Source organism: Paenarthrobacter sp. PAE-2 (assembly GCF_026013155.1).
Classification (GTDB): domain Bacteria; phylum Actinomycetota; class Actinomycetes; order Actinomycetales; family Micrococcaceae; genus Arthrobacter; species Arthrobacter ureafaciens.
In genome coordinates, this window is record NZ_JAPDNV010000012.1 from 1 (window position 1) to 57,671 (window position 57,671).

Annotated in this window: 50 protein-coding genes (1 of these 50 running past the window's edge); 28 read left to right on the top strand and 22 right to left on the bottom strand. The window is 64.4% G+C overall.

Annotation, left to right across the window (positions count from 1 at the left end):
- The first annotated feature begins 146 nt into the window (after positions 1 to 146).
- The 8 genes from OCL88_RS09655 to OCL88_RS09690 all read left to right on the top strand — a co-directional run bounded on the left by OCL88_RS09655 (position 147) and on the right by OCL88_RS09690 (position 9,131).
- Complete coding sequence (locus OCL88_RS09655) at positions 147 to 551, top strand: tautomerase family protein (protein WP_021473629.1); 405 nt, start codon at positions 147 to 149, stop codon at positions 549 to 551.
- A gap of 161 nt (positions 552 to 712) precedes the next feature.
- Positions 713 to 1,720, top strand: a complete 1,008-nt coding sequence (gene iolC / locus OCL88_RS09660) for a 5-dehydro-2-deoxygluconokinase (RefSeq protein WP_062095435.1) — start codon at positions 713 to 715, stop codon at positions 1,718 to 1,720.
- Complete coding sequence (locus OCL88_RS09665) at positions 1,717 to 2,679, top strand: hypothetical protein (protein ID WP_062095436.1); 963 nt, start codon at positions 1,717 to 1,719, stop codon at positions 2,677 to 2,679. The genes iolC and OCL88_RS09665 overlap by 4 nt, the downstream gene beginning before the upstream one ends.
- A gap of 39 nt (positions 2,680 to 2,718) precedes the next feature.
- On the top strand, positions 2,719 to 4,647 hold the full coding sequence (iolD, locus tag OCL88_RS09670; RefSeq protein WP_264962423.1) for a 3D-(3,5/4)-trihydroxycyclohexane-1,2-dione acylhydrolase (decyclizing): 1,929 nt from the start codon (positions 2,719 to 2,721) through the stop codon (positions 4,645 to 4,647).
- A 45-nt stretch (positions 4,648 to 4,692) separates the two neighbouring features.
- Positions 4,693 to 6,207 (top strand): CoA-acylating methylmalonate-semialdehyde dehydrogenase, encoded by a 1,515-nt coding sequence (locus OCL88_RS09675; protein ID WP_264962364.1) that lies wholly within the window; start codon positions 4,693 to 4,695, stop codon positions 6,205 to 6,207.
- A gap of 66 nt (positions 6,208 to 6,273) precedes the next feature.
- Positions 6,274 to 7,191, top strand: a complete 918-nt coding sequence (locus OCL88_RS09680; RefSeq protein WP_264962365.1) for a sugar phosphate isomerase/epimerase family protein — start codon at positions 6,274 to 6,276, stop codon at positions 7,189 to 7,191.
- A gap of 46 nt (positions 7,192 to 7,237) precedes the next feature.
- Positions 7,238 to 8,251: a Gfo/Idh/MocA family protein gene (locus tag OCL88_RS09685; protein ID WP_264962366.1), complete on the top strand. Its 1,014-nt coding sequence runs from the start codon at positions 7,238 to 7,240 to the stop codon at positions 8,249 to 8,251.
- A 10-nt stretch (positions 8,252 to 8,261) separates the two neighbouring features.
- Entirely contained in the window at positions 8,262 to 9,131 is an 870-nt protein-coding gene (locus OCL88_RS09690; RefSeq protein WP_264962367.1) for a sugar phosphate isomerase/epimerase family protein, read from the top strand.
- 77 nt (positions 9,132 to 9,208) lie between these two features.
- On the opposite strand, the gene iolB is transcribed toward OCL88_RS09690, so the two are convergent.
- Complete coding sequence (gene iolB / locus OCL88_RS09695; RefSeq protein WP_264962368.1) at positions 9,209 to 10,102, bottom strand: 5-deoxy-glucuronate isomerase; 894 nt, start codon at positions 10,100 to 10,102, stop codon at positions 9,209 to 9,211.
- Between the two features lie 16 nt (positions 10,103 to 10,118).
- Entirely contained in the window at positions 10,119 to 10,859 is a 741-nt protein-coding gene (locus OCL88_RS09700) for a GntR family transcriptional regulator (RefSeq protein ID WP_193591893.1), read from the bottom strand.
- A gap of 317 nt (positions 10,860 to 11,176) precedes the next feature.
- Here OCL88_RS09700 and OCL88_RS09705 point away from each other — a divergent pair, with 317 nt between their 5' ends.
- The 4 genes from OCL88_RS09705 (at position 11,177) to OCL88_RS09720 (ending at position 15,272) form a co-directional block, all read left to right on the top strand.
- Positions 11,177 to 12,172 carry a substrate-binding domain-containing protein gene (locus OCL88_RS09705; protein ID WP_264962369.1) on the top strand — a complete coding sequence of 332 codons (996 nt, stop codon included), beginning with the start codon at positions 11,177 to 11,179 and terminating at the stop codon, positions 12,170 to 12,172.
- A 95-nt stretch (positions 12,173 to 12,267) separates the two neighbouring features.
- The gene (locus OCL88_RS09710) at positions 12,268 to 13,326 is read left to right on the top strand and encodes an ABC transporter permease (RefSeq protein WP_021473618.1); all 1,059 of its coding nucleotides are present in this window, start codon (positions 12,268 to 12,270) and stop codon (positions 13,324 to 13,326) included.
- A 12-nt stretch (positions 13,327 to 13,338) separates the two neighbouring features.
- The gene (locus tag OCL88_RS09715; protein ID WP_264962370.1) at positions 13,339 to 14,253 is read left to right on the top strand and encodes an ATP-binding cassette domain-containing protein; all 915 of its coding nucleotides are present in this window, start codon (positions 13,339 to 13,341) and stop codon (positions 14,251 to 14,253) included.
- A complete protein-coding gene (locus OCL88_RS09720) occupies positions 14,250 to 15,272 on the top strand; it encodes a Gfo/Idh/MocA family oxidoreductase (RefSeq protein ID WP_264962371.1) in 1,023 nt (340 codons plus the stop codon). The genes OCL88_RS09715 and OCL88_RS09720 overlap by 4 nt, the downstream gene beginning before the upstream one ends.
- 640 nt (positions 15,273 to 15,912) lie before the next feature.
- Here OCL88_RS09720 and OCL88_RS09725 read toward each other — a convergent pair.
- Positions 15,913 to 18,792 carry a chitobiase/beta-hexosaminidase C-terminal domain-containing protein gene (locus OCL88_RS09725; RefSeq protein ID WP_264962372.1) on the bottom strand — a complete coding sequence of 960 codons (2,880 nt, stop codon included), beginning with the start codon at positions 18,790 to 18,792 and terminating at the stop codon, positions 15,913 to 15,915.
- 244 nt (positions 18,793 to 19,036) lie between these two features.
- On the opposite strand from OCL88_RS09725, the gene OCL88_RS09730 reads away from it, so the two are divergent.
- A complete protein-coding gene (locus OCL88_RS09730) occupies positions 19,037 to 20,176 on the top strand; it encodes an LOG family protein (protein ID WP_062095448.1) in 1,140 nt (379 codons plus the stop codon).
- On the opposite strand, the gene OCL88_RS09735 is transcribed toward OCL88_RS09730, so the two are convergent.
- From OCL88_RS09735 to OCL88_RS09745, 3 genes are all read right to left on the bottom strand, one after another.
- Positions 20,173 to 21,150: a matrixin family metalloprotease gene (locus OCL88_RS09735; protein WP_062095450.1), complete on the bottom strand. Its 978-nt coding sequence runs from the start codon at positions 21,148 to 21,150 to the stop codon at positions 20,173 to 20,175. The genes OCL88_RS09730 and OCL88_RS09735 overlap by 4 nt on opposite strands.
- Before the next feature lie 161 nt (positions 21,151 to 21,311).
- Positions 21,312 to 22,151 carry a matrixin family metalloprotease gene (locus OCL88_RS09740; RefSeq protein ID WP_410868169.1) on the bottom strand — a complete coding sequence of 280 codons (840 nt, stop codon included), beginning with the start codon at positions 22,149 to 22,151 and terminating at the stop codon, positions 21,312 to 21,314.
- Between the two features lie 139 nt (positions 22,152 to 22,290).
- On the bottom strand, positions 22,291 to 23,436 hold the full coding sequence (locus OCL88_RS09745) for a VIT1/CCC1 transporter family protein (RefSeq protein ID WP_021472777.1): 1,146 nt from the start codon (positions 23,434 to 23,436) through the stop codon (positions 22,291 to 22,293).
- 266 nt (positions 23,437 to 23,702) lie between these two features.
- On the opposite strand from OCL88_RS09745, the gene OCL88_RS09750 reads away from it, so the two are divergent.
- Positions 23,703 to 23,894 carry a hypothetical protein gene (locus tag OCL88_RS09750; RefSeq protein WP_021472776.1) on the top strand — a complete coding sequence of 64 codons (192 nt, stop codon included), beginning with the start codon at positions 23,703 to 23,705 and terminating at the stop codon, positions 23,892 to 23,894.
- Between the two features lie 134 nt (positions 23,895 to 24,028).
- On the opposite strand, the gene OCL88_RS09755 is transcribed toward OCL88_RS09750, so the two are convergent.
- A complete protein-coding gene (locus OCL88_RS09755; RefSeq protein WP_179011451.1) occupies positions 24,029 to 25,546 on the bottom strand; it encodes a sodium:solute symporter in 1,518 nt (505 codons plus the stop codon).
- A gap of 271 nt (positions 25,547 to 25,817) precedes the next feature.
- Here OCL88_RS09755 and OCL88_RS09760 point away from each other — a divergent pair, with 271 nt between their 5' ends.
- From OCL88_RS09760 to OCL88_RS09820, 13 genes are all read left to right on the top strand, one after another.
- On the top strand, positions 25,818 to 26,393 hold the full coding sequence (locus tag OCL88_RS09760) for a helix-turn-helix domain-containing protein (RefSeq protein ID WP_021472774.1): 576 nt from the start codon (positions 25,818 to 25,820) through the stop codon (positions 26,391 to 26,393).
- 171 nt (positions 26,394 to 26,564) lie between these two features.
- Positions 26,565 to 27,620, top strand: coding sequence for an agmatinase (gene speB / locus OCL88_RS09765; protein ID WP_062095456.1), 1,056 nt, complete (start codon positions 26,565 to 26,567; stop codon positions 27,618 to 27,620).
- Positions 27,617 to 29,320 (top strand): thiamine pyrophosphate-binding protein, encoded by a 1,704-nt coding sequence (locus tag OCL88_RS09770; RefSeq protein WP_264962373.1) that lies wholly within the window; start codon positions 27,617 to 27,619, stop codon positions 29,318 to 29,320. Before speB ends, OCL88_RS09770 begins: the two co-directional genes overlap by 4 nt.
- 154 nt (positions 29,321 to 29,474) lie before the next feature.
- Entirely contained in the window at positions 29,475 to 29,957 is a 483-nt protein-coding gene (locus tag OCL88_RS09775; RefSeq protein ID WP_264962374.1) for a MarR family winged helix-turn-helix transcriptional regulator, read from the top strand.
- Positions 29,958 to 29,966: 9 nt separating this feature from the next.
- On the top strand, positions 29,967 to 32,045 hold the full coding sequence (locus OCL88_RS09780; protein WP_264962375.1) for an MDR family MFS transporter: 2,079 nt from the start codon (positions 29,967 to 29,969) through the stop codon (positions 32,043 to 32,045).
- 252 nt (positions 32,046 to 32,297) lie between these two features.
- A complete protein-coding gene (locus OCL88_RS09785) occupies positions 32,298 to 34,031 on the top strand; it encodes an ABC transporter ATP-binding protein (protein WP_021472769.1) in 1,734 nt (577 codons plus the stop codon).
- Positions 34,028 to 36,112, top strand: coding sequence for an ABC transporter ATP-binding protein (locus tag OCL88_RS09790; RefSeq protein WP_319951650.1), 2,085 nt, complete (start codon positions 34,028 to 34,030; stop codon positions 36,110 to 36,112). The genes OCL88_RS09785 and OCL88_RS09790 overlap by 4 nt, the downstream gene beginning before the upstream one ends.
- A gap of 38 nt (positions 36,113 to 36,150) precedes the next feature.
- Positions 36,151 to 36,567 carry an acyl-CoA thioesterase gene (locus tag OCL88_RS09795; RefSeq protein WP_031216655.1) on the top strand — a complete coding sequence of 139 codons (417 nt, stop codon included), beginning with the start codon at positions 36,151 to 36,153 and terminating at the stop codon, positions 36,565 to 36,567.
- A gap of 86 nt (positions 36,568 to 36,653) precedes the next feature.
- Positions 36,654 to 37,412 carry a copper homeostasis protein CutC gene (locus OCL88_RS09800; RefSeq protein ID WP_264962376.1) on the top strand — a complete coding sequence of 253 codons (759 nt, stop codon included), beginning with the start codon at positions 36,654 to 36,656 and terminating at the stop codon, positions 37,410 to 37,412.
- A gap of 1 nt (position 37,413) precedes the next feature.
- On the top strand, positions 37,414 to 39,222 hold the full coding sequence (locus tag OCL88_RS09805; protein WP_264962377.1) for a DUF5107 domain-containing protein: 1,809 nt from the start codon (positions 37,414 to 37,416) through the stop codon (positions 39,220 to 39,222).
- 64 nt (positions 39,223 to 39,286) lie between these two features.
- Positions 39,287 to 41,512: an McrB family protein gene (locus OCL88_RS09810; protein ID WP_264962378.1), complete on the top strand. Its 2,226-nt coding sequence runs from the start codon at positions 39,287 to 39,289 to the stop codon at positions 41,510 to 41,512.
- A 73-nt stretch (positions 41,513 to 41,585) separates the two neighbouring features.
- On the top strand, positions 41,586 to 42,794 hold the full coding sequence (locus OCL88_RS09815; protein WP_062095466.1) for a 5-methylcytosine restriction system specificity protein McrC: 1,209 nt from the start codon (positions 41,586 to 41,588) through the stop codon (positions 42,792 to 42,794).
- Between the two features lie 35 nt (positions 42,795 to 42,829).
- A complete protein-coding gene (locus OCL88_RS09820) occupies positions 42,830 to 43,066 on the top strand; it encodes a hypothetical protein (protein ID WP_021472762.1) in 237 nt (78 codons plus the stop codon).
- 27 nt (positions 43,067 to 43,093) lie between these two features.
- Here the strand turns inward: OCL88_RS09820 and OCL88_RS09825 are convergent, their stop codons facing one another.
- The gene (locus OCL88_RS09825; protein WP_069695628.1) at positions 43,094 to 44,764 is read right to left on the bottom strand and encodes a sensor histidine kinase; all 1,671 of its coding nucleotides are present in this window, start codon (positions 44,762 to 44,764) and stop codon (positions 43,094 to 43,096) included.
- Between the two features lie 101 nt (positions 44,765 to 44,865).
- Here OCL88_RS09825 and OCL88_RS09830 point away from each other — a divergent pair, with 101 nt between their 5' ends.
- Positions 44,866 to 45,609 (top strand): response regulator transcription factor, encoded by a 744-nt coding sequence (locus OCL88_RS09830; protein ID WP_264962379.1) that lies wholly within the window; start codon positions 44,866 to 44,868, stop codon positions 45,607 to 45,609.
- A gap of 72 nt (positions 45,610 to 45,681) precedes the next feature.
- Here OCL88_RS09830 and fdxA read toward each other — a convergent pair whose 3' ends face one another.
- The 14 genes from fdxA to OCL88_RS09900 all read right to left on the bottom strand — a co-directional run.
- Positions 45,682 to 45,993, bottom strand: a complete 312-nt coding sequence (gene fdxA, locus OCL88_RS09835; protein WP_062095472.1) for a ferredoxin — start codon at positions 45,991 to 45,993, stop codon at positions 45,682 to 45,684.
- A gap of 6 nt (positions 45,994 to 45,999) precedes the next feature.
- Positions 46,000 to 47,475 carry an aldehyde dehydrogenase family protein gene (locus tag OCL88_RS09840; protein WP_264962380.1) on the bottom strand — a complete coding sequence of 492 codons (1,476 nt, stop codon included), beginning with the start codon at positions 47,473 to 47,475 and terminating at the stop codon, positions 46,000 to 46,002.
- Between the two features lie 22 nt (positions 47,476 to 47,497).
- Entirely contained in the window at positions 47,498 to 48,325 is an 828-nt protein-coding gene (locus tag OCL88_RS09845) for an SDR family oxidoreductase (RefSeq protein WP_264962381.1), read from the bottom strand.
- Positions 48,325 to 49,266 (bottom strand): dihydrodipicolinate synthase family protein, encoded by a 942-nt coding sequence (locus OCL88_RS09850; protein ID WP_264962382.1) that lies wholly within the window; start codon positions 49,264 to 49,266, stop codon positions 48,325 to 48,327. Before OCL88_RS09850 ends, OCL88_RS09845 begins: the two co-directional genes overlap by 1 nt.
- 77 nt (positions 49,267 to 49,343) lie before the next feature.
- Positions 49,344 to 50,150, bottom strand: coding sequence for an enoyl-CoA hydratase-related protein (locus OCL88_RS09855; RefSeq protein WP_021472755.1), 807 nt, complete (start codon positions 50,148 to 50,150; stop codon positions 49,344 to 49,346).
- A complete protein-coding gene (locus tag OCL88_RS09860; RefSeq protein WP_264962384.1) occupies positions 50,147 to 51,412 on the bottom strand; it encodes a CaiB/BaiF CoA transferase family protein in 1,266 nt (421 codons plus the stop codon). Before OCL88_RS09860 ends, OCL88_RS09855 begins: the two co-directional genes overlap by 4 nt.
- Entirely contained in the window at positions 51,409 to 52,773 is a 1,365-nt protein-coding gene (locus OCL88_RS09865) for an FAD-dependent oxidoreductase (protein ID WP_264962385.1), read from the bottom strand. The genes OCL88_RS09860 and OCL88_RS09865 overlap by 4 nt, the downstream gene beginning before the upstream one ends.
- Positions 52,774 to 52,784: 11 nt before the next feature.
- Positions 52,785 to 54,113, bottom strand: a complete 1,329-nt coding sequence (locus tag OCL88_RS09870) for an MFS transporter (RefSeq protein WP_062095479.1) — start codon at positions 54,111 to 54,113, stop codon at positions 52,785 to 52,787.
- Between the two features lie 164 nt (positions 54,114 to 54,277).
- The gene (locus OCL88_RS09875) at positions 54,278 to 54,877 is read right to left on the bottom strand and encodes a helix-turn-helix domain-containing protein (protein WP_021472751.1); all 600 of its coding nucleotides are present in this window, start codon (positions 54,875 to 54,877) and stop codon (positions 54,278 to 54,280) included.
- Positions 54,878 to 54,966: 89 nt separating this feature from the next.
- A complete protein-coding gene (locus OCL88_RS09880; RefSeq protein ID WP_264962386.1) occupies positions 54,967 to 55,347 on the bottom strand; it encodes an Hpt domain-containing protein in 381 nt (126 codons plus the stop codon).
- Positions 55,348 to 55,487: 140 nt separating this feature from the next.
- On the bottom strand, positions 55,488 to 55,973 hold the full coding sequence (locus OCL88_RS09885; RefSeq protein WP_264962387.1) for a very short patch repair endonuclease: 486 nt from the start codon (positions 55,971 to 55,973) through the stop codon (positions 55,488 to 55,490).
- An 80-nt stretch (positions 55,974 to 56,053) separates the two neighbouring features.
- A complete protein-coding gene (locus OCL88_RS09890) occupies positions 56,054 to 56,287 on the bottom strand; it encodes a hypothetical protein (protein ID WP_264962388.1) in 234 nt (77 codons plus the stop codon).
- Complete coding sequence (gene bioB, locus OCL88_RS09895) at positions 56,284 to 57,309, bottom strand: biotin synthase BioB (RefSeq protein WP_264962389.1); 1,026 nt, start codon at positions 57,307 to 57,309, stop codon at positions 56,284 to 56,286. Before bioB ends, OCL88_RS09890 begins: the two co-directional genes overlap by 4 nt.
- 83 nt (positions 57,310 to 57,392) lie before the next feature.
- Positions 57,393 to 57,671, bottom strand: the final stretch of a protein-coding gene (locus OCL88_RS09900; protein ID WP_264962390.1) for a zinc-dependent alcohol dehydrogenase. 897 nt of this gene lie beyond the right edge of the window; only the last 279 of its 1,176 coding nucleotides appear in the window; its start codon lies beyond the right edge, outside the window — the gene reads right to left on this strand; the stop codon is at positions 57,393 to 57,395.

Below are 57,671 nucleotides of genomic sequence, written 5' to 3' on the forward strand. Positions count from 1 at the left end.
ACGGCGGCCCGTCACCTTTCCAGCGAAAGGTGGCGGGCCGCCGTCGTGCTTTAAGCGAACCGCCGCGAACGACCGGCACCGGGGTGTACCCAAAGTTCCACACGTTTGTTAGTATGTCAGGACAAACTTCTGGAAAGGACACCTCCATGCCCCTGGTACGCATTGACGTCAACGAAGGCCGCACCCGCGAAGAGTTGGCAACTATCAGCCGCACCGTCCATGACGCCATCCTGGCCGAATATGGAATCCCCGAGCGCGACTACTTCCACATCCTCACCGAGCACCCGCAGGGTCAGATCGTCGCCCAGGACGCGGGCCTCGGTTTTGAGCGTAGTTCCGGGGTGGTCATGATCCAGATCTTCACCCAGGGCGGCCGCAGCCAAGATGCAAAGAGCGCCCTCTTTGCGGCGATTGCGAAGGGCTTGGGCGAGGTGGGGATAGCTGGTGAAGACGTCTTCGTGGGCTATGTGGAGAACACTGCAGGGGACTGGTCGTTCGGCTTTGGCCGCAGCCAGTATGTCACCGGTGAGTTGGCTGTGCCGGCCAAATAATCGGGTCCTGTGTCACGTTGTAAATATGTCAGTACAAACCTTTGACAGGACATTAAATCTGGTGCAAAGTAGTCATGTGGCCCCGCTCACTGAGGGGTAGCAAGGCATTGGGGCCCAGCGCTCAAAGGTTCAGAGTTCCAAGAGAAAGGTCAACGAGTACCGTGACCCACGAACTGCTCACAATCGGGCGCATCAGCGTTGATATCTACCCGAACGACATTGGAGTCGGGCTGGAGGATGTAACCTCCTTCGGCAAGTACCTGGGAGGTTCGCCCTCCAACGTGGCCGTCGCTGCCGCCCGCCACGGCCGCCGCACCGGCGTGATCACCCGCACCGGCGATGATCCGTTCGGCAGCTTCCTGCACCGCGAACTGCGCAAGTTCGGCGTGGACGATTCCTTTGTCACGCCGGCGGCCGGGCAGACTCCTGCCACCTTCTGTGCCATCAAGCCGGCCACCGACGAATTCCCGCTGTACTTCTACGGCCGGTTCCCCACGGCCCCGGACCTGCAGATCAAGGCCCAAGAGCTGGACCTGGACGCAATCCGGGACGCCGGGATCTTCTGGTCCACCGTCACCGGCCTCTGCCAGGAGCCCTCCCGCAGCGCCCACATCGCGGCGCACGAGGCACGCCCCCGGACCGGCCTGAAAGAGGGCCAGTTCACCATCCTGGACCTCGACTACCGGCCAATGTTCTGGGCATCCGAAGAGGAAGCCCGCGCCGAGGTCGCCAAGATCCTCCCGCACGTGACGGTCGCGATCGGCAATGACAAGGAATGCGCCGTGGCCGTAGGGGAGGGAACTCCTGATGAGCAGGCGGACCGCCTCCTGGCCGCCGGCGTGGAGATCGCCGTGGTGAAGCTTGGCGCGGAAGGCGTCATGGCCAAGACCCGCACCGAGCGCGTGGTTTCCGCACCCGTGCCGGTGGAGACGGTCAACGGCTTGGGCGCCGGTGACTCCTTCGGGGGAGCCTTCTGCCACGGCTTGCTGTCAGGCTGGCCTCTGTCCGAGGTTCTGGACTACGCAAACGCTTCCGGTGCGATCGTCGCATCCCGCCTCTCTTGCGCGGATGCGATGCCGACGCCGGACGAGGTCACCTCGCTGCTGGCCGAACGCGGCCGGTCCATCCCCGGCGCATCCGCCGCACTTGCAGAAGGAGCCGTGCGTTGAGCCTCAACGATGACCCCCGCCGTTACGAACACCTGAGCCGGATCCGGCTGGAGGACCCGCAGGCCGTAGCCCGCGCAGCTGCCACCCGCCGTCGTCATTCCGGCCTGAAGCACGGCGTGCAGAACTTCATTGTTGCCGCCGACCACCCGGCCCGCGGCGCCCTCGCCGTCGGCAGCGATCCGATGGCCATGGCCGACCGCCGCGATCTTCTGGACCGTCTGCAGATCGCTTTGGCGAACCCGGCCGTTGACGGCATCCTGGCCTCGCCGGACATCATGGATGATCTGCTGCTGCTCGGCGCCCTCGAAGGCAAGCTCGTCTTCGGTTCCATGAACCGCGGCGGCCTTGCCGGCTTGGTGAATGAGTTCGATGACCGTTTCACGGGCCACACCGCCGCTGCCCTTGAGGCGCTCGGTGCCGATGGCGGCAAGATGCTGACCCGCATCTGCCTGGGCGATCCGGACACAGTGGCTACCTTGGAAGCTACGGCGAAGGCGATCGATTCCCTGGCCGAGCGGAAGCTGATCGCCATGGTGGAGCCGTTCCTGTCCGTGCGCGACGCCAACGGCAAGGTCCGCAACGATCTCCGCGCCGATGCCGTGATCAAGTCTGTCGGCATCGCCGAGGGCCTCGGTTCCACCAGCGCTTACACCTGGATGAAGCTGCCTGTGGTGGCCGGGATGGAACGCGTCATGGCCTCCACCACCCTGCCCACCGTGCTGCTCGGCGGTGACCCCGACGGCAGCCCTGATGAAGTCTTCGCGTCGTGGCAGGCCGCGCTGGCGTTGCCCGGCGTGCAGGGCCTCACCGTCGGGCGGACGCTTCTGTACCCGCACGACGGCGATGTGGCAGGTGCCGTCGCGACGGCCGCCTCGCTGCTGAACAACACTGCGCCCGCGGCACGTGACGCCGCAGGGCTCACCTCGTCAGACCGTATCCCCGTGAAAGTATCGGAGTAACTCGCCATGCGGACCATAACCGGAACAGCAACCCGTCGGATGACCGTGGCGCAGGCCGTGGTCGAGTTCCTGTCCAAGCAGTACACCGTTGATTCGGTGGGTGGCGTGGACTTCCGTGAGCGCCTGATTCCGGGCACCTTCGGCATTTTCGGGCACGGCAACGTTGCCGGTGTGGGCCAGGCTTTGAAGCAGTATCAGGCCGCTGACCCGTCCATCATGCCGTACTACCAGGGCAGGAACGAGCAGGCCCAGGTCCACCAGGCTGTGGGTTATGCCCGGCATACGCGCCGCCGCCAGACGTTCGCGATCAGTACCTCGATCGGTCCGGGGTCCTCCAACCTGCTCACCGGTGCAGCCCTGGCTACGACCAACCGGCTGCCGGTGTTGCTGCTTCCGTCTGATACGTTCGCGACCCGTGCCGCTGACCCGGTGCTGCAGCAGCTCGAGCTGCCATACGCGTACGACATCACGGTCAATGATGCGTTCCGGCCGTTGTCGAAGTTCTTTGACCGGGTGAACCGTCCGGAGCAGTTGTTCTCCGCGTTCCACCACGGCCTGCGGGTACTGACGGACCCGGCCGAGACCGGTGCGGTGACTATTTCGTTGCCGCAGGATGTCCAGGCCGAGGCGTTTGATGTTCCCGAAGAATTCCTGGCCGAGCGGGAGTGGCGGATCCGCCGTCCCGAAGCCGAGGATGATGACATCCGCCGCGCCGTGGAAGCGATCCGTGCAGCGAAGCGTCCGCTGATCATTGCCGGCGGCGGTGTTCTCTACGCGTACGCCAATGAGGAACTGGCGAAGTTCGCGGAGCTGACCGGTATTCCGGTGGGCAACACGCAGGCCGGTGTCGGCGTGCTCCCGTGGGATCACAAGCATTCCCTTGGCGCGATCGGTTCCACGGGAACGACGGCGGCGAATGCCATCGCTGCCGAAGCGGACCTGATCATCGGTATCGGCACCCGCTACGAGGACTTCACTACCGCGTCCCGCACGGCGTTCCAGAACCCGGACGTGAAGTTCGTGAATATCAACGTCGCCGCGCTCGACGCGTACAAGCACGGCACGCACCTGCCCATCGTGGCCGATGCCCGCAAGGCCCTGGTGAAGCTGAACCAGGCCTTGGGCGGCTACCGCGTGGGCGCTGACCTGGAGCAGCAGGTCGCCGCCGAAAAGAAGCGCTGGGACGCGACCGTGGATGAAGCGTTCGAGACACGCTTCACGCCGTTGCCGGCTCAGAACGAAATCATCGGCGCCACGAACAAGGCCATGGACGCCCAGGACGTGGTGATCTGCGCAGCCGGGTCACTGCCCGGTGACCTGCACAAGATGTGGCGGGTCCGGGACCCGTTCGGGTATCACGTGGAGTACGCGTACTCCTGCATGGGCTACGAGATCCCCGGTGGTTTGGGCGTCAAGCGTGCAGCGCTTGCCGAGGCAGCAGCAGGCGGCCCGGAGCGGGATGTGGTGGTCATGGTGGGGGACGGCTCGTACCTGATGATGCACACCGAACTGGTCACCGCCGTCGCCGAACGCATCAAACTGATCGTGGTGCTGATCCAGAACCACGGCTACGCCTCCATCGGCTCCCTCTCGGAAATGCTGGGTTCGCAGCGTTTCGGTACCCAGTACCGGGTGCTGGACAAGGAACAGCACTCCTTCGACGCCGGCGAGAACCTGCCCATCGACCTCGCCACGAACGCCGAATCCCTCGGCGCGAAGGTCATCCGGATCGAACCGGGCGAGAAGGTCATCGCCGAACTCGAACAAGCCATCCGCGACGCGAAGGCTGCCCCCGAGGAGACCGGCCCGATCGTGATCCACGTCGAATCCGATCCGCTCCTGGACGCCCCGTCCTCCGAGTCCTGGTGGGACGTGCCCGTCTCGCAGGTCTCCGAACTGGAATCCACGCAGCAGGCCTATAAGACCTACACCAACCACAAGAACCGCCAGCGCAAACTGCTCGGCTAGAACCCCAGACATCCGCCCCTAAAGCTAGAAGACGAGGAAGTCCGCATGTCGACGACGACCACCACTTTGACCACTATCAACCATTTCATCAACGGTGCTGAGTCCGCCGGTGAAGGTGACCGCACCCAGCCGGTGTACAACCCGGCCACGGGCCAGGTCACCGCCGAGCTGCGCCTGGCGAACGAGAATGACCTGAACACCACGGTCGCCGCAGCCCGGAAAGCGGCCGATTCCTGGGGTGATATTTCCCTGGCCAAGCGCACGGCGGTGCTGTTCAAGTTCCGTGAGCTCGTCGCAGCCCACGTGGACGAACTGGCAGAGTTGATCACGGCCGAGCACGGCAAGGTCCTCTCCGACGCCAAGGGCGAGATCGGCCGTGGCCTGGAAGTTATCGAGTTCGCCTGTGGCATCCCCTCGCTGCTCAAGGGTGACTACTCGGACCAGGTTTCCACGGGCATTGACGTGTTCTCCTTCCGTGAACCGTTGGGTGTGGTGGCCGGTATTACCCCGTTCAACTTCCCGGTGATGGTGCCGTTGTGGATGGCCCCGATGGCCATCGCGACCGGTAACGCGTTCATCCTCAAGCCCTCCGAACGGGACCCGTCCCCGTCGCTGCTGCTGGCCAAGCTGTGGCAGGAAGCGGGCCTGCCTGATGGTGTGTTCCAGGTCCTGCACGGCGGCAAGGAAACCGTTGATGGCCTGCTGACGCACCCGGACGTGGACGGTATCTCCTTCGTCGGGTCCACCCCGATCGCCCAGTACGTCCACGAAACCGCCACCAGGCACGGCAAGCGGGTCCAGGCACTTGGTGGGGCGAAGAACCACGCCATTGTGCTCCCGGACGCTGACCTGGACAACGCCGCGGACCACCTCGCCGCCGCCGCGTTCGGCTCGGCAGGGGAGCGGTGCATGGCGATCTCGGTGGCCGTCGCCGTCGGGGACGCCGCTGACCTGCTGGTGAAGAAGGTCCAAGAACGCGCCCTGGCCGTGAAGGTCAACAACGGCACCGAACCCGGCGCCGAAATGGGCCCGGTGATCACCCCGGCCTCGAAGGAACGGATCGTGAAGATCGTTACCGAAGCAGAAACCGCCGGTGCTGCGATGGTGGTGGACGGCCGGGACCTGGTCGTCCCGGGCCACGAAGACGGCTTCTGGGTGGGCCCGACCGTGATCGACCACGTCAAAACCGAAATGAGCGCCTACACCGAGGAGATCTTCGGCCCCGTCCTGGTGGTGGTCCGCGTGGACACCCTGGAGGACGGCATCAAGCTGATCAACTCCAACCCGTACGGCAACGGCACCGCGATCTTCACCTCCTCGGGAGCCGCGGCCCGGAAGTTCCAGCGCTCGGTCACCGTGGGCATGATCGGGATCAACGTGCCCCTGCCCGTCCCGGTGGCCTACCACTCCTTCGGCGGCTGGAAAGCCTCCCTGTTCGGCGACAAGCACATCTACGGCCCCGAAGGCGTCTCCTTCTACACCCGCGGCAAGGTCATCACCTCCCGCTGGCCCGAAACCCACCACGCCTCCGGCGCCTCCTACAACTTCCCCTCCAACTAGCCCCCACCTCCGCTGCCCGGCACCAAAGCCGGGGCAGTGGAGGCTATCAAGAAAGACACCGTTGTCATGACTGACGTCGAGAACAAGCTCACCATCGGCACCGCTCCCGATTCCTGGGGTGTTTGGTTCGCGGACGATCCCCAGCAAACACCGTGGGAGCGGTTCCTGGACGAGGTCGCAGAGTCCGGCTACAAATGGATCGAACTGGGTCCCTATGGCTACCTGCCGACCGACCCCGCCCGCCTCGCGGAAGAACTCAAGCAGCGTGACCTGAAGGTCAGCGCCGGTACAGTCTTCACTGCTTTCCACCGCGGCGCCAAGCAGTACGACGAAGCCTGGGAGCCCGCCCGCAAGGTAGCCGAACTCACGGCAGCCATGGGCGGCGAACACATTGTGGTTATCCCGGCCATGTGGCGCGACGACGTCACCGGCGAAGCCGTGGAGAACGGCGAACTGACGGACGAACAGTGGGCAGACCTGTTCGCCGGCCACAACCGCATGGGGAAGGTCCTGCTGGAAGACTTCGGGCTGCACCAGCAGTTCCACTCCCACGCCGACTCCCACGTGGGGGCGCAGAAGGACATCGAGACCCTCCTTGCCGCAACGGATCCCCAGTACTTGAACCTGTGCCTGGACACCGGCCACGCCGAATACTGCGGAGCCTCCAGCCTTGAGCTCATCAAGAACTACCCGGAGCGCATCGGCTACCTGCACCTGAAGCAGATCAACCCCGAGGTCCTGGCCGAAGTCAATGAGAAGAACATGACCTGGGCAGCGGCAAACCTGGCCGGCGTCATGACCGAGCCGCCGAACGGTCTCCCGGACCTGCGTGCCGTCATCGAAGCCGTGGAGGGCCTGAACCGCCCCATCTTCGGCATCGTGGAACAGGACATGTACCCGGTAGCCTTCGATGTGCCGATGCCGATCGCCAAGCGCACCCGCAACTACCTGCTCTCCTGCGGCTCCCGGACCCGTGTCCAGTAGCACCGTCCAGTAGCAGCCAAACCACACTCACCAAAGGACAGAAACTGTGACAAAGACTCTCCGCGTAGCCGTCATCGGCGCAGGCCGCATGGGTGCTGACCACATCAAGCGCCTCAGCACGCGCATCCACGGCGCTGAAGTTGCCGCCGTCGTCGACGTTGACCTGGCCCGTGCGCAAGCCGCCATTGAAGGCATCGACGGTGCAGTGGCCCTGGCCAGTGCCGACGAGGCCCTCAACAACGGCGACGTCAACGCCGTCCTGATCGCCACGCCGGGATTCCTGCACGAGGAAATCCTGTACAAGGCGCTGGAGAAAGACTTCCCGATTCTGTGCGAGAAGCCCCTGACCCCGGACGCCGAGAGCTCCTGGAAGGTTGTCCAGGCGGAGCTCGCCCTGGGCCACAAGCGCATCCAGGTTGGCTTCATGCGCCGTTTCGACGCCGAGTACTCGGCTTTGGGTTCCATCATCCGCAACAGCGAATTGGGGGAGCTGTTGATGCTGCACCACCAGCACCGGAACCCGAGCACGCCGGAGGGCTTCACCAATGAGATGCTGATCAACGACTCCGTGGTCCACGAGTTCGACGCCATCCGCTACTTCACCGGCGAGGAGATCACGTCCGTGCAGGTCCGCCTGGGCAAGCCGACGCGCAACGCTCCCAATGGCCAGCACGATCCCCAGCAGGTCCTGATCGAAACCGAATCCGGTGTGCTTGCCGACGTCGAAATCTACGTTAACGCCAAGTTCGGCTACCAGGTGGCCACGCAGGCTTCCTTCGAGGACGGCATCGTGAGCATCGGCGGTGACAGCGGCCCGTACGTCCAGACCGCGGGCAAGTGGGGCGGCAACGTCACCCCGGGGTTTGAGGAACGCTTCGGAGCCGCGTACGACGTCGAGGTGCAGGCATGGGTGGATGCGGCACTTCGCGGCGAAATCGGCGGACCGACGGCATGGGACGGCTACGCCACCGCTGCCTGCTGCGAGGCCGGCGTCGAGGCGCAGAAGTCCGGCGAGAAGGTCAAGGTCCACTTGAACGCCAAGCCGGATCTGTACAAGTAGGGGACCGAACATGAAGATCGCACTTGATCCCACACCTTTTCACCACAGCCACAGCTTGCTGGAGTTCCCCCGCGTTGCTGCCGACCTCGGGTACAAGTACCTGCAGATGACGCCGCACGCGGACCTCATCCCCTTCTATAACCACCCCAAGGCCGACGATGAACTGGTAGGCAAGCTGAAAGCAGCGTGCAAGGATGCCGGCGTGGAAATCGCTTCCGTCCTGCCCGTGCTCCGCTGGTCCGGGCCGGATGAAGATGCCCGTGAGGCCGCTGTCCGGTACTGGAAGCGGGCCATCCGGATTGCCGTGGACCTGGGTGTCCAGACCATGAACACCGAGTTCAGCGGGCGCCCGGAGAAGGCCGAGGAATCCGAGCGTGCCTTCTACCGTTCCATGGAGGAGCTCCTGCCGATCATCGAGCGCGAAGGCCTTGATGTGCTGATCGACCCGCACCCGGACGACTTCGTGGAGGACGGCCTGGCCGCTCTGCGTGTCATCCGTGGCGTGAACTCCCCGAACATCGGCATGGTGTACGTCGCCTCGCACACGTTCCACATGGGCAATCAGCCGCTGGAGATCATGCGCGCCGCCGGTGACAAGCTGCGTCTGGTGCACATCTCCGACACCATGAACCACCACGCCTCCCATGGCCTGCGGTACATCACCAACCCGCCCGGGAACGCCGTACGCGTCCACCAGCACCTGAAGATCGGTGACGGGGACGTCAACTGGAACGAGTTCTTCGGTGGCCTCAAGGAGATCGGCTTCCTGGACAAGGAGAACACCGTGATGGTTTCTTCCGTGTTTGCCGAGGACGAGAACGCCGAGGAAGTCTCCCGCTACCAGCTCAAGACCATGACGGATTACATCGCCCAGGCCTAGTAGCGCTGAACACCAAGGAAGCCCCTGTGATTCACAGGGGCTTCCTTAGTGCTTGGAATCAGGCGTGGTGTCTGGGGTCAGGCCGTGAAAGGTAGCCGCAGGTCCACGTCCTGGCCGTCCCAGGTTTGGCGGATCCAGCCGTGGTGGGGGTCGTCGCTGATGAGCCAGTCCCGGACGCGGCCGGGGCCGGCCATGACGTTGAGGTAGTAGAGGTCGTAGCCGGGTGCTGCCATGGCGGGGCCGTGCCAGCCGTAGGGGACCAGGACAACATCGCCGGTGCGGACTTCCGCGGAGACGTCGATGGGACGCTCATCCGAGGCGTAGACGCGGGCGTAGCCAATGGCGTCCGTCTCCCCGGGGGCGGGAGAGCCCGGGGCTACACGGGTCTCAAAATAGTAGATCTCCTCGAGGCTGGTTTCGCCGTCCTTTTCCTCGTCGTGCTTATGCGGAGGATAGGAGGACCAGTTGCCAGCCGGGGTGATGACTTCGCAGACGATGAAGCGGTCAGCTTCCAGCGCAGCGGGTGTGCCGAAGTTGTGGACCTGGCGGGAGCAGTTGCCGGCGCCACGCAGTTCCACTGGAGTTTCGGCGGCAGTGATCAAGCGGGTGGGGTACGACGCTTTGGCGGGTGCGGTCGCGACGGCGGCGCGGCCGCCGTCGTTCGAGCTGATGGTGACCGCTTTTTCGATGCCGGTGTAGAGGACGTCGCTTGGCCCGTGGAAGACAGACTGCCGTCCCTGAAGACGGTACTGCTCGCCGTCGACCGTCACCGTGAACGAGCCGCTCAGCGGCACCACGATGCGTTCCTCGCCGTCGGCGGAAAGTTCGACGGCGGAACCGGCGGCGAGCGTCGCCACCTTCAGTCCCGTGTGGGCCCAGCCGTCGACGACGAGGCTGGAATCGGACGTGCCGAGGGAAACGTCCCACTTGCCGTCTGTAGCGGTTCCCAGCGGGTATACCCAGTTGGCCATATGTTAAGTCCTTGCGTTAGCGCTGTACGAGGGTCATTTCAAAGCTGTAGGAATCGCCGCGGTAGACGTGGTGTCCGGTTTCCACCATGCGTCCCGTGTCGTCCACCGCGGTGCGTTCCATGGTGACCAGGGCCGAGCCCACTTCGGTTTCCAGCAGGGGAGCCTGGTAGTCATTGGCGATCATGGCGCCGATCCGCTGCGAGGCCAGGCGGAAGTTGACGCCGCCGCGCCGCAGGATGGCGTAGAGGCCTTCGCTGGCGAGCTGGGCTTCGTCCATGGTGACGATGTCGTCGCGGACCCAGTTCTCCATGAGGGCCAAAGGCTTGCCGCCTACTTTGCGGAGGCGGGTGAAGTGATAGACCTTGGAACCGGCAGGCAGCTGCAGCGCGGCGAGGGTGGCCGCATCCGCTTCGTCGTGGGAGAAGCTCAGCACGTCCGTAGTGGGCTTTTTGCCGTTGTTGCTGAGGTCGTCGTAGAGGCTGGAGAGTTCCAGGGGACGGCGGACCTGGCTGGCAACAACCTGCGTCCCCACGCCGCGCTTGCGGACAAGGAGTCCGGCACGGACCAGTTCGTCCATGGCCTTGCGCATCGTGGGTCGTGACAGGTTGAGCTGCGCCGCGAGGTCGATCTCGTTGTCCAAGCGGCTACCCGGTTCCAGGACGCCGCTGTGGATGGCAGCTTCAATGCCCTGGACAACTTGGTGGTAGAGCGGCACCGGAGACGAACGATCGATGCTGAGGCTGAGTTGGTTCGCCACTGGTTTCCTCCTGGACGGCTGTGCATGACCGGCGGGAGCAGGGTTTCGGCTCCTCTGCCGGAAAAAAGTATTTGTCCGTTCATGTTCTCTTGATAGGACATACTGCCTTTTTCTGATCATAGCAGCCGGGTTCCCGCCGTCAAGGAAGTGGTCTTGGTGGACATTTCCCCTGATGGGCGCGGGGAGTGAAACGTAAAAACATCCTAATGTCAGGACAAAGTGTTGACAAAGTGTGAGGTCAGTCACCATGATCTGAGTAGTGGATGGTTCGGATACGAGTCTCCGGACACCCCAAGCTGACATCAAAGGAGATAACGGTGGCAAAATTCTCGTGGCGCAAAGCGGCCCTCGCCGCAGCAGTGGTTCCCCTCATAGCACTGAGCGCCTGTTCGAGCCAGGGCGGCAGGCCGTCCGATTCCGGCGGTGGTGCTGCCGCCGGCCAGGTGGCCTCCACCGATCGCATCAAGGTTGCCCTCATCACGCACGCCGCAGCCGGTGACACCTTCTGGGACATCGTCCGTAAGGGCGCCGAGGAAGCCTCGGCCAAGGACAACGTCGAACTGCTTTACACGAGCGATCCCGAAGCCGGACGGCAAGCCCAGCTGGTCCAGCAGGCTATTGACCAGAAGGTTGACGGCATCGCAGTAACGGTCGCCACCCCTGACGCCCTGAAGGACGTCCTCAAGAAGGCAACCGACGCCGGCATCCCCGTGGTCAGCCTCAATGCCGGTGAGTCCGTATCCGCCAAGCTCGGAGCATTCACCCACTTCGGCTCCAACGAACAGTTGGCCGGTGAAGCCGTGGGCACCCGCCTCGCCGCGGAAGGGTACAAGCACCCGGTCTGCGTCATCCAGCAGCAGGGCCACGTCGGCCTGGAAGCACGCTGCGCCGGCGTGAAGGCCAAGGTTCCCGCCACGGAGATCCTCTACGTGGACGGCAAGGACATGACGGCAGTCCAGTCCACCGCCACCGCCAAGCTCCAGGCTTCCAAGGACGCAGACGTCATCATCGGCCTCGGTGCTCCGATCACGCTGACCCTCCTGAAGTCCGTCACCGATGCGGGAAGCTCCGCCAAGGTGGCCAGCTTCGACCTCAACGCCGAACTTGCCCAGAAGATCGTGGACGGCAACGTCATCTTCACTGTGGACCAGCAGCCGTGGCTCCAGGGATACATGTCCGTTGACGCCCTGTGGCAGGCCAAGCGCGGCGGCTTCAAGATCGGTGGCGGCCAGCCCGTCCTGACCGGTCCCACCATCGTGGACAAGTCCAACGCCTCAGACGTCCTCAAGTTCGCCCAGCAGGGCGTCCGCTAAATCCAGGCATCAGGCTGCGCGGCCCACACCGCGCAGCCTGACCAACCGCGAAGCCTGACCAACCGCGAAGCCTGAAACAACAAGGAGTCATCCCCATGGCAAGCACAGCAACCCTGCCACCGGCACCAGCCCCGGCGTCCGGTGATGAACGGGTAGGACGCCGCAACCCGTTCCAGAAATTCCTCGCCCGCCCGGAGGTCGGCGCCCTCGTTGGCGCAGTAGTCCTCTTCATCTTCTTCGCCTCCGTATCGCAAACCTTCACCCAGCCCAACGCCCTGGCCACAGTCCTTTACGGGTCCTCAACCATCGGCATCATGGCCGTCGGGGTTTCCCTCCTGATGATCGGCGGCGAGTTCGACCTTTCCACCGGCGTCGCCGTCATTTCCTCGGCCCTGACAGCCTCGCTGTTCAGCTGGTACTTCTCCATGAACGCCTGGGTCGGTGTCCTGCTGGCACTGGTGGTTTCCCTTGCCATCGGATTCATCAACGGCTGGATCCTCATCAAGACCAAACTGCCCAGCTTCATCGTCACCTTGGCGACCTTCCTCATGCTGACCGGCCTGAACCTGGCACTCACCCGGCTTGTGGGCGGTTCCGTTTCCTCGCCGTCGATCTCCAAGCTTGACGGCTTCGAATCTGCCCGCGCAGTCTTCGCCTCGTCCATCAGCATCGGCGGGGTGGAAGTGAAGATCACTGTCTTCTTCTGGATCGTCCTGGTTGCCGTGGCCTCCTGGATCCTGCTCCGCACCCGGATCGGCAACTGGATCTTCGCCGTCGGCGGTGACGCGAACGCTGCCCGCGCAGTTGGCGTGCCGGTGACCAAAACCAAGATCGGCCTCTTCATGGCCGTCGGCTTCTGCGGCTGGATCCTCGGCATGCACAACCTCTTCGCCTTCGACGCCGTCCAATCCGGCGAAGGCGTCGGCAACGAGTTCCTCTACATCATCGCCGCGGTCATCGGCGGCTGCCTCCTCACCGGCGGTTACGGATCGGCGATCGGCGGGGCCATCGGTGCCTTCATCTTCGGCATGGCCAACAAGGGCATCGTGTACGCACAATGGAATCCGGACTGGTTCAAGTTCTTCCTGGGCTTGATGCTGCTGCTGGCTACCATCGTCAACCTCATCGTCAAACGCCGGGCAGAGCTGAAGTAAGGGGCCGGACCAATGAACGCACAACAAATCGACCAGCAAACCCTGCTGAGAGACGAGAAAGATCCTTTGACCCACACGCCCGTGCATTTGCTTTCCCTCGAAGCAGTGGGAAAGCACTACGGCAACATCATCGCCTTGCGGGATGTCACCATGGCCGTGGACAACGGCCGCGTCACCTGCGTCCTGGGCGACAACGGCGCCGGCAAGTCCACGCTGATCAAGATCATCGCCGGCCTGCACCAGCACGACGAAGGTTCGTTCAAGATCATGGGGGAGGACCGCAAGCTCGGCTCACCCCGTGAAGCCCTCGACGCCGGGATCGCGGCCGTGTACCAGGACCTCGCCGTCGTGTCGCTCATGCCGATTTGGCGGAACTTCTTCCTCGGTTCCGAACTCACCACCGGCGTAGGCCCGTTCAAGCGCATGGATGTCCAGAAGATGAAGGACATCACAAAAAAGGAACTCGCGGACATGGGCATCGACCTGCGCGATGTGGAGCAGCCCATTGGCCAGCTCTCCGGTGGTGAACGCCAATGTGTGGCCATCGCCCGCGCCGTGTACTTCGGGGCAAAGGTCCTGATCCTCGACGAACCGACAGCCGCGCTGGGAGTCAAGCAGTCCGGCGTCGTACTTCGCTACATCCTGCAGGCCCGCGACCGCGGCCTGGGGGTCATCTTCATCACCCACAACCCGCACCACGCATACCCCGTGGGCGACCGGTTCCTGCTGCTCAAGCGCGGCAAATCGATTGGTTACTACGAGAAGAAGGACATCACTGTCGAGGAACTCACTGCCCAAATGGCCGGCGGCGCCGAACTGGCCGAACTCGCCCACGAACTCGAACAACTCGGCGGACACACCGAAGCGCTCAACGAGGTCAAGGCCGAAGTAGCGGACGTAGCCGACGCAGCACCGGAGAAGGCATGAAGGAAATAACGCTCGGCCTGGTGGGTGTGGGCCGCATCGGTGTGATGCATGCCCGGAACATCAGCGCGTTGAACGAGCAACTCAATCCTGAAGGAGTCAACGTCAGGCTCAAACTGACGGACGTTGCCGAGGAACACGCACGATCGGTGGCCCGGGACTTCGGCGCGGAGTACTTTCCGTCCGTTGAAGCGTTGATCGCCGCGGGCATTGACGGGTTGGTCGTGGCCACCGGGACGGCCACCCATCCGGATCTGATCATGGCGGGCGTTGACGCCGGCATTCCGGTCTTCTGCGAGAAGCCGGTGGCCGTCAACCTGGCAGAGTCCCTCCCGGTCCTGGACTACATCCGGGAAAAGGGCGGCACGGTCCAGATCGGACACCAGCGCCGCTTCGATTCCGGCTACCTCGAGGCCAAGCGGGCCTATGACGCCGGCGAACTCGGCTGGATCCACTCCCTGCGTGCGGTCACCTGTGACATGGCGCCGCCACCCGTGTCCTTCCTCGCAACCTCAGGCGGACTCTTCCGGGACTGCTCGGTCCACGACTTCGACATCCTCCGCTGGTTGACGGGACGGGAAATCGTGGAGGTTTACGCGAAGGGCTCCAACAACGGCGACCCCGCAATCGGTGAGGTGGGCGACGTCGATACCGCTTTGGCAGTGGTGACGTTCGACGACGGCACTGTAGGCACGGTGTCGGCCAGCCGCTACAACGGGGCCGGGCATGATGTCCGGCTGGAGTTGCAGGGCTCGGAAGGATCCGTGGTGGTGGGCATGGACGACCAGATGGCGCTGCGTTCCGGAGAGCGCGGAATCACCTTCCCTGCGGGGACTCCGCACAAGACCTTTGCCGAACGGTTCGACCAGGCTTACCGCTCCGAAATGGCCGCGTTCGTGGAAGTGATCCTGGGGGAGCGCAAGAACCCCTGCACACCCGAGGATGCGGTGGCCGCTTCCCGCGTGGCGGATGCGGCACAGGAATCGTTGGAGACGGGCGTCCCCGTGAAAGTCCCGGTGTAACCCTCTATCATTTCCCGGCGCTTTTCCGCGGTTGCTCTATCATGTTCGGCGGGAAGGTCCGACGGCGGCACTCGGCCTGAGTGCCGCCGTCGAGCTTTTGGTGCGGCTGGCTCCCCGCCCGATTGATCGCCACCGCCCAGGTCCGTCCACCCCGCAACCCTTCCCGCCGAATGCACCCAATGCTACGGGTGCATTCGGCGGCAAAGGGTGCGCCACCCGAGTGGCGGATGCGGCAGAGGAATCGTTGGAGACGGGCGTCCCCGTGAAAGTCCCGGTGTAACGCTCTATCATTTCCCGACGCTTTTCCGCGGTTGCTCTATCACTTCCCGCGGGAAGGTCCGACGGCGGCACGGTCTGAGTGCCGCCGTCGAGCTTTCTGTGCGGCTGGCTCCCCGCCCGATTGACCGCCACCGCCCAGGTCCGTCCGCTCCCGTCGAATGCACCCCTTGTTCCCCACGTGTCAGGCCCCAAACCGCGGGCCCCAAACCCCAGTGGCAGAGGGATGGTGGGGAGGGGGTGGGATGTGGCAGAGGGATGGTGAAAAAGGGGTGGGATGTGGCAGAGGGATCGGGCGTGGCTGACGCGGGCCGGAAGAGTCTGGGGGAAAACTCCGACCCGCGCCAGGTATGTGGGGGTTGGATCAGGCGATGACCTTCATTCCCTGCCAACCCGTGCCCAGGCTGATCGGCGGCACGTTGCCCAGCGTTCCGCCACCCGATCCGGGGTACAGCCACAAGGTGTCTCCGATGCGGCCGAGGACGTCGTTCTTGCCGTCGCCATCAAGGTCCCTGGGGCCGGCCAGCGCTGTGCGGGTGCTCCACCCGGTTGCGATCTGCTTCCAGGTCAGCCAGCCTCCGGAGCCATTGCCCGGATATAGCCATAATGCGCCTGTGTCGGTGCGCCGCGCCAGTACGTCCCCCTTGCCGTCACCGTTGAAATCGCCGGTGCTGAAAATGGCGTTCATGACGTCCCAGCCCCAGCCGACGGTGTAGGGCGAGCGTTGTCCGCCGCTGCCGTTTCCTTCGTAGAGTCGCAGTTCTCCGTTGCTCCTGCGGCCGATGAAATCGGGGATGCCGTCGCCACTGAAGTCGCCGGGGGAGAAGATCTGGGACATGGTGGTCCAGCCTGTGCTGACCTGTTTCCGCGCCCCGAAGCTGCCGGCTCCGTCGCCGGGGTAGAAGTACAGGATGTCTCCGGCGCGGGCAAGGAGATCGTTCTTGCCGTCCCTGTTGAAGTCGCCCGGAGTGATGGTGTCGGTGACCGAGGACCAGGCCGGAGCCGCGAGGGCCACTTGCCGCGGCAGGAGTCCGCCGGCGCCGTCGCCCGGGTAGAGGTACAGGTTACCGGCGGTGTCCGCAGCCAGGACGTCGGAGCGGCCGTCACCGCTGAAGTCATGGGTCGACGGCGGCCCGGCGGCGGGAACGGTGTAGGTCTGGGTTCCCACGGCCGAGGTATTGCCCTCCGTGTCCACTCCGATGTACTTGAGGGTCAGGGTGGAGCTGCCCATCACGAGGGGAGCGGTGTACTTGAGGTTGGTTGCCGATTCGGTGGTCGTCGGCGTGCTGCCGTCGGTGGTGTAGTAGATGGTTGCCGTTTCATTGGCGCTCAGGGTGATGGTGGCACCGCTGGCGAGGGCCCGCCCCGTCGGGTTGGCCGTGATCACCGGGGCAGTGGTGTCCGGAGGGATGGTGTAGGTCTGCGTCGCCACGTCGGAGGTGTTGCCCGCGGTGTCCTTCGCAAAGTACTTCAGCGTCATGGGACCGGGGCCCGTGAAGGTGATGGGTGCCGTGTACAGCAGACCTGCGGTGAGGGGGTCGGTGCCATCCTTCGTGTAGCGGATCTCGGCAGCCTCGTTGGCGGTGAGGGTGATGTTCGTCCCTGCTGCGTATTCTCCGCTGGCCGGGTTGGCCGTCACGATGGGTTTGGTGACGTCGGGCCCGGTGGAGTAGGTCTGGGTGACCACTGCGGAGGAGTTGTTGGCGCCGTCCACCGCGAAGTACTTCAGCGTCAGCGGCCCGTTCAGGATGATCGGTGCCGTGTACTTGGTGCTGGCCGTGGTGGGCGTCGAGCCGTTGGTGGTGTAGTAGATCGTCGCGGTTTCGTTGGCCGTCAACGTGATGGCCTGGCCTGCTGCGTAGGTTCCGCCCTCGGGTGCCGCGGTGACCACCGGCGCCACGTTGTCCGTACCGAGGTAGGCTTCGAACTCCGCCAGTCCGGCATTCGTGGTGCTGCCGCTGACTGAGGTGATGTTGAAGCGCACTGAGCTCACAGTCTTGGCGGGGAAGTTGATGGTAAGCCCGGAGCCGTTGTTGGGCAGAGCCGGAACGGGGACCGTGCTGCCGTCCGAGAACACGAGGTTTCCGCCGGTTACCTGGTCGCTGAGGATCGGCCGGTCGCCAAGTGTCACGGCGTTGATGGTACGGGTGGGTGTGAAGTTGTATTGGATCCAGCTTCCTGCCTTCTCGCCGGCGGACACCCACTCACGGGACGCGTCCATCGGCGCACCCCAGAAGTAGCCGTCGCGGGCCTTTTCGGGGCTTTGGGCGGAGGCCTTCTGTGATGACGCGCTCACTGTGGTGCCCGTTGATTTGGCAGCGTTGCCCACCCACTCGATGGCCGTGATGTACTGCCGTTTCAACCACTCGTTGTAGGGGGAGTCCGGGCACCCTTCGCCAGGGCTGCTGCAGACGTACATGTCGAAGTCTGCGAACCGGACAAACGTATCCACTTTGGCGGTCAGTTCGGATCCGGTGACGTTTTGCGGGTATTCGTCGATGACGTAGGCGTCGTAGGCCATGGAGGTGTGCGGCCCGGTGTAGCTGCGAGTGGCCAGTTGCGCGAACTTCGCTGTGGCCCAGTGGTCGCTGTGGTCATAGGGGTTGTTGAAGTTCCCGGTCCAGTCCTGCGTGCGGAACGTGGTGGGTTTGAAGTTCGCCACCAAGCGGTTGAGGGCAGTCTGGAACTGGGACTTGGTAAACGTGGCGGCGTTATCCACCGGCCTGATGGAGGACAAACGGCCGTCCCACAGTTTGAGGATGCTTTGGGAATTGTAGGCAGCGCTCCCCAAACCGTTGGGGAAGCCGTCCGGCAAGCGCATGAACACCACGGAGATGTTCGGCGCGCCGTTGAGCGTCTGCATGGTCAACGGCCGGTTGGGGACACCGGCGTCGGAGGCCGTCCAGGAGTCCGCCACACCGGCCATCTTGGCGTAGCTGGCCCTGATTCCCGCCTCCAGGCTGCGCCAGTACGTGGCCCCTTCGCCCGCTTCCCCTGCGGTGGTGAAGACGGTTTGGACGCATCGTTTCGCCTGGATGTCGCGCATGAAGTCGGGACTCAGGAAGATCAGGTCGTCATCTGTGTGGCCCACGATCTGCATGGCCCCACCGGTCCCAGCACACGGGGGCACTGCGGCCGAGGCAGGTGCGGCTGAGGCCAGGACCAGTCCGCCGAAGGCCAAGGCAGGGCTAAGCACCATGCCGAGCACGCGGCGCACCAAGGAGCTCCGGGGGTGGCTGTCCAAGGGATTCGGATGACTCGGTCGACTGAAAAGATGTGAACGGACCACAACAATGCTCCTTGAGCAGACGTTGGGCCCCCCAGCCGGCGAACTTCAGACGCCCGTAATGAACGCCATTCGAATAAATTTGTGCTGTTCCTGCCGGCTGCCGTCGGAGACGGAAACCGGTGCAGTGACCGCTACTGTACTCCTCGGGTCCAACGCTGGGTAGGCCTGCCGTTGAACTTTTCGCCACTACGCTGGGTCCATGACCCCGTCAGGTGCCCTCAATCCCAATCCGCGAACCCTTGATGTTGAAAGCCTCATCCACTTCGACCGCTTGGTCAGCGCCGGGGCGCATTCAATGCACGGCTGGCACGCCCAGTCCCTGGACCTGCGCGGGCGCTCCCGTGAACTGCTGGCGCTGAACCCCCAGGGCGCGATCTTCCTGGGCTGCACGTTCGACGACGGCGTGGAGGACCAGCTGCGGAGCCAGGGGGCGCTCATCTTCCCCAAATTGCAGGGTGTTCCGTTCAACCCCTACCGGGGCAGCCTCTACACGGCGGCCGAACTGTATCCCGGCATCTCCACCAAGGAATACGAGCACACTTTGGACGCGCGGGTCTATCACTGGAGCATCCTGCCCGGCCAGCGCTCCCGGCTTGACTCAACACTCGCCGCGGCCCTGCACGATCACGCGATCGGCGACGCCCTGGAAGAAGCCATGGCCAACGGGGCGCTCGCCGGGTCCAGGCTGGTGGGTGTCATGGGTGGCCATGCGGCGCAGCGCAGCAGCCGGGAGTTCTCCGACGCCGCCCGCTTGGGCCGCTTGCTCGCGCACGCGGGACTCACGGTGGCCACCGGAGGCGGTCCGGGTGCCATGGAAGCGGCCAACATGGGTGCCTACCTCAGCGCAATGCCCGACGACGACTTCCGCGCCGCGGTGCAGCAACTCGCCGCCGTCCCGGGGTTCCGCCCCTCGGTGACGGCGTGGGCGCGCCAGGCAGCCGCCGTCGTCGAAAATTATCCGGACGGTACGTCGACGCTGGGCATCCCCACCTGGTTCTACGGCCACGAACCGCCCAACCTGTTTGCCACCCACATTGCCAAGTACTTCGCCAACGCCATTCGTGAAGCCATCCTGCTGGAACTGTGCAACGGCGGAATTATCTTCCTCCCGGGAGCGGCCGGTACCGTGCAGGAAATCTTTCAGGACGCGTGCGAGAACTACTACGGAGCCCCGGAAACCATCACCCCCATGGTGCTGGTGGGCCGCGACCACTGGGAGAGGACATACCCGGCGTGGCCCATGCTGCAAAGCCTCGCCGCAGGACGTCCCATGGACCGGCAGATCTTCCTCGTGGACACGGTGGAGGAAGCAGTGGCGATCGTGGTGGGTTCGGCCTAGAAATTCTTGCTGCAGGGGCCCTTGCCGAGTTCGGCGAGGCCTGTCCGGTCACCGGCCGCGTATTGGCGCACCCACGAGGCTTGGTCGTACATCAGCTGGCGCGCGTCATCCACGTGGTCCAAGCCCAGCAGGTGCCCCAACTCGTGCATGATCACTGCCACCCCGATCTCCCTGCCCCGGGGCGAATCCATGATTCCGGTGAACTGGGGAGCATCCAATGCCACTGAACCGGTGACATACGCCTTGTACCCGTTACTCAGGCCGATGGACGAGCTTCCGCCCAGACCGACGGTTTGCCCGGCCAGGCGCGGCACTTCTTCGGGGGTGCTCCACACAATGAGCACGGGAGCCCACCGGTCACCGTACATTTCCGGTTGGTAGCCCTCCCTGTTGGCTGACGGCAGCTCGGACGTGGGACCGTCGTAGATGAACTGGAGGCCGGTGGCAAGGCTCGCCTGCCGGATGGCCTCCTCGACCAGGGGCTGCCAGGAGGCCGGTGCCCTGGTGGAGTTGACCACGTAATGGATCGGCCTGCAGGGGGAATAGGCCACGGGTGATCCGTCGTCCTTCACGGCCAGGAATTTGTAGGAAGAACTGGTGGGCCGCACAACCGGCGGGGTGCCCAGCGGCGCGTCCGCTTCCTCGCGCCCGGGAAGTGGATCCTCGCGTTGCCCGAACGGCAGGACACCCGGCCTGGGCGCTTGGCTTTGGGCCGTGGAACCGCCGCCCATCCAGTGCTGCAGCTCACCGCCGAAGTACGCCCCGGCACACACCAGCCCAAGGACAACAAAGAGGAAGAAGACCGCCACGATGCTGCTGTGCTTGATCGGCCGCGTGGGCTGGTCGAGGGGGCCGCGCGGGTGCGTGGACCAAGGCGGCACCCCGACGGCGGGCGGGACCCCGGCAGGCTCGTCCGGGGATCGGCGCGCCGGGGGATAGGGGTCCGGCCCTTTCGGCGACCCATCAGGTTCCATTGAGCCCCCTGACCGGCGGCCGAAGCTGCGCGGTGGGCTGCCGCCGTCGGCCGTTTGGGCCAGCTTAGGACCCGCCAGCGGGGGAAGTCCATGGCAGGACGCCAGGCAAGGGGCGCCCGCACCCGCCAACCCCGTGCCACCAACCTGTCGGGACGGTACGCCTAGATGTCCTTCCGGCAGGGAGCCGAAGCCAGCATGCTCATGCCTGTCAGGTCACCGTCCGCCAAGCCGTCAGGCGCTCCGATCTCCGGGTACATCAGCTGGATGGGGTCTTCAACATGGTCCAGTCCCAGCACGTGTCCCAGTTCGTGCTGCATGACGGCAAGTACGAAGTCTGCGCCGCCATCTTCTGCCAGGAGTTCCGAGATTTGGGGTGTATCCAATTCCAGGCTTCCGGTGATGTAGCTCCTGGTCCCGTTGTTGATCGAATACATGGTGCTGCCGCCGGTGCCGATCACCTTGTCCGCCAAGGCAGGAGCAACCTCCGGCGTGGTCCACGAGATCAGCAAAGGCGCCCAGCGCTCGCCGTACTTTCCCGGCTGGTACGGCTCCCGTTTGTCCACGGGCTGTTCGTCGGTGGATCCGTCGTCGATGAACTGGATGCCGGCCGCAGCAGACACGTTGGCGAGGGCCCTTTCCAGGAGCTCGTCCGTGCCTGCGGGCGCTGCGGTGTCATTCACGACGTAGTGCAGCGGACGGCACGGTGAATAGCCAACCGGCGTGCCGTCGTCGTTGGTTGCCAGGAACTTGTAGGAATCGTTGGCGAGGTGGAGCGCCGACGGCGAGACCAGCGGCTTGTCCGCTTCCTCCAGTCCAGGCGGAGGTGCGTTCAAGGCCCGGGGGAACGGTTCCTGGTCCTGGCCACCGGGCTGCACGTTGGGCATGGCGAGCCCCGGGACAAGGCCGGTGATACGGGGATCGTTGTGCAGGAAACCACTGACGACCACCGCCACGGAGGCAGCCACGGCTGCCGTGAGGAGGCCCAGGACCGGACGCAGCACGCGTCCTTTCCGGCGGCGCCTAGGCACCCGGTATGCCTCAGGCTCCACAGTTCTCCCATCATTGCGCCCGGCACGCGGGGCGGCGTGGAGGACGCACCAAGATTACGGGACGGGCGCAGGCCCGTCCATTCGCGCCGCGTTAGACGATCACTGCTCCGAAGAGCAGGCCAAGCCCGTAGGTGGCGGCAGCGGCGCCTATGCCGATTCCCAGCTGCCGCAGCCCGCGGCTCAGCGGGGACGTTCCGGACAGCAAGCCCACGACGGCGCCGGTCGCCAACAGCGCGACGCCCACCAAGGCACCTGCGACGATCAGCGCAGCCCAACCGGTCATGCCGAAGATGAACGGGATGATGGGCACGATGGCGCCGGAGGCAAAGAAGCAGAAGCTGGACATCGCCGCGCCCCAGGCAGAGCCCACGGTTTCATGGTCGTCGGCGGGCTGTTCCTTTTCGGGTTGCAGCGAAAGGCTGGGGTCGCAGTCGCAACTGAACAGCCCCATGCGTTCGGCGGCCCGGTGCTCGGCGGCTTCCCGGGTCATGCCGCGTGCCAGGTACACCAGCACCAGTTCGTTGTGCTCCACGTCCAGCGACGGTGCCGCGGTCAGTGTTGCCTGCGTCGGCAGGGTGGCGTTGAGCAGCTCACGCTGGGAACGCACGGACACATACTCGCCGGCTCCCATGGACAAAGCACCGGCCAGCAGTCCGGCTACGCCGCTCATGAGCACCACCGCGCTGGAAACACCGGTGGCGGCCATGCCCATCACCAGGGAGAGGTTGCTGACCAGGCCATCGTTGGCGCCGAAGACTGCTGCACGGAAGGTTCCGGACAACCTGTTCCTGCCGCGTGTGGCGAGTCCGCGGACCACTTCCTCGTGGATCTGCTCGTCAGCCACCATGGCCGGCGTGGCCGAAGGATCGGTTCCGTAGGGAGAGCGGCCCTCGGCGCGCTGGGCCAGGGCGAGAACGAAGACCGACCCGAAGTGCCGGGCAAGGAACCCAAGGAGGCGGCTGCGGCCGGACGCTGCCTTGGGCATGCCGGCGTGCTCACCAAGGAGCTTGAGCCAGTGTGCCTCATGCCGGCCTTCGGCTTCGGCCAGGGCCAGGAGGATCTGGCGTTCCTCACCGTCGCGCCGCTGGGCGAGTTCACGGTATACGGCAGCCTCTGCACGCTCATCGGCAAGGTACTGGCGCCAGCGCTTGATGTCCGCGGACGATGGCGTTGTCTTTTGGGGCTGCGGGTCCGGAGCGGGGCTCGACGGATTGTTGGATTCCTGGTGCCTCTGCACTGCTTCTCCTGGGCTGGGTGGGGTAGTTGCGGCCCCATTGCACCGCCCACTGTACCGCTTATTTCCGCGGTTTTTTGGCTGGTATTCCTTACCGGGAATGTTCGGTGCGCCTTAATTTCGCCACCGGGCAGGACGCCTTCGCAGGCTCCGGCGGCGAGCGTATTGACCCTGTCCTCCCTCGGTGCTCAGATGGATAGACAGGCGCGGGAAGCTTCCCGCATTCGGTCAGCGGGCTGTTCCGCAGCCCACCACACGGAGGTTGCAGCATGAACACTGGATCACACTTCAACCACCCTGAACGGGCCACCATCGAATCCGATCCGGCCTTCGACTACAGCGAGGACCAGGAAGTGGACGAAGCCTGGGTGGAGGAAGAAGACGTGGCGGACGACGACGAACGCGTGGTGCCGATCGACCCCGCCGAAGAGGAATTCCGGGAAGGCGACGACGAACTTTAGCCCTGGCCTTCGGTAACCGTCTGATCCTGCCGTCTCCCGGGTAGCAGGTCCACGTGAGTGCCGTGGAAAACGACAAAGCGGCGCTCCCCGCGAAAGGGGAGCGCCGCCGTCGGGCGTTGCTGCGTTGGGTGCCCTTACTTGGCCGGTGAGCTGAGCTCCTCCTCGGCCACCCGGGTGCCGGCTACACGGTCGGTCCAGGCCTCCATGACCGCAGGATCGGTGGGCTTGCTGAACAGCGAGACGGCTACGTAGACGATCGCCGAGGCAATCAGGCCGTAGTAGATGGGCTCGTTCGCGTAGATGCCGTCCAGGGGAGCCTTGGCGTTGATCTCAAGGATGATCATGGTGCCCAGGGTGATCACGGAGCCCACGGCCATGGAGGCCGCGGCCGCGATTCCCGTGCCGCGCTTCCATACCAGGCCACCGATGATGGCAACCAGCAGGCCGCCCACCAGGATGTCGTAGGCAATGGTCAGTGCTGCCACGACGTCCTTGGTGGAGATGGCGATGATGATGGCCACGATGCCGAGTCCCAGGACCCAGTAGCGGTTCGCCTTGACGTCATGCTCAGGGTTGTCGGAATCGTCGGTGTTGATGGTCTTGCCGAACCATCCGGCCACGAACGGCAGGACGTCTGCGCGGGCGACCGTAGCGGCTGCAATGAGCGCTCCGGAAGCGGTGGACATCATGGCCGCGACGGCTGCCGCGAGGACCAGGCCGCCGATGCCGATGGGCAGCAGGTTGGTGGCGACTTCCGCGTACACGTCATCCTTGGCTTCGATCTCGATGCCGGACAGGGCAACGCTTGCGGCCATGCCGATCAAGGCGCCGGCCAGGCCGTAAACGATGCAGTACACGCCGGCAGTTGCGCCGCCCCAGCGGGCAACCTTGGGGGTCTTGGCCGTGAAGACGCGCTGCCAGATGTCCTGGCCGATCAGGAGGCCGAGCGTGTAGACCACGAAGTACGTGATGATCGTTTGGAGGCCGATGCCGCCGATGTCGAAGAAGCTGGCGTCAACGCGTTCACGGATGCCGTCCAGGCCACCCGCGGCGTTCATGGCGAAGGGGAGCATGAGGAAGAAAATGCCCACGGTCTTGATCACGAACTGCACCTGGTCAGCCAGGGTGATGGACCACATGCCGCCGATCGTGGAGTACACCAGAACGATCGCGCCGCCGATCGCGATGGCCAACCAGCGCTCCCAACCGAACAGCACCACGAAGATGGTGGCATAGGCGCCGGTCGAAGTGGCGCAGAGCATCAGGGTGTAGGCCAGCATGACGATGCCCGAGGTTTGCGTCGCCCGGCTTCCGTAGCGGAGGGTCAGCATCTGCGAGACGGTGTAGATCTTGAGCTTTTGGATGGTGCCTGCAAACAGGAGGCTGAGCAACAGCACGCCGGCGCCGATGGCTACCACCAGCCACATGCCTGAGATGCCGAACTTGTAGCCCAGGCCGACGCCGCCAACGGTGGACGCGCCACCGAGGACGACGGCGGCCATGGTGCCTGTGTAAAGGAAGGGGCCAAGGCGGCGGCCGGCCACCAGGAAGTCACTGTTGTTCTTGGTGCGGGACTTGCCCCACCATCCGAACGCCAGCATGGCAAGCAGATACACCACCACAATGGCGATGTTGATGAACGATGAGTCCATGAGTGAGTCCTTGGAGCTGATGCACGGAGGTTGGGGTTTTCGACGATACTCCTGGGGCGGGGTCGAAGTCTCCGTGCTGACGATGGGAGATTTGGGTTCGTGTTGTGTGCCTCACAGACAACACTTGTTGCCCCTGAGGATATGTTGTGATCGGAGTAACAGTCAAGAAGCTTTAGGTGGCTTCGGGCTTTGCATAGCTTCCGAAAGCTTCTCTGCGGCTACTATTGGCTGCAATGACAGGGCCGGTTGAACAGGCCTGAAAGGTTCGTGAATGAAGGCTCTCCCCGTTGAACCCAGCAACGTCCCCGTTGCCATCGGTTCAAGAATCCGAGCGGCGCGCCAGGCGCAGCGGCTAACCATCGAACAGGTAGCAGAGGCCACCGGGCTGACCAAGGGTTTCCTCAGTCGTGTGGAGCGCGACCTGACTTCCCCCTCGGTGGCGTCGCTGGTAACGCTGTGCCAGGTCCTTTCCGTCTCCGTGGGGGACTTGTTCGCAGCTCCGGAGACGCATCTGACCCGGCGCGACGAAGCTCCGCGGATTTCACTGGGCGGGCAGGGCATCGTTGAACGGTTGCTGACGGCCCGGTCCGAGCGCCGCCTCCAGATCCTGGGCGCGACCATCAAGCCGCGGGGTCGTGGCGAAAACGAACTGTATGCCGTTGACTGCGACGTGGACGTCCTTCATGTGGTCAAGGGGCGCATCAAGCTGATCCTCACCAATGAGGAGTATGACCTCGAAGAAGGGGACACCCTTTCTTTCCCCGGCCGGGAGCCCCACACCTGGATCAATCCCACGGACGAGACCGTAGAGGTGCTCTGGATCCTGGTGCCGGCCGCGAGCCGCTAAGACCCTTCGCGAGATGACAAATAATGCCAATGTTCGGGTTGAACATTGGCATTATTTGTCATCTCGGCGATTGCCCGGCGTGTAAACAGGTGATGCATATTAGGCAACTTTGAGTGTATGATGGGTGTCACAAACCCAGTTCCGTCCCACCACCTAAGGAGTTGCGCGATCTTGGAAGAGCTCCGCATCGAAGCCAACGGGAACCTTGGCCCCATCGATTCCTCCCGCATCCCGCGCTACGCCGGCGCTGCCACCTACGCCCGCCTGCCCCGCCTGGACCAGGTCTCCAAAGCTGACGTGACCGTGGTTGGCGTTCCGTTCGACTCCGGCGTCTCCTACCGCCCCGGCGCCCGCTTCGGTGCCAACCACGTGCGTGAGGCCAGCCGCCTGCTCCGCCCGTACAACCCGGCGTGGGACGTCAGCCCCTTCGAGAACATCCAGGTGGCCGACGCCGGGGACATGGCAGTGAACCCCTTCAACATCAACGAGGCCATCGAGACCATCCAGCAGAATGCGCTGGACCTCACGGCGAACGGCAGCAAGCTCGTCACCCTCGGTGGCGACCACACCATCGCCCTCCCGCTGCTTCGCGCCGCCGCGGAACGTGCGGGGGAGCCCATCGCCATGCTGCACTTCGACGCACACCTCGATACCTGGGACACCTACTTCGGCGCCGAGTACACCCACGGGACGCCGTTCCGCCGTGCGGTAGAAGAAGGCATCCTGGATACCGAAGCCATCAGCCACGTCGGAACCCGCGGCCCGCTGTACGGCAAGAAAGACCTCGACGACGACCACCGCTTTGGGTTCGGAATCGTCACCTCCGCGGACGTTTACTACCAGGGCGTCCTGGAGACGGTGGCCAAGATCCGCGACCGCATCGGCAACCGTCCGCTGTACATCTCCGTGGACATTGACGTCCTGGATCCGGCCCACGCGCCCGGCACGGGCACCCCCGAAGCCGGCGGCATCACCAGCCGCGAACTCCTGGAGATCATCCGCGGCTTCCGCGGCATGAACCTCGTGGGAGCGGACGTTGTTGAAGTCGCCCCGGCCTATGACCACGCGGAAATTACCGGTGTTGCCGGCAGCCATGTTGCCTACGAGCTGGTTACCCTGATGGCCGACAACGCGGTGGAAGGCGACCGTCACGGCGCGCCGAACGGCTACGCGCAGCAGGCCCTCGGCGCCCGCATCGAAGAGCTGGCCAAGGCGACGCGGCGATGATCGATTTTGATCCGGGCACAGCAGCCCCGACCCGTGAAACCGGGCAGCGCAACGGCGGGGATCTCGTCGTCGAGACCCTCGAAGCGCTCGGCGCCAAGACGGTTTTCGGCATCCCGGGCCAGCACGCGCTGGGCCTGTTTGATGCGATGGGCCGTGGCAACCTGCACTTCGTCTCTTCGCGTGTGGAGAACAACTCGGCGTTCGCCGCGGACGGGTACTCCCGCGCCACCGGCGAGGTGGGCGTGCTGTTCCTCTCCACCGGTCCCGGGGCGTTGACGTCGCTGGCAGGCCTCCAGGAGGCGTACGCAACGGGTGTTCCCATGGTGGTGGTGGCCAGCCAGATTCCGCTGGACGGACTGGGCGCCCGCCGCAAGGGCATGCTGCACCAGCTTGATGACCAGAAGGCCTCGGCAGCCAACGTGACCAAGAGCCAGCGCCTGATCCAGCACGCCTCCGGGATCCCGTCGGCTATCCAGGACGCCTGGACCGAGGCGATCTCCTCACCGCAGGGCCCGGTCTGGATCGAAATCCCGCAGAACGTGCTGTTGGACCCGATCGTGGTTCCGCCGGTCGAGGACGCCTTGGCTGAAGCTTTTGACAACCCGCCCCGGGTTGAGCTGATCCGTGAGGCAGTGAAGTGGCTTACGACGGCGGAACGTCCGGCGATCATCGCAGGCGGCGGCACGCGTCGCGGCCGTGGCGAAAAGGCGCTGCTGTCCATTGCCGAACAGCTCCGGGCACCCGTCATTTGCACGCCGGGCGGAAACGGCGCCTTCCCGTGGAACCATGAACTGTCCCTGCAGTCGTGGATCGAGGACCGGTACATGACCGACGTCCTGGAGGACGCGGATGTGTTGATCGTCATCGGTTCATCCCTGGGAGAAGTGACCTCGAACTACTTCACGTTCGAGCCGCGTGGGCGGATCATCCAGATCGATGCCGAGCCCCGCGTATTGGAGTCGAACCGGCCCGGGCTGGGTATCCGCGCCGATGCCGGGCAGGCATTGGCTGCCTTGGACCAGGCCCTTGCCGAGGCCGATGCCGCCAACACGGCGGTTCGCTCCTGGCACGGCACCAGTCCGGAAGAACTGGTGAAGGAATCTCTGGCCAAGGTCAAGGCCCGCTTGGAATCGCAGGACCTGGCCAAGGAACTGAAGTTCATGTCCGACATCCGCGAGGCTGTCCCTGACACCATGCAGACCTTCTGGGACATGACCATTGCGGCGTACTGGGGCTGGAGTTGCTGGGATGCCCGCGAAGGCCAGTTCCACTCCGCCCAGGGCGCAGGTGGACTGGGTTACGGCTTCCCGGCCGCGATCGGCGCTGCTGTAGGTTTGGAAACCGTCGGCAAACCCAGCAGGGTGCTGGCAGTTTCCGGTGACGGTTCGTCAATGTATTCCATCGCCGAGCTGGCAACTGCCAAGCAGCACAACGTTCCGGTCACGTGGCTCATTGTGGACGACGGCGGGTACGGCATCCTTCGCGAATACATGGTGGGCGCCTTCGGCAAAGCCACCGCCACGGAGCTTGCCCGCCCCGATTTCGTCAAGCTGGCCGAGTCGTTCGGCGTCCCGGCCCGCAGGGTGGCCCCGGAGGAAGTGGGGGACGCGCTGAAGGACTCCTTCGCCGCGGACGGGCCCAACGTCGTCGTGGTTGAAACGCTGCTCAAGATGTTTGGACCCACGCACCTGGACGACTAAACGCGTCCACGGAACTTAACAGGAACCAAGAGGACCCCGCACGGCATTGCCGTGCGGGGTCCTCTTGCTGTGGAGCAGTCCTCGCATTTTTAGTTTCCCAAAGTAATCAATCGGAGGTATAGTTGCTTTAGGCAAACAAAAAGGGGTGTATTTCATGTCCGTCGGTTCAACCACGGCCACCGACCTTGTCCATCAGATCTTCGACCTGCAAAGGACCCTGCGCTGTGTGGTGGCCGCCCAACTGGGCCGGGTGCCCGACCTCGGGGTTGCTGCCCAGGGCGTCATGCGCTACATCGGCGAGGGGGAGGCCAGGGCTACGCACTTGGCGGCCCGCCTCGGCGTCAGCGCGCCGGTGCTCAGCCGGCACATTGCTGAACTGGAGGAGCTCGGCTACGTCGTCAGGCGTCCGGACCCGGCCGACGGCAGGGCGCAACTGTTGGGCCTGTCCGAAGGCGGCCTTGTGAAGCTGCGCGAGTTCGAAGAACAGCGCAGCAGCAGGTTGCGTGACTACCTGGCGGACTGGAGTGAAGAAGACGCCTTGGAAGCTACGCACGTACTGCAGAAGCTCTCCACATCCCTTAAGGATTCCATCCGGGCAACGGCGGCCGGTTCCACAACCACCAAACTCTCTGTTTAGGAGCCACGAATGGCCAGACCATCAACCCAGGCCCCGGGCGCGGGGCAGCCTTCGGCCGGCGGCGCCGCTGCGCCCATGACGCACCGCCAGATCATGGAAGCGCTCACGGGCCTGCTCGCTGCCTTCTTCACGGCAATCCTCAGCAGCACGATCGTGGCAAACGCACTGCCCACCATCATGTCCGAGCTGCATGGCACCCAGACCGATTTCGCCTGGGTCATCACCGCGGCACTGCTGGCCAACGCTGCAACGACGCCCATTTGGGGCAAGCTCGCCGACCTCTTCGACAAGAAGCTCCTGGTCCAGCTGAGCATCATCATCTTCGTGGCGGGCTCCGTCATGGCCGGCCTGTCGGAAACCATTCCGCTGCTGCTGACCGCCCGCGTCATCCAAGGTGTCGCCATGGGTGGCCTCACCGCTTTGGCGCAGGCCATCATCGGCTCCATGATTCCGCCGCGGGACCGCGGCAAGTACTCCGGGTACATGGGCGCCGTCATGGCAGTCGGCACCGCGGGTGGTCCGTTGCTGGGCGGCTTCATCGTTGACAGCCCGCTGGGATGGCGCTGGACGTTCTTCGTCTGCGTGCCGCTGGCAGTGGTTGCGCTGATCCTGCTCCAGATCACGTTGAAGATCCAGCACATCAAGCGCCCGGCGAAGATCGACTGGCTCGGCTCCATCCTCCTGACGTCCGGCGTCAGCCTGCTCCTCATCTGGGTCTCCTTCGCGGGTGATCCGGAGTACTACGACTGGGTGTCCTGGCAGTCAGCCCTCATGGTGGGCGGTGGCGTGGTCTTGTTGGCCCTGCTGGTGTTCGTCGAGGGCAAGGTCCAGCAGCCCATCATTCCGCTCAAGATTATCTCCGAGCGCACCACGGCCCTGGCCATCCTGGCTTCGGTGTCCGTAGGCATCGCAATGTTCGGTTCCTCCACTTTTCTTGGTCAGTACTTCCAGGTGGCCCGTGGAGCCACGCCCACCGAGGCGGGACTCCTCACGCTGCCGATGATCGCCGGAAACCTGATCGGGTCCGTTGCCAGCGGTATCCTCATCAGCCGCTTCGGCAAGTGGAAGAGGTTCCTTATTGCCGGCAGCGTCCTGTTGATCGGCGGCCTCGCCTTCGCCGGCACCATGGACCACACCACCGAGCTGTGGCTTGTGGCCATCTACACGGCAGTGTTCGGCCTCGGACTGGGCATGCTGATGCAGAACCTGGTGTTGGCAGTACAGAACACCGTCCGCGCCACGGACATCGGTACGGCCAGTGCCTCGGTGGCGTTCTTCCGCTCGGTAGGCGGCGCGATCGGCGTCTCCGTGCTTGGCGCCATCATGTCCAACCATGTCAAGGACCTTGCCACTGAGGGGCTCGCTGCGGCAGGCATTCCCGTTCAGGGCGACTCCTCCGGAGCCAGCTTGGACCTCGCCGACATGCCCGCTCCCATCGCGGACATCATGCGCGCTGCCTACGGCGACGCCACGGCCCAGATCTTCCTGATCTCGGCAGTGATCAGTGTGGTGGCACTCATCGCAGTACTGCTCATCAAGGAACGTCCGCTGCGCCGCACCGTTGACGCGGCACCCGAGAAGGAACTGATCGCCACTGCCTCCGGTGACGCCGGCATGTCCCTGGACACCGCCTCCCTGGACGCGGTCAAGCCCGACGACGGAACCCGACAGAGGTCCTCCGGCGCCGGGAATGCCGTGGGACACGGGCGAAGCGGCAGGCCCATGGGCGAACGCTCAGCGGAAGACCTGGACCTCGAGTTCGCCCGGATCCTCACGCAGGAACGCCCGAACTCCCAGGCCTCCAATCCCGATGCCAAGCCGGGCGACGTGAAGGAACTGCAGGAGCAGCTCTCCCGCACCCAGTACGTCCTGGCGGAGCAGCAACTGCAACTGAGCCGTGCCAACGTGGAGCTTCAAGCACGCCTGCGCGAACAGCAGTCACTGGCCGAACAGCAAGCCCGTACCGCCGAAGATCTGAAAGCGCTGCGACGCGAACTCAAGCGCGAACGCCGGCAGCAGGAACGCATGGCATTGATGCTCCTCCAGGGCGTCGAGTCCCGATCGGACCACGGCAAGCACGCTGGCTAGTTCCTCCGCGGCATCCGCACCAATCAAGGCGCCGGCCGGGTCATCCAGCCGGCGCCTTGCTCTGCGCACTCACGGTCTGCTGATCCTCCGGGAGAACCGGAAACGAATGGACTAATCCGCTGGGATGATCTTTGCCCGTGGTTGTTTCGCGGGGGCAGGGGATTACGTAGAGTAAGGACGCTAATACTGTCAGCGCCTGCTGCTAAAACTTCTTTTACCTCATTCACGCACTCTCCTTAAGGATCCGTGGGCATGCTTGTCACCCTTATACGGCGCTACTCCAAGCCGTATTTGCCGCAGATAGTGGCCGTCCTGATATTCCAGTTGGCGTCCACTATTGCCACGCTGTACCTCCCCAGCCTCAATGCCAAAATCATTGACGAGGGAGTCTCCCGCGGCGATACCGATTTCATCTGGCGCACCGGGGCACTCATGCTCGCCGTTGCCTTGGGCCAGGTACTTACCGCCATCGCAGCCGTCTACTTCGGTTCCCGGACGGCCATGGCAATCGGCCGGGACCTCCGGCGCTCCGTCTACCGCCAAGTCAGCAGTTTCTCGGCCCAGGACGTCAACCGGTTTGGTGCTCCGACGCTGATCACCCGCGGCACCAACGACGTCCAGCAGGTCCAAATGCTGGTGCTGATGGGCCTGAACTTCATGGTTTCCACACCCATCATGTGCGTGGGTGGAATCATCATGGCTCTTCGCGAGGATTTGTCCCTTTCCTGGCTGGTCTGGGTTTCCGTACCGTTACTGGTAGCAGTGGTGGGTTACCTCGTGGTCCGGCTGATGCCGTTGTTTCGCTCGATGCAGGCCAAGATCGACGCCATCAACGGGGTACTCCGCGAACAGATCATCGGTATCCGCGTTGTACGTGCCTTCGTCCGTGAGCCCTATGAGGCAAAGCGGTTCGGTGATGCCAACCAGGACCTCACCGCGGTGTCGGTCAAGATCGGAAACCTCTTCGTCCTGATGTTCCCTGCCATCGGCATGATCCTCCACCTTTCCACTGCTGCCGTGCTGTGGTTCGGTGGCCAGCGCGTTGACTCCGGGGAGATGCAGGTGGGGGCACTCACCGCCTTCCTCCAGTACCTGCTTCAGATCCTGATCGCCGTCATGATGGGTACCTTCATGGCGATGATGATTCCGCGCGCCTCGGTGTGTGCAGACCGCATTGGCGAGGTGCTCGACGTCGAACCCTCCATCCACAACCCCGTCAACCCGGTGGTACCAGCTGCCAAGGCGGGCCGCGTGGAGTACCGGGACGTGACGTTCAAGTACCCGGGCGCCGAAGCCCCGGTGCTGAGCAATGTCTCCTTCACGGCCGAACCCGGCAAGACGCTGGCCATTATCGGGTCAACCGGCGCGGGCAAGACCACGCTGGTTTCACTGCTGCCGCGGCTCTATGACGTCGCTTCCGGTGAAGTACTGCTCGACGGCGTCCCGGTCACCCAACTGGATGCCTCGGAGATCAGCAGCCGCGTGGCCGCTGTTCCGCAAAAGCCGTACCTGTTCTCCGGCACCATCGAACACAACCTGCGGTTCGGCAAGACGGAAGCCACGGACCAGGAACTGTGGGATGCGCTGGAAACGGCGCAGGCCAAGGGATTTGTGGAGGAGAAGTCCGCCGGCTTGAACCGCCGGATCTCCCAGGGCGGAACCAACGTTTCCGGCGGGCAGCGCCAGCGGCTTTGCATCGCCAGGGCCTTGGTCACAAAACCCAATGTCTACGTATTCGACGATTCGTTCTCCGCTTTGGACGTTGCCACCGACGCCCGACTGCGGAAGGCATTGAAAGCCAAGACGCAGGACGCCACGGTGATCATCGTCGCCCAACGCGTGTCCACCATCCAGGATGCCGATGAGATCCTCGTGCTGGACAACGGCCGGATCGTGGACCGCGGAACGCACGACGAACTCTTGGAAACCTCGCCCACTTATCAGGAAATTGTTGAATCGCAGCTGAGCGTAGAGGAAATGGCATGAGCGGGCAGGACCAGCAGAAGAAACGCGGCTGGGCTGCGAAGGCAGAAGCTGCCAAAGCCGCCAAAGCGTCGGCCGCGGCGGACGTCGCCACCGAGGCCATGGAAGACGAAGACTTCGTCGAGGAGGAGTACGTCCCCACGGAGGCCGACGGCGGCATGTTCGGTGACGTGCCCGCCAAGAAAGCGAAGGCCTTCTGGCCCTCCGCCAAGCGACTCATGGGGTTGCTGAAGCCCGAGCGCATCGGCGTCTCGATCGTTATTGGGCTTGTTGTTGTTTCCGTGGTGCTGAACGTCATTGCACCGAAGATCCTCGGCAGCGCCATGGACGTTATTTTTGGCGGCGTCATCGGCAAGCAGCTCCCTCCCGGAGTGAGCCCGGAACAGTTCGCGGAAATCATGCGCCAGCAGGGCCAGGACAACTTCGCGGACATGGTCTCCAAGATGACGCTGACCAACGGCATCGACTTCCCCAAGCTGACGTTCCTGATCTCGATCGTGCTCCTGATGTACTTCGTGGCCAACATTTTCCTGTGGGCCCAGGGATGGTTGCTGAACCGGATTGTCATGCGGGTCATCAAGAATCTCCGCGATGAGGTCCAGGCCAAGCTGAACCGGCTGCCGCTGAACTACTTCGACACCCGCCAGCGCGGTGACATCCTGTCCCGCGTCACCAACGACGTCGACAACGTGCAGCAGGGCCTGCAGCAGGCCTTCGCTCAGTTGGTCAGTTCGGTACTGACGGTCCTGGGCATCATCGTGATGATGTTCATCGTGTCCTGGGAACTGGCCCTGATTGCGCTCATCGCGCTGCCGCTGTCCGGAGTCCTGGCAGGTGTCATTGGTGCCCGCAGCCAGAAGCTCTTTGCCGCCCAGTGGAAGAACACTGGCGCGCTGAACGGCCAGATCGAAGAATCGTTCTCCGGCCACGACCTCGTGAAGGTCTTCGGTCGCGATGCAGACATGTTGATTCGTTTCGACGAAAAGAACGAGGAACTCTACAAGGCCTCCTTCGGGGCGCAGTTCGTCTCCGGCATCATCTTCCCGGCCATGAACTTCGTGTCCTACTTGTCCTACGTCGGCATCGCAGTTGTGGGCGGCCTGCGCGTTGCGTCGGGTTCCATGAGCTTGGGCGATGCCACAGCCTTCATCCAGTACTCCCGCGAGTTCACCCAGCCTCTGGGCCAGATTGCCGGCATGGCCAACATGCTGCAGTCCGGTGTGGCATCCGCCGAGCGTGTGTTCGAGTTCCTCGACGCCGAGGACGAAGTCCCGGAGACCGGAACAAGGAACCTGCCGCCCAAGACCGACGGCCACGTGGAGTTCGATCACGTCTCCTTCAGCTACGTGGAGGATAAGCCGCTGATCGAGGACCTGTCGTTCAGTGCCGAGCCCGGCCACACCGTGGCGATTGTTGGCCCCACCGGTGCAGGCAAAACCACCCTGGTGAACCTCGTGATGCGCTTCTATGAACTCAACGCCGGGCGGATCACTTTGGACGGCGTCGACATCAAGGAACTCAGCCGGGCGGAACTGCGTTCCAAGGTGGGCATGGTGCTTCAAGACGCCTGGCTCTTCGGTGGGACTATCTACGACAACATCCGGTACGGCAACCTCGACGCTACGGAAGAGCAGATCATGGAGGCCGCCAAGGCGACGTACGTGGACCGCTTCGTCCGGGCCCTTCCTGATGGTTACCAGACCATCATTGATGAAGAAGGCAACAACGTCAGTGCCGGTGAGAAACAGCTCATCACCATCGCCCGGGCTTTTGTCTCCAACCCGTCACTGCTCATCCTTGACGAGGCCACCAGCTCGGTCGACACCCGCACGGAACTACTGCTCCAGAAGGCCATGGCAGCGCTCCGCACGGACCGCACCAGCTTTGTGATCGCCCATCGGCTCTCCACCATCCGTGATGCCGACACCATCCTGGTGATGGAAAACGGGCAAATCGTGGAGCAAGGCAACCACGGCCAACTGCTGGCACGGCAGGGCGCGTACTACCGCCTGTACATGTCGCAATTCGCGGGTGAAGACGCCGAGGAAGTCTCGGTGGATGATTCGACGGCGGTGCACAGCTGAGCATCGGAAAACCCCGGCGCATGGAGGTACTGGTACCCATGCGCTGGGGCGACATGGATGCGTACGGCCACATCAACAACGTGCAGATCGTGCGCATGCTCGAAGAGGCCCGCATTGCGGCTTTCGGGCCGCCGGCCGGTGCCGGCTTGCCTGGCGTTGAGCCGCCCGCTGCGTTGTTCAACGACGTCGGAGAAGGCATCATGACGCTCGTTGTGGAACACAAGGTCAGGTACGTCCGCACCCTGGAGTACCGCAATGTGCCGGCCGTCGTCGAGATTTGGGTTGGCGCCATCAAGGGTGCCAGCTTCGATCTCCACTACGTCATCAAGGACCCTGTTACCAAGGAAGAGTGCGTCAAGGCCAGCACGCACCTGGCGTTCGTGGCCGAGTCAACGGGGAGGGTGCTGCGCCTCACCCCGGAGCAGAAGGAAAAGCTCGAAGCCTACCGCGCGTAAATCCCCACGCCCTGCCGCATGGATGATGTGGAATTCCTTAAGCGGCAGGCGTGGTGCGCCCAGTCGGGGCGACCTAGAGTTTCCTCATGAGACTTGAGATCGCGGTGACCAGCGCCGCCGGTGCAGGCACGTCCGCAGCCGAGGGCGCGGACACGGTTGAACTCTGCAGCAGCCTGGAACTGGGAGGCATCACGCCCAGCCAAGGACTCTTGGAAGCGAGCCTTGAACACGTTGACGGACGGCTGGAAGTCCACGCCCTGGTGCGGCCCCGCCCCGGAGATTTCCATTACTCTGCCTCGGATGTAGACACCATGGTCCACGAGATCAAGCATCTGCTGCGCCAAGGCGCAGCCGGGGTAGTGGTGGGCGTGCTGACTGCGGAACAGGAAGTGGACGTTCCGGTTGTTCGACGGCTCCTTGAATCGGCAAAGGAAACAAACCCGGAGGCCCGGCTCACCTTCCACCGGGCCATCGATCAGTCCCGCGACCCCTTGGCTGCGTTGGACCTCCTCCTGGATCTGGGGTTCACCCGGGTCCTCACCTCCGGACATGAATCAACGGCAGGGGAAGGCCTGCACACACTGGCGCGGCTCGTTGAACGGGCCTCCGGCGCCATGGAAATCATGGCCGGGGGAGGGCTCAAGCTTGCCGACATCCCGGCCATGCACGCCGCCGGCCTCTCAGCAGTGCATCTCTCCGCGAAACGGACCGTGTCCACGCTCGCGGACTCTGCCGTCGCCCTCGGCAGCCGGGACGGTGCCGATCCTACGGCCTACGCGGTAACCGACCGGGAGACCGTCCGTGCAGCGAGGGCGGCAGTGAATGCGGCAACGATGGGGTCATGACGTGGCATCGTCCAACATCACAGTTAGCACCCTGACCCTGACCATGGCCGGGTTGGGCCCTCTGAATCCGTTGCCGGTGGTCGGCTCGGAGCTCGAGGAACCCTACAGTGTGGGGGAGGGCGTCCCGGAGGAGCTGAAGGCGACTGTCCTGCCGTCCATGGGCGGGCGGATCTGGGAGCTTTTCGACAAGGCCACCGGCAAGCAGCTCCTGCACACCCATGCGGCACCCCAGATCGCCAACATCGCATTGCGGAAGGCCTGGTTTGCAGGCGGCCTGGAATGGAACATCGGCACCCGGGGACATTCGCCCACCAGCTGCGATCCCTTGCATACGGCGATCGTGCACACGTCCGACGGCAAGCACATCCTCCGCATGTGGGAGTACGAACGGCTCCGCGAGGTGGTGTTCCAAGCGGACATCTGGCTTCCGGCCGATTCGGAGGTGCTCTTGGCTGCCGTCAGGATCCTGAATCCCAACGATCATGACGTCCCCATGTACTGGTGGAGCAACGCTGCGATTCCGGAGACGGACAGGACCCGGGTGATCGCACCTGCCGAGGAGGCCTTTGGCAGCGATTACGCCACCGACATCACCCGCGTCACACCCACCAACCACGAAGGCTATGACGGCACATGGTTGGTCAACAGTCCCCATGCCGCGGATTTCTTCTTCGACATCGACCCTTCGGAGCGCCGTTGGGTGGTGGCAGCGGATGACGACGGCGATGGGCTGGCCATGCTGTCCACGGACCTGCTGCGCGGAAAGAAGCTCTTCGTGTGGGGCCAGGGCGCAGGCGGCAAGCGGTGGCAGGAATGGTTGAGCCCCGGTGCCGGTCCCTACGCGGAAATCCAGGCCGGACTGGCCCGGACGCAGTTCGAACACCTCGCCATGCCCGCGGGCAGCCAGTGGTGCTGGGTTGAGGCTTACGGGAACGGCAGCCTGGATCCGGGGATCTCCCACGGCACGGACTGGCAGGCGGCAGTGGCGCACGCCGGGGAGCGTCTGGAAACGCTGATGCCCCGTGAGGAACTGGAGTCGCTGTTGCCGGCAGCCATACGCGACGCTGACGTGCCGCCGTCCACCATGGTCCGGATCGGCAGCGGCTGGGGCGCGCTTGAGCGGGCCCGTCGCCGACGCGCCGGCCGGAGCTGGGTTGCCGAAAGCGGGACGCCGTTCGTGCTGGAGAGCCTGACCGCGGAGCAGGAACCCTGGCTGGGGCTGCTGAAGGGACAAGCGTTCGACGGCGCTCCCTCCTTTGTGGCAGGGGCGGACTGGGAAGGGTTATTGGCCGGGCAGGAGAGCCCCGAGGCCCACTACCACCTGGCCACCATGCGGCACGCCCGGCAGGATCTGGAAGGCGCCACGGAGGAGTATCGCCGCGTCCTCGAATCGAACGGCGCCAGGCCGGCGACGATCGCGCTCGCCCGGCGGGGGTTGGCGCTGGTTCTCCTGGCAGCAGGCAGCGAACAGGAGGGGTTGGCTGAACTGCGGACGGCTGTCCGGAGAAATCCCTCCAACACCTGGTTGCTGACGGAAGCAGCCACCTTGGCAGTTCGCCATGGTGATCCGGCCATGGCGCTGGAACTGACCGGATCCGCTCCCACGGAGGGCGCCGCCGTCGGACGTTTGATGTTCCTGAAGGCCACTGCGCTGGCCCGGAGCGGCAGGGCAGCGGAGGCCGCGGCCATCCTCCGTGCGGGCGTGGAAATCCCGGATCTTCGCGAAGGAGAGGACGCCATCGCGGCGCTGTGGGAAGAGGTGTGTGCCGGGGAACCCGTGCCTGCTGCTTACCAATTCGGGATGCATTAAATGCTGAATGAAGCCTGTGGATATCCAGATGCCGACTTAACCCAAACAAGGTAAGTTGGCTTAAATGACCTCCCCTGTGTTGCCTGCCGTTGACCGCGCCCCCGGAATCTCGAAAGAGATCGAGGACGCTGCCTGGTACGTACTCCAGCCCGCTTTGCAAGGGAAGCCTTCAGCCATTGACGGGCGGACGCTGACGTGGACAGCGGAGGCTGCCCGCGAGTTGCTGGAACGGCTGGAGCGGGGCGTCGGGGACTCCAAGGCGCCCATGATGACCAACCTGCGGCAGAACCTGGAAGGCGCATCACGCGAGGCGAAGCTTCTGGCTGTCGAGCTGCTGTATTTGCAGTCGCTGCCGCTGGCCCACGAGGTCAAGTCCCTGCGTGTGAAGCGCGCGCGTGTAGCCGAGGCGGCGTCCTGGGTGGAACCGCCGGTCGATCTGCCCGAAGAGCTGTACCAAGGCATGACGGACCACGGCGTGATCCGGGACCGCACAGCGGAATTCAACTGGACCATCTGGGACCACCTGACGTGGCTGTGCCGTTTCGTGGAGCACGTTGACAGCCAGAGCACGGAGACCATCAACCGGGCGCTGGCCGATCCACTCAAGTTCCACGAACTCGCGGCAGGTACGCCCGAGGACCAGCCCGCCCTGCGGCGCAGCATCGAATACCTGGTGTGGCCCAGCTACTTCGAGCCGGTAGTGGCGGACGTGGAACGGCGCGAGATCCGGGATGCCTTCGCTTCCCTTGTGGGCGGCGCCAAAGGCGATACCGAAGAGGACATCACCGCTGACATCCACCGCATCCGCCTCCACCTGGACGAGCAGGCAGGCCAGCGGATCGACTGGTATGCCCGGCAATTGGTGAGCCAATGGCGGAAGGTGGGAGACCCGGGCCGCCGTTCCTGGCTGCTGCGCACACACCATGACAACGCGGACCTGTTGGCGTCCTGGGTGGCGGAGGAGAAAGCCACCCTGGACGTTGAGCACTTGCGCTCGCTGGAGGCCGGAGTCACCGCGGGGGTGGTCCAGCACGCCGTAGACGAGGACTGCAAGCACCTTGGATACGTGGAGCGCGAGGACACCAAGACCGCCGTCTTCGCTTTCCTGACCGTCATGAAGCCCGGAGACCTGACGCTCTACCAGCAGGCGGGGCGGGTCCGCGTGGGGGTTGTACTGGGCGAACCGGATCACGAGAACCGCCGGATCCAACGCAAAGTGCGCTGGTTCGACGACAGTTACGCCATCACGGAGCTGCCGCGCCACGCACAGCGCCAGCTGTCCACGCCCGGCATCATCGTGGACGTCACCAGGGTGATCCAGGCGCTCCAGGAGCTCCTCCCGGTGGAGGCAGAAACGGACGGCGAGGACGAGACCCCGCCCACCGCCGTCGTCGAGGTTGTTCAGCAGGGCTTCCGGCCCCTGACCGAAGAGTTCGCAGCCTCGCTCCACATGGACCTCGAACCGCTCAAGGAAATCGCGGAACTGTTGGAGGAGAACCGGCAGTTGGTGCTCTATGGTCCCCCCGGCACCGGCAAGACGTACCTGGCCAAGCACCTCGCCGCGGAGCTGGCGGGGGACAGCACGGACGAACGCGTCAAGCTGGTGCAGTTCCATCCTTCCTATGCCTACGAGGATTTCTTCGAGGGTTACCGTCCGGACAAGACCGACGACGGCCAGGTTTCCTTCAAACTGGTTGCCGGTCCGCTGCGCCGCCTCGCGGAGGAAGCCGCGAAGCCGGAGAACGCGCACAAGCCTTACTTCCTGATCATTGACGAGATGAACAGGGCCAACCTGGCCAAGGTCTTCGGCGAGCTCTACTTCCTGCTCGAATACCGGGATGACCGCATCTACCTGCAGTACAGCCCGAATGAGCCCTTCAGCCTGCCGGACAACCTGTACATCATTGGCACCATGAACACGGCGGACCGTTCCATCGCCATGATGGACGCCGCCATCCGGCGCCGCTTCGCGTTCATTGAGCTGCACCCGAATGTGGAGCCGGTGAAGGGTTCGCTGCGGCGGTTCCTGGAAGCCCGCGGCCTGGATACCCTCAACGCGGATTTGCTGGATGCCCTCAATGCCGCCATCGATGACTGGGACAGGGACCTCATGATCGGCCCGTCCTACTTCATGAAGCCGGCAGCCCAAACCCCCACGGGCCTGCGGCGGATCTGGAAGTACGAGCTCATGCCGCTGCTGGAGGAGCACTACCACGGGCAACTGAACCGGGCGCAGCTGGAAGAACGCTTCGGCCTGGACCAGTTGCTGGGACGTCTTGCTTCCCGCTAACGCCATCCCGCCCCGTCCCGGGCGGGCGCCGGCCAGCGCAGCAAAAACTCCAACGGGGGTGCGGCACATCCTCATGGACGAGCTCTCGCGTGGGGTGGTGGACAAACTTGACCCGGAGTCGGCTGCGTTCATCAACGCCAGTGGCCTGGCCAAGGCTTCGCCCATGGGGATGGGCCTGTACAGGATCGAACCTGTGGGAAAAGTTGGTTCGGTCCGGACGGCCGCCGTGCAGTTGGAAGTCCGTCCGAAGGGTCGCCTGGGCCTGAACCGCTTGCTGTTCCTGCTGAGCTTCGCCGGCGACCAAGGCTTCCGTGACCACACCGTGGAGGCAACGGAACATCCGGATCTGTGGAGCGCGTTGGCGCAGTCCCTGGCGCAGTTGGCGGAGAAGGCCTTGAACCGGGGCGTCCTCCAGGGCTACCTGACCATCGACGAATCCCTCCGGACCGTCAAGGGCCGCATCCGCATCTCGGACCAGATCTCGCGCCGGCCCGGCATGCTGGTCCCGCTGGAAGTGTCCTATGACGAATTCACCGAGGACATCGCGGAGAACCGCATCCTGCGCGCCGCCCTCGACCGGATGAGCAAGGTCCCCGGTGTGCGTGCCGACGTCCTGAGCCGCTTGCGGCAGCTCAAGGGAAAGCTCGACGCCGTCACCCGGCTCAAGCCCGGCGCGCCGCTGCCGCCGTGGCAGGCCAACCGGATGAACCTCAGGTACCACGCCGTACTCCGGCTTGCGGAGGTGATCCTGCGCAACGCCTCGGCCGAGGCAGGCGAGGGCAAACAGCAGTCTGCGTCGTTCGTGGTGGACATGGGGCAGGTTTTCCAGGAGTTCGTGGGCGCCGCCCTGCGTCATGCGATGGGCCGGCATCCCGGTGAAATGCGGCTGCAGTACGGGGCACTCCTGAACGAGGCAGTGCAGGATACCGACCGCCTGACGGTCCGGCCGGATGCCGTGCATTTCCTCGGCGGTCAGCCGGTGGTGGTGTACGACTTCAAATACACGGCGGCCGGGGATACCGGGGCCTCGCTCAACGCTGACCACTACCAATTGCTGGCCTATTGCACGGCCTTGCGGGTACCTACGGCGTGGCTTGTTTACGCCGGGACGGGTGAGGTCAAGCTGCGGCGGATCCTCAACACGGACATCGACATCATCGAGTACCCGTTGGACCTGTCGCTGCCCCCGGCGGAGATCCTTGCCGCCGTCGAGGACCTCGGTGAACAGTCGTGGGGAGAAGTGGTGCGCCAGGCTGTGGCGGGGCGGGGAGCCTCCGGCTAGCCTGAGAGGTAAACCGCGAGTGCGATGGAGGCATGATGGCTAAGAAGAAGAAGTCCTGGCGTGATCTGAGCACCAAGCAGAAGGCCATGATGATGGCGGGCAGCGCGGTTAACCTGACGCTGCTGATTGCAGCACAACGGAGCCTGGCGAAGACCCCGGACGCGCAAATCAGGGGCAAGAAGGCCCTCTGGCGGGCTGCGTCCTTCATCAACTTCTTTGGTCCGGTGAGCTACTTTGTGTTCGGCCGCCGGCGGGATGCCGGGGCAGCCTAGGAAGACACGTCCGACGCCGGAGGGAGCCTAGGCGGGCACTTTCACCGTGAAGGTGGTGCCCTGCCCGGGTTCACTCTGGAGCGTGATGCTGCCGCCGTGGGCCTCGACGATCGCCTTGCTGATCGGCAGGCCCAACCCCACGCCGGGAATGGTGCTGTTGCGGACCCCGTCCGCCCGGAAGAACTTGGTGAAGACTCCCGCTTGTTCATCCTGCGGGATGCCCATGCCGGTGTCGGAGACCTTGCAATAGACGTGGTCCTCGTCTTCCCACGCGGATACCACCACGTCCCCGCCGTCGGGTGAGTACTTGATGGCATTGGAGACGAGGTTGTCCAGGACTTGGGAGATCCGGGAGGAGTCCACGCGGGCATGGAGCGTCCCGGGCACGTCCACGGAAAGGCGGACGTGCGCTTTGGCTGCCCTGGGTTCGGCCGAAGCAACGCTGCCGCGGACCAGTTCGGAAACATCCACCGGGTGCGGCTGGATGGCGATCTGCCCGGACCTGACGGCCAGGAGGTCGGAGACAAGTGACAACAGGCGTTCTGCATTGCGGCGGACGATGTCCAGCTGCTTGCGGTACTTCGGATCCAGTCCGTTGGGGTCATCGAGGATGAGCTCGACGTAGCCGAGGATGGAGGTCAGCGGCGTCCGGAACTCGTGGGATACGTTGGCCACGAATTCGTCCTTGGCTGCCAAGGCATTGACCAATTCCGTGACGTCGCTGAAGACCACTACGGATCCTGCGAAGTTGCCGGCCGGGTCAAGCATGGGCCTTGCGCTGGCAGTGAATGCGCGCTGCCCGGCGCCGGATCCCAGCCAGACCAGCTGGTCCGTGAAACGCTCGCCCAGCACCGCCCTGCGGACGGGCCGGCGGTCCGACGGCAGCGGGGTGGTGCGGTCCGTGTCGAACACCAGGAGCTGGGATTCGTTGGGATCGTCGTTGTCCGGGGGAGTGGCCAGCGCGTGCGTCTGCCGCTGCCTGCGGTTCATCAGGATGTCGTGGCCGTCGCCGTCAACGGCCACCACGCCCAAGGGCAGCGCTTCCATGACCGTGTTAAGGAGCCGCTCCTGCTTGGTACTGACTTCGAGGGCAGATTTGAGGGCCGCGTCCTTTTCCTCAAGTGCCCGTTGTTGACGGACCATGCTCAGGGTGAGGATGCTGACCGAGACCCCGATGCCAAGGATCAGGATAGGGAAGAGCAATGGCTTGGTGAGGTCCTGCTGGGTGAAGGTGCCGCGGATGAAGAGCGGCGCCCACACAATGGTCAGCGGCCCGATGAACGCGAGGGCGATGGCCAGCCGGGGATAAAGGCCGGAGGCGCACAGCCAAATGACCGGCAGGACCACCAGCACGCTGAGCCCTGTGAGCGCTTCCTGCCCGCCTTCGCGGCCGAAGGCGATGGAGACGATGTCCAGGATCGGGATGACCAGGAAGCTGGCAAAGGGCAGCTTGTGCCACGGGACGGCGATGCAAAGGGCCAGGAGGAATGCCTGGCTCAACAGGAACACCAGGAAGAACGGGTTGCCGAGGGTGGCCGGGAAGAACAGCCACACGAGGATGGCGGAAAGGCACACGCAGACCGAGAGCGGCAGCTGGCTCAGCACCACCCTCATCCGGAGGCTGTGCTCATGGAAGGAGCGCTTGAAGATGAACAGTTTCTTCTTGTCATCGACGGCCCACATGGTGGGTGTGCTCATGGGTTAACCACCGGTGGGGCAGAAGGAAGACGGTTCATGAGATCAGCCTAACCATAATGGTTATACTTCGAAGGGTTATCGAAGCGGGCTGAGGGGCGGCAATGAGTGAAGCACGTGTGGGACTGGTCATCGAAGACGACCAGGACATCCGCGAACTGGTCCGGGTGGTCCTTTCCCAGGCGGGTTTCGACGTCCATGTGGCGTCCACGGGCTCGGCCGGCGTCAACTCCGCCCGGGAATTGAATCCCGACGTTATTACGCTGGATCTCGGCCTGCCGGACATCGACGGTTTTGAAGTGGCCCGGCAGATCCGTAAGACTTCCGACGCCTACATCATCATGCTCACCGCCCGCGCCGAAGAGCTCGACACGTTGATGGGCCTTGAAGCCGGTGGGGACGATTACCTCACCAAGCCGTTCCGGCCCCGCGAGCTGCGCGCCCGGGTGGAGGCCATGATGCGGAGGCCGCGGTCGTCGTCGGACGCCAAGCACGCCCCGGAAGCCGCCGATCCCGAGATGACCCACAACGGACTCGCAGTTTCGGCCGGATCCCGCACCGCCGTCCTCAACGGCAGTGAACTGAAGCTGACCCGCACCGAATTCGACCTCCTGGTGGCTCTGTTGGAGACCGGCCGGATTGTGCGGACCAAGGCTGACCTTGCGCGTCGCCTCCGCAACGAACCGTACGACGTCGGCAGTTACGTCAGCGACGCGGACGAACGCGCCGTGGAGGTCCACATGGGCAACCTGCGCAAGAAGCTGGGGGACAGCATCCAAAGCCCGCGCTGGCTGGAAACAGTCCGCGGCGTCGGCTACCGTTTGGCCCCGGCAGTCCACAACAACTAAGCCCCGCCCCGCTCGCCCAACTGGGTAGCAGCTGTGCGCGTTTTGAACGCTCAAAACGCGCACAATTGCGACTCAGTTGGGGACGGGGACGCGGGCGGGTTCCGCCGCAATCACCGGGTGGTCCGTGTCCGGCAGGGAGCGCCCGGGGCCGTCATCGAAGAACTCCGCGTTGGCCCGGACGTAGTCTGCCCATTCATCCGGGACGTCCTCCGAGAAGTAGATGGCTTCCACGGGGCACACGGGATCGCACGCTCCGCAGTCCACGCATTCGGAAGGATGGATGTAGAGGGAGCGCGCGCCCTCGTAGATGCAATCGACAGGACATTCGTTGATGCATGCCTTGTCTTTCACATCCACGCAGGGCTGCGCGATCACGTAACTCATGACCGGCTACACGCCCGTGTAGACGGTTTTGCCCCACGTGAAGAAGTCCAGGGCGGACCGTCCTTGTTCGCGGAACGTGTTGGTGGAGGAGTCCTTGACCCCGCCGAACGGGACGTTGAGGTCCAGGCCAGCAGTGGGCCGGTTGACCTTGACCACGCCGGCCTGCGCACGGGCGGCGAAGTCCGTGGCGAGGGCGAGGGAATCGGTGCAGATGCCGGCGGTGAGTCCGTAGCGGGAGTCGTTGACGGCGGCAAGGCCTGCCTCGTAGTCGGGAACTTCCAGCACGGCCACTACCGGCCCGAAGATCTCTTCCGTGACTGCGGGGTCGTCCGAGGGCAGGTCGGTGAGCACCGCCGCCGGGAAGAGCAGCGCGCCGGAGGGGTCGCCGTCGTAAGTGCCGTGCAGGAGGGTTGCGCCGCGTTCGACGGCGGTGCGCACCGCTGCCTGGTCCTGCTGGAATTGCTGCCTGCTCACCACGGCGCCCATCCGCGTGCCATCCGCCAGGCCGTCACCGGTGCCGTAAGTGGCGGCTTCGGCCACCAACGCGTCAAGGAACGCTGCACGGATCCCGGGGGTAACGTATACCCGCGAGGTTGCCGTGCATGCCTGCCCGGTGAGTCCGAATGCTCCGGCGGCCACTACTTGCGCGGCCTTGCGGGGATCGGCGTCGTCGAGGACCAGGACGCCGTTCTTGCCGCCCATTTCCAGTTGCACCCGGGCACGGCGGGCGTTGAGGATTTCCTGCAATCCCAGGCCCACGTTGGTGGAACCGGTGAAGGACAGCCCGGCGATGCGGGGATCGCGGGCCAGTGCGTCACCAACAACCCGGCCCTTGCCGTGGACGACGTTGAACACGCCGGCAGGGAGGCCTGCGTCCTGCAACGCCCGGGCGAGGTGGGTGGCGGAGAGGGGAGTGAGCTCAGCCGGTTTGATCACCACGGTGTTGCCGCTGATCAGGGCCGGTGCGGTCTTCCACGCAGGAATGGCGATGGGGAAGTTCCAAGGCGTGATCAGGCCTACAACGCCCAGGGCTTCGCGGCGGGTGGTGATGGTGGTGTCCGGGAGTCCGCTGGGCAGGACTTCGCCGGTGGCAGCCCAGCCGAGGGAGCCGAAGAAGCGCAGGACGTCCGAGGCGCGCTTCACTTCGCCCTTGGCTTCTGCCAGGGTCTTGCCTTCTTCCCGGACCAGGTCTTCGGCGATGGCCCCCTGGCGTTCGATCAGCAGGTTCCCGGCGGCAAGGAGGATGGCGCCACGGGAGGGAGCAGGGAGCGCAGCCCACGCGGGCTGGGCAGCGGCGGCGGCGGTGATGGCGGCGTCGACGTCCTCTGCGCTCCCGCTGGGTGAGAGTGCTGCAAGCTCATCCGGACGGGCGGGGTTCATGCGCCGGGTGACGCCTTCGCCGAGCCACTGCCCGTTGATGAGGTGCTGGGCGGTGAGGGTGGCCTCGGCGGTGAGGGCAGTATCCAGAGTTGTGGAAGTCATGATGGTCCTAACGTGGTGGGGTTCAGAGGCTGCGGATGAGGCCGCCGTCGCACCTGAGCGCGACTCCGGTGATGTACGACGCCGGCGCGCTGCACAGGAAGGCGGCAGCGGCACCGAACTCGGCGGGTTCCCCATACCTGCGGGCGGGGATGGTCTTGCGGGATTCCAGCTGGATGTCCTCCATGGTGGTGCCGCGTCGCTTGGCTGCGGCCTGGTCCAGCTGGGTGACGCGGTCCGTGGCGATCCGGCCTGGAAGGAGGAGGTTTACGGTGACCTCGTCCAGCGCTACCTCGGCAGCGAGGGTCTTGAGGTAGCCGGCCAGTGCTGCCCGTCCGGTGTTGGAAACAGCCAGGTTGGGGAGGGGCGCGGTCACCCCGCTGGAACCGATCGCAAGGATGCGGCCCCAGCGGCGTTCCCGCATGCCGGGCAGGACTTTCGACACCAAAGCATGATGTGGCTTGACCAGGAGGTCGAACGCGGCGGCCATGTCCTCGGAGGTCAGTGTTGCGGCAGCACCGGGCTTGGGGCCGGGTCCGTTGAGCACCAGGATGTCGATTGGCCCGAGGTTGGCTACGGTCTGGTCCACCGCGGACCCGATGCCCTCCGGGGTGCCGAGGTCCGCTTCGATGGCCACCGCGTCAAAGCCGCTGGTTCCCAGAGAACCGATTCCCAGGGTGCCGCTTCCGTAGGCTGCCTGGAGTTCGGCCACAATCTCCTTGGCACGGTCCCGGCGTCGTCCGACCACCGCCACCCGGACCCCCTCGGCGGCGAGTGCCCGGGCCACGGCCAGGCCGAGTCCGCCGGTGGAGGCGGCCACCAGTGCTGTCTTTCCTGCGATTCCGAGGTCCATCAGAAACTCCCTACTGCTGTACGGGCATCCAGTGCTGATGCCGCTTCCTTCAAGTGCACTGCCATGGAGCCCCGCAAGGCTTCGGGGAAGGGGGCCGCGGGTGCCCGGACGCCGGAGTCCTTGATGAGTCCTCGCTCGCGGAGGCATTCTTTGCGGATGGCCAGTGCCACTTTGGCCTGCTGCTCGAAATTGATGAGCGGCAGGTAGGGCTGCAGTTCACGCTCAGCCGCTTCGTACCCGCCGTCCTGCCACGCCCGAACGCAGGCGATCAGGGCTTCGGGGTAGGAGAAGCCGGTCATGGCGCCGGAGGCTCCTGCCATGAGTTCGTCCAGGAGGCCTTGGCCGCCCAGCCCACCGAAGATGGAAACCCCGACGGCGGCACTCAGTTCCGCGATGGCCACGCTGGTGGGCGGGGCCTCGGCTTTGACGGCGATGACGTACCCGCAGGCATTCACCACGGAGGCCAGCGCAGGGGTGGGGATGCTGACCCCGCTGGCCAACGGGTAATCCTGGAGGACCACGGTGACCCCGGTTGCCCGGTGGATGGCGTCGAGGTGGGTGATCGCCGCATCTGCCCGGGTGGAGTTGGCTTGCACCATGACCGCTGCCAGGCGTGGCCCGGCAACCTCCTGCGCTGCCGTGATCTCTTCGATGGCGGGCCGGGTGGCCAGTGCTGTCACGCCCACCACCAGGGGGAGGGTGGTGGATTCGACGACGGTTTCCAGGACGTCGCGGCGTTCCTGAGGCGTCAGGGCTGCTGCTTCGCCGAACACGCCAAGCACTGTGAGGCCGGTTGCTCCGATGTTCTGGTAGTGCTCCACGAGTTCGGCGAGGCTGTCCAGGTCGACGTCCAGGGTGCTGCCTTGGAAGGGGGTTGCTACGACGCCCCAGACGCCGGCGGGCAGGGATTCACGGTTTTTGGGCGCAGAAGGGAGAGGCATGGTGGTTCCTTTTCAATTCGAACTGCTTGATGCGAACTGCTTGAGTGGGATGGCGGGGCTGGTGGTGCCGGGGACGTTTAGCGTCCCGGCCACACCGGCGGACGCTTTTCCTGGAAGGCGCGGACTCCTTCTGCGGAGTCTTCGCTGTCCAGTGCCGCCATCAATGCCGGCAGCCTGAGGCCGCGGGCTTCCTGGGCGCTCAGGTGCGCCGTTTGCGTCACCATCTGCTTGACGGCGCGCACGGAGGTGGGGGCGCATGCCAGGATCTGGTCCACCCAACGCCGGACGGCGGTGTCGAGTTGGTCAGCGGGCACTACTTCGTTGACCAGCCCCATGGACTGCATCTCCGCTGCGTCGGCCTTGCGTCCGGTCAGCAGCATTCCCATGGCTTGGGTGTAGGGCACCCGGCGCACCAGCTGGTGGATGCCGCCGTCGAGCGCCAGCCGCCCGACGCGGGGTTCAGTCAAACCGAACTTCGCGTCCGAAGCTGCGACGACGATGTCTGCACCGAGGACGATTTCCATGCCGCCGCCCAGGGCGTAGCCGTTGACGCGCGCGATGACGGGCACATCCAGGGTGGTGCGAAGGCTGAGCCCGCCGAAGCCGTTGGGGTCCAGGCCGGCCCAGTACTCCAGGCCGGTCTTGTCCACGGCGTCGGCGGACATGTCGGCGCCGACGCAGAAAGCACGCGGACCGGCACCGGTGACCACGACTGCCCGTACGGACGGATCGCTTTCCAGCTGGGACCAGATCCCGTTGAGCCGTGCGTGGGTGGCGCCGTCCACTGCGTTCAGCACGTGCTGACGGTCGATGGTCACCGTTGCCACGCCGTCGGTGATGTCCAGTGTTACCTGGTCAACCCGTTCTTCGACCGTGATGCTCATCGGAGCACTCCCAGCTTTTGCAGGCGTTCGATGGTTTCCTCATCGAAGCCGTTCTCCAGCAGGACCTCGACGTTGTGCTCGCCCAGGCGCGGGGCCGTGCGGCGGATCGACGGCGGGGTTGCCGAGAGGCGGATGGGTGCGTTCAGCATTTTCACCGTGCCCACCGAGGGGTGTTCGGCTTCGACGATCATGCCGTTCGCCTCGGTCTGCGCGTCTGCGAGCGCCTGTTCCAGGGTATGGACGGGGGCGTTCAGCAGCCCTTGTTCTTCCAGTTTCGCCGTCCAGTAGGCGGTGGTGTTGGTGGCGAAGTGTTCGCGGAAGATGGCCTGGAGGGCGGGCTTGTTCTTGAACTGCTGCTCCAGTGTTGCGAATCCGGGGCGTTCGGTGAGGTCCTCGTCGAGGTCCAGGGCGTCGGAGATCCGGGCCAGGGGATCGGGGGTGAAGCCGCCCACCATGCACACGGCGCCGTCGGTGGTTTCGAAGACTCCGGAGAGCGGCATGGCGCCCCAGTTGACCTCGTAGCCGCGGTTGAGCTGCATGCACGCTTCCTGCATCTGCAGGTGCAGCATGGAGTCGTACATGGTCACTTCCACCTTTTGGCCCACGCCGGTGGTTTCCCGGGTGCGGAGGGCCAGAAGGATTCCCTGCATGTGGTGCATGCCGGTGATGTAGTCGCAGAGCGTGGTGGGGTAGATGGAGGGTTTGGTGTCCTCGGATTCCCTGCGCCACATGACCCCGGAGTAGGCCTGGGCGATGGCGTCCTGGCCGCCCTTGTGGGAGTAGGGTCCTACAGGTCCGAATCCGGTGCCGGAGGCCCAGATGATGCCGGGGTTCTGCGTTTTCAGGTCCTCGTAGCCGAAGCCCATGCGTTCCATGACCCCGGAGCGGAAGTTGCTGACGACGACGTCCGCGTCGGCCATGAGGCGGTGGAGCACTTCGCGGCCTTCTTCGGTGCGGGTGTCCACGGAGACGCTGCGCTTGTTGCGGTTGATGGACAGGAAGATCGGGTTGTCCTGGCCGTCCTGGTCCGGGAAGGAGTTGCGGGAGATGTCTCCGGCTCCGGGACGCTCAACCTTGATGATGTCTGCGCCGTAGTCGCCCAGCAGCTGGGTGCAGGACGGACCCATGAACACCTGGGTGAAGTCCACGATCTTGACGCCCTCCAGCGGGAGGGGCGTTGGTGCCGGGCCCGCGGCGGTGTGTTCCGCCGTCGTGCGTTCTGCCTGGTCGGTTTCGGTCTGGTCCACAGTCATGAGGCTCATGCCAGTACCGCTGCTTCGGAGTCGACGGTGGCGTTCGACGACGGGACGTCACCGGGGTCCGCACCGTGCCGGCGCATGCCGAGCTGGATGTCCGCTGCCGCGACGTCGCGGACCAGGATGTTGTTCTCCACGGCAAGGGCTGCCGCGACGCCCACTGCCTGCCCCATGGCCATGCAGGGCGGGATCTCGCGGGACATCTTCTGCGCCTCGGGGGTGGCGGAGTAGTGGCGGCCGGCCACGAGGAGCTGGTCCACTTCCTTGGGCAGGAGCGAGCGGTAGGGGTAGTAGTAGTCGCGTCCTCGGGCCACGGTGTCGGCGAAGTGCCGGCGCTGGGTGACGTCGTCCTTGGTCATGACGTACTCGCCCTGCAGGAGGCGAGTCTGTCGGACGCCCATCTGGGAAGCAACATCCAGCATGTAGCACTTCTCGAAGCCCGGCAGGTGGGCGCGGACGTAGTCCACTGCTTCGGAGATCTTGTCGCGGGCTGCGAACTCGGCTGCGGTCATGTCCGCGGGGTCCACGCCGTCGAAGCCGGTCATGTGCGGGGCGTTGCACCACACCACGCCCTCCACGGGGGTCTTGAGCCACCACAGTTCCCATGCGCCGCCGAGGATGCGCTTGATCTTGCGGTTGATGGCGCGTGCTTCCTTCGGGTTGGCCTGTTCGAAGGCTTCGGCCGCGTTGGTGTCCACGTTGCCGAGGCGGAAGACGAGGGTGGTGAGGTAGTTGTCCTTGGCGTAGCTGGCGCCGGCACGGGAGGCAACGTCAATGTCGCCGGTGGTGTCAATGACGACGTCGGCCGTGAAGGCCTGCGGGCCGAGCTTGGTTTCGCAGATGACGCCCTTGATGACGCCGTTGTCCACGATCGGCCGGGAGAACCAGGAGTGCAGGCGAAGATCGACGCCTGCTTCACGGACGAGGTCGTTGGAGACGCGCTTCCAGCCGTCGGGATCGAAGGCTGCGGCGTAGCAGATGGGCTTGGGGTTGGTGTGGGAGTGGAAGTCGAAGGTGCCGTAGCGGCCCCACTTGTTCCACAGTTCCTCGGAGGCCTTGCGGTCATCTGCCGGCGGGACGATTGCGAGGCCCAGCTTCTGGAGGCGTTCAACGTACTCGGAGACGATGCCCGTAACCGTGATTTCCTGGCCGTTGATCATGTCGTCGAGGACCAGCACCATGCCGCCGGACGCGAGGCCACCCAGTGAGGAGTAGCGTTCCAGCAAGGTGACCTTGGCGCCGGAGCGGGCCGCGGTGACTGCGGCTGCCACGCCTGCGGGGCCACCGCCGACCACCAGTACATCGGAGCGGGAGATCACGGGCGCCTTGAGGTCCGCCGTCGTGGTGGCGAGTTCGAGGGAGTTCATTTTTTCAGTCCTTACTTGCCGACGTGGATGCCGTTGGTGCGGCGTGCGGCGATGTAGAAAACGATGCTGAGGATGGACAGGACGGCCACGTAGACCGGGAAGATCCAGGTGAGGTTCAGCGACTGGAACCAGACCAGGAGGTAGGAGGCGGTGCCGCCGAAGATCGCTACGCCGATTCCGTAGCCGAGGGCGACGCCGGTGCCGCGGATGTTCTTGGGCATCAGGGAGGAGCTGACCACGTTGTAGAGGGTCATGTTGAGGACCAGGACAATCGAGCCGCCCAGGAGGACCGCTGCGAAGCCGCCGATGCCCGGCTGTACGTAGAGCAGCATCAGGAACACGGCCGGGATGGCCAGGACGCGGGTGACCAGGAACCACTTGGACATTGCCTTACCGTCAGCCAGCTTGCCGACCACCCAGGAACCCACCACGAGGATGACGCCCAGGATGGTGGTGAGGGCGAAGACGGCCGTGGGGTCTTCCTTGAAGCCGCTGCGTGCGGCGCTGGGAAGTCCGACGTTCCAGGCGTAGTTGTAGGCCTGCGCTGCACCTACCACGAAGATGATGGCCAGGACGGAGAGCCAGTGCTTGCTGACGCCCTTCCAGACGGCACGCGGGGTGTTGGTGGCCATTTCCTCTTCCTTGAGGGTCTCCGGAAGGGAGCGCCGCAGGTAGAGGACCACGAAGCCGAAGAGGGCTCCGATGATGAACGGCACGCGCCATCCCCATTCGCCCATGGCTGCGGCGCCGAGCACGAGGCTGCACAGGAAGCTCACGAGGGAGGCCATGAGGATGCCGATGTTGACGTAGAAGGACATGATGCCGGCGACGTAGCCTTCACGGCCTTCCGGCGCCAGTTCCACGGCGTGGGAGGTGGAGAGGGGAGCTTCAATGCCGGTGGAGATGCCCTGCAGGATGCGGCACACCACCAGGATGATGCCCGCCCAGGCGCCGATGGTGGCGTAGCTGGGGGTGACGGCGATGACCAGGGTAGTGCCGGCCATCAGCATGATGGACAGCAACATCACCCGGCGCCTGCCGATGCGGTCTGCGAGGGTTCCCAGCAGGATGCCGCCCAACGGGCGGAAGGCGAATCCGACGGCGAACACGGCCAAGGCGTTCAGGGTTGCGGACAGTGGTTCGGTGCCGGGGAAGAAATTCGGTCCAATGAAGGCTGACAAGAGTCCGAAGACCATCCAGTCGTACCATTCAAGGGCGTTTCCCAGGCCAAGGCCGAGGAGTCCTTTGCGGACCTCGGGTGTGAACCCGGCGTTCTTGGAACGGGAGTCGGTGATGGGCTTTGGGGCGGGGACGGCATTGTCCGTTTGGATGTCGAGCATGGAAATTTCCTTACGCTGACGCCGGAGAGGGCGTGAAAGGGTATGACGCAGGGACGCCTGTTGGAGGAAGCGCCTGATGCGAAAGTGGCAAGGAGTGTCAGCGGCCACGGGTTCGTGTCCGGACAGTTAAGGGAAAACGCCTGGCCCGCCCGGGGGCGGGTGCGTTACCACGCGTGTGGTGCGTTGACCCAGATGGCTACGCATACCTCTTCGTAGCTGTTCTTGTACCAGTGGGGGATTTCTGAGGAGTAGGTGATGGAGTCGCCCTCTTCGAGGCTGTAGCAGACGCCGTCCAAATAGACGTCCTTACGGCCCGAGATGATGTAGCAGAACTCTTCACCGCTGTGTGTGAAAGGGGTGGCGCTGGTGTCGTGCCCTGGGGGCGTACTGATCCACTGCGCCTCGATGCTTCCGTCCCGGTTGGGGGTCAGCAGCTCGTGGACTGCCTCGCCGACCGATTCCCGGGTGACGTTTTGCAGGTTCCGCCGGTCCGCTTTGCGGACGACGGGTGACCTTGATTCGTCCTGGCCAATGAAGAACCTCCCTACGGGGATGTCCAGGCCATGGGCCAGCTGTGCCAACGTGGTGAAGGACGGGTTGGCCATGCCGCGTTCGATCTGGCTGACGATTGCTTGGCTAAGGCCGGTAATGTCCGAGAGTTGGGCCAGGGTCATGCCCTTCGCCTTACGCATGGTGCGCACCTTGTTTCCCACGGTGGCCAGGAGTTCGCTGGTGGCCGGGGGAGCAGGAGTCTCGGTGGTCATTGCCGCATCCTTCGTTGGTGAGCTAACTCACACAACTATAGTGAAGATTTTTAGCGAGTCAATGGTTTTCTTCAGCAAAGTAAAAAATTTCAGGAAAATGATGATTCCAGCTGGCTGATGGTGCCGAAGACGAAGGCATCGATCTCATCCACCAAGGGCGTCAGGTCGGCCAGCTGCTCCCCGCCGCTGAGCAGCTTCATCCCGATTTCCAGTTCAGCAGCCAGCCGCCGCAAGCAGATCGCTCCCACCATGTGGCTGGACGTCTTGAGGCTGAGCACAGCGTCCATTGCCTCGTCCAGGTCCAGGTTGTCCAAGGCATGATGAAGCCGGGCCACCCGCCACGGCAGCATCGCCACGTAGTTGCGGACGAACGCGTTGACGATCGCTTGGTCGCCGCCGACGTCGGCCCGGAGTTCGGTGAGGACCGAGCGATCCACCAGGGAGTCTGTGCATTCGCCATACTCTGACACCAGACTCCTCCCGCCGCTGCCGAACAATGGATTCACGATTCAACAGTAGGACCAGCCGAACAGCGCACGTGCCCCAAAGTGAAAGCTTGATCCAATCTTGAGCGGACTCAGAGCCAGTCTTGATCACGCTCGACGGCGTATCATTCCTCCGGTTCCAGGGCAGCAGAATCCGCGGGAGCTGCCAAGCGCTGGCTTTTGCCCTCAAGGAAGGCCGTCAGCCGGCTCTCCAGCTCACTGCGGTCCTTGAGTTCGCACTCCCACACCGTGAGCGATTCCCACCCGGACGCCTCCAGTTGCTCGCGCTGCAGGGAGTCGCGCTCGCGGGTCCTTGTGCGTTTGGCCGCCCAGAACTCCGCATTTGCTGCCGGCGCATGGCGCCCTGCCTTGCAGTCGTGGAAATGCCAAAAACAGCCGTTCACGAAGATCACTTTGCGGCGGCCGGCAAACACCAGGTCCGGCCGGCCCGGGAGCGTCGTCGTGCCCGCCCGCCCGTGTAGCCGGTAACGGTACCCCTTGGCGTGCAGGATGCTGCGGACCAGCAGCTCCGGCTTGGTGTTCTTGCCCCTGATCCGGGACATGTTGCGGCTGCGCTGCTCCGGTGTCAGCAAATCCCGGCTCTCGCCCATCCCTCAACAGTAGCGCCGGCTTCACCGCACCGCCGTGGTGTCGGCCCCGTTCCGGTGTCCCCGTGCTGCTGCCGAGGCCGTCACCGGACCACACCGTGGCGGGAGCACTCCGCGGTCCACCCCAGCGGCGTCACCTGGACCTTCATCCGGCGTCGGCACACGGTGCAATAGCGCGGCGGTTCCATCACCAACTGCCGGAGGCAGGGCACGTGAGCCTCCGACGTCGGGCGCTCGCCGTGGGTGCTTGCGGCGCCGGTGGCTTCACCCCCGCAGTGGCCGCAGTAGGCGGTTTCTTCCAGGGCCGCGCTGTTCACAGCGACTTCTGGAGTTCCTTGATGGGCATGTTGAGCTCCACCAGGAGGTTGAGGTCGGCTGTTGCGGGGCGACCCAAGGTGGTCAGGTAGTTGCCCACGATCACCGCGTTGATGCCGCCCAGGAGCCCTTCACGGGTACCGAGGTCGCCGAGGGTCAACTCGCGGCCTCCCGCGTAACGCAGGACAGTGCGCGGCATCGCCAGGCGGAACGCCGCGATGGCCCGGAGCGCATCCTTGCCGTCCATGATGCCTTGGTTTTCCAGCGGGGTTCCGGGCCTGGGGTTGAGGAAGTTCAGGGGGACTTCGTGCGGTTCAAGGGCGGCAAGCTGCGCGGCCAGCTCTGCCCGTTGTTCAAGGCTTTCGCCCATCCCGATCAAGGCGCCGCAGCACAGTTCCATGCCTGCTTCCTTGACCATTCGGCACGTGTCCAAGCGCTCTTCGAAGCTGTGCGTTGTGACCACCTGCGGGAAGTAGCTGCGTGCGGTCTCCAGGTTGTGGTTGTACCGGTGGACGCCCCATTCAGCCAATTGGTCCACCTGGCGTTGGGTCAGCATGCCCAAGGAGCAGGCAATGTTGATGTTGACTTCCTCATTGATGCGGTCGATCGCGAACTTGATCTGGTTCATCAGCTTGATGTCAGGACCGCGCACCGCGGCGACGATGCAGAACTCGGTGGCTCCCGTGGCGGCAGTCTCCTTGGCTGCCTTCACCAGTTCAGGGATGTCCAACCACACTCCGCGCACGGGAGAGTCGAACAGGCCCGACTGGCTGCAGAAATGGCAGTCCTCCGGGCATCCGCCGGTCTTGATGGAGATGATTCCCTCCACCTCGACGTCCTCGCCGCAATGCTTGAGGCGCACCTCGTGGGCCAGCTGCAGGGCGGCCGGAATGGCGTCGTCCGGGAGTTGGAGGATCTCTACAAGCTGATCCTCGGTGAGTCCTTCGCCCCGCTCCAGGACTTGGTCCTTTGCGAGGTCCAGAATGGCGTAACCAGTGGCTTCATGCGTTGCGTCGATGGTCATGGACTCGACGCTATCCGGGGGACGCGTGGCCGATTTTGGAGGGTCGTCACAAAGCAGTCCCCCGGATTTTGGAGCGCGAAGACCTACGGCTTGAGCACCACCTTGATGCAGCCGTCCTGCTTCTTTTGGAACTTCTCGTAGAGCTCGGGAGCGTCGTCAAGTCCACCGGTGTGGGTCACCAGGTGCATGACTCCCAGGGGATCGGCGTCGTCTTCCACCAGGGGCAGAAGCTGGTCCGTCCACCTGCGCACGTTGCACTGGCCCATGCGCAGTTGGATCTGCTTGTCGAACATGGTCAGCATGGGCATGGGATCGGCCTGGCCGCCGTATACGCCGCTCAGTGAAATGGTCCCACCGCGCCT

Bases quoted from the DNA above. Each gene is read 5' to 3' on its own strand.
- OCL88_RS09770 (WP_264962373.1), top strand. From the start codon at position 27,617: ATGATCGATTTTGATCCGGGCACAGCAGCCCCGACCCGTGAAACCGGG.
- OCL88_RS09815 (WP_062095466.1), top strand. From the start codon at position 41,586: ATGGACGAGCTCTCGCGTGGGGTGGTGGACAAACTTGACCCGGAGTCG.
- OCL88_RS09860 (WP_264962384.1), bottom strand. From the start codon at position 51,412: ATGAGCCTCATGACTGTGGACCAGACCGAAACCGACCAGGCAGAACGC.
- OCL88_RS09760 (WP_021472774.1), top strand. From the start codon at position 25,818: ATGAAGGCTCTCCCCGTTGAACCCAGCAACGTCCCCGTTGCCATCGGT.
- OCL88_RS09810 (WP_264962378.1), top strand. From the start codon at position 39,287: ATGACCTCCCCTGTGTTGCCTGCCGTTGACCGCGCCCCCGGAATCTCG.
- OCL88_RS09790 (WP_319951650.1), top strand. From the start codon at position 34,028: ATGAGCGGGCAGGACCAGCAGAAGAAACGCGGCTGGGCTGCGAAGGCA.
- OCL88_RS09735 (WP_062095450.1), bottom strand. From the start codon at position 21,150: ATGGAACCTGATGGGTCGCCGAAAGGGCCGGACCCCTATCCCCCGGCG.
- OCL88_RS09875 (WP_021472751.1), bottom strand. From the start codon at position 54,877: ATGACCACCGAGACTCCTGCTCCCCCGGCCACCAGCGAACTCCTGGCC.
- fdxA (WP_062095472.1), bottom strand. From the start codon at position 45,993: ATGAGTTACGTGATCGCGCAGCCCTGCGTGGATGTGAAAGACAAGGCA.
- OCL88_RS09710 (WP_021473618.1), top strand. From the start codon at position 12,268: ATGGCAAGCACAGCAACCCTGCCACCGGCACCAGCCCCGGCGTCCGGT.
- OCL88_RS09795 (WP_031216655.1), top strand. From the start codon at position 36,151: ATGCGCTGGGGCGACATGGATGCGTACGGCCACATCAACAACGTGCAG.
- iolB (WP_264962368.1), bottom strand. From the start codon at position 10,102: ATGGCCAACTGGGTATACCCGCTGGGAACCGCTACAGACGGCAAGTGG.
- OCL88_RS09675 (WP_264962364.1), top strand. From the start codon at position 4,693: ATGTCGACGACGACCACCACTTTGACCACTATCAACCATTTCATCAAC.
- OCL88_RS09825 (WP_069695628.1), bottom strand. From the start codon at position 44,764: ATGAGCACACCCACCATGTGGGCCGTCGATGACAAGAAGAAACTGTTC.
- OCL88_RS09800 (WP_264962376.1), top strand. From the start codon at position 36,654: ATGAGACTTGAGATCGCGGTGACCAGCGCCGCCGGTGCAGGCACGTCC.
- OCL88_RS09820 (WP_021472762.1), top strand. From the start codon at position 42,830: ATGGCTAAGAAGAAGAAGTCCTGGCGTGATCTGAGCACCAAGCAGAAG.
- iolD (WP_264962423.1), top strand. From the start codon at position 2,719: ATGACCGTGGCGCAGGCCGTGGTCGAGTTCCTGTCCAAGCAGTACACC.
- OCL88_RS09775 (WP_264962374.1), top strand. From the start codon at position 29,475: ATGTCCGTCGGTTCAACCACGGCCACCGACCTTGTCCATCAGATCTTC.
- OCL88_RS09850 (WP_264962382.1), bottom strand. From the start codon at position 49,266: ATGCCTCTCCCTTCTGCGCCCAAAAACCGTGAATCCCTGCCCGCCGGC.
- bioB (WP_264962389.1), bottom strand. From the start codon at position 57,309: ATGACCATCGACGCAACGCATGAAGCCACTGGTTACGCCATTCTGGAC.
- OCL88_RS09870 (WP_062095479.1), bottom strand. From the start codon at position 54,113: ATGCTCGACATCCAAACGGACAATGCCGTCCCCGCCCCAAAGCCCATC.
- OCL88_RS09655 (WP_021473629.1), top strand. From the start codon at position 147: ATGCCCCTGGTACGCATTGACGTCAACGAAGGCCGCACCCGCGAAGAG.
- OCL88_RS09865 (WP_264962385.1), bottom strand. From the start codon at position 52,773: ATGAACTCCCTCGAACTCGCCACCACGACGGCGGACCTCAAGGCGCCC.
- OCL88_RS09750 (WP_021472776.1), top strand. From the start codon at position 23,703: ATGAACACTGGATCACACTTCAACCACCCTGAACGGGCCACCATCGAA.
- OCL88_RS09755 (WP_179011451.1), bottom strand. From the start codon at position 25,546: ATGGACTCATCGTTCATCAACATCGCCATTGTGGTGGTGTATCTGCTT.
- OCL88_RS09885 (WP_264962387.1), bottom strand. From the start codon at position 55,973: ATGGGCGAGAGCCGGGATTTGCTGACACCGGAGCAGCGCAGCCGCAAC.
- OCL88_RS09730 (WP_062095448.1), top strand. From the start codon at position 19,037: ATGACCCCGTCAGGTGCCCTCAATCCCAATCCGCGAACCCTTGATGTT.
- OCL88_RS09855 (WP_021472755.1), bottom strand. From the start codon at position 50,150: ATGAGCATCACGGTCGAAGAACGGGTTGACCAGGTAACACTGGACATC.
- OCL88_RS09785 (WP_021472769.1), top strand. From the start codon at position 32,298: ATGCTTGTCACCCTTATACGGCGCTACTCCAAGCCGTATTTGCCGCAG.
- OCL88_RS09780 (WP_264962375.1), top strand. From the start codon at position 29,967: ATGGCCAGACCATCAACCCAGGCCCCGGGCGCGGGGCAGCCTTCGGCC.
- OCL88_RS09680 (WP_264962365.1), top strand. From the start codon at position 6,274: ATGACTGACGTCGAGAACAAGCTCACCATCGGCACCGCTCCCGATTCC.
- OCL88_RS09840 (WP_264962380.1), bottom strand. From the start codon at position 47,475: ATGACTTCCACAACTCTGGATACTGCCCTCACCGCCGAGGCCACCCTC.
- OCL88_RS09845 (WP_264962381.1), bottom strand. From the start codon at position 48,325: ATGGACCTCGGAATCGCAGGAAAGACAGCACTGGTGGCCGCCTCCACC.
- OCL88_RS09690 (WP_264962367.1), top strand. From the start codon at position 8,262: ATGAAGATCGCACTTGATCCCACACCTTTTCACCACAGCCACAGCTTG.
- OCL88_RS09830 (WP_264962379.1), top strand. From the start codon at position 44,866: ATGAGTGAAGCACGTGTGGGACTGGTCATCGAAGACGACCAGGACATC.
- OCL88_RS09715 (WP_264962370.1), top strand. From the start codon at position 13,339: ATGAACGCACAACAAATCGACCAGCAAACCCTGCTGAGAGACGAGAAA.
- OCL88_RS09720 (WP_264962371.1), top strand. From the start codon at position 14,250: ATGAAGGAAATAACGCTCGGCCTGGTGGGTGTGGGCCGCATCGGTGTG.